Annotated in this window: 64 protein-coding genes and 2 pseudogenes (2 of these 66 cut by a window edge); 42 read left to right on the top strand and 24 right to left on the bottom strand. The window is 35.0% G+C overall.

Going from position 1 to position 57176, the window contains the following annotated elements:
* On the top strand, positions 1-901 hold the 3' portion of the coding sequence (locus B5P40_RS08280) for an alpha/beta fold hydrolase (RefSeq protein WP_113709107.1). The gene continues 14 nt to the left of window position 1, outside the view; 901 of the gene's 915 nt are visible here — the last part of the coding sequence; its start codon lies off the left edge, out of view; it ends in the stop codon at positions 899-901.
* Between the two features lie 204 nt (positions 902-1105).
* Here B5P40_RS08280 and B5P40_RS08275 read toward each other — a convergent pair whose 3' ends face one another.
* The 4 genes and pseudogenes from B5P40_RS08275 to B5P40_RS08260 form a co-directional block, all read right to left on the bottom strand.
* Positions 1106-1330: a hypothetical protein gene (locus B5P40_RS08275; RefSeq protein ID WP_002035172.1), complete on the bottom strand. Its 225-nt coding sequence runs from the start codon at positions 1328-1330 to the stop codon at positions 1106-1108.
* Between the two features lie 420 nt (positions 1331-1750).
* Complete coding sequence (locus B5P40_RS08270; RefSeq protein ID WP_000764047.1) at positions 1751-1960, bottom strand: glycine zipper domain-containing protein; 210 nt, start codon at positions 1958-1960, stop codon at positions 1751-1753.
* Positions 1961-2052: 92 nt separating this feature from the next.
* Positions 2053-2286: pseudogene (locus B5P40_RS08265) on the bottom strand (DDE-type integrase/transposase/recombinase); the annotation flags it as partial.
* Positions 2287-2400: 114 nt separating this feature from the next.
* On the bottom strand, positions 2401-2601 hold the full coding sequence (locus B5P40_RS08260; RefSeq protein WP_000218933.1) for a DUF1657 domain-containing protein: 201 nt from the start codon (positions 2599-2601) through the stop codon (positions 2401-2403).
* 210 nt (positions 2602-2811) lie between these two features.
* On the opposite strand from B5P40_RS08260, the gene B5P40_RS08255 reads away from it, so the two are divergent.
* Complete coding sequence (locus tag B5P40_RS08255) at positions 2812-4038, top strand: phospholipase D-like domain-containing protein (protein ID WP_113709106.1); 1227 nt, start codon at positions 2812-2814, stop codon at positions 4036-4038.
* A gap of 194 nt (positions 4039-4232) precedes the next feature.
* Here the strand turns inward: B5P40_RS08255 and B5P40_RS08250 are convergent, their stop codons facing one another.
* A complete protein-coding gene (locus B5P40_RS08250) occupies positions 4233-5165 on the bottom strand; it encodes an LVIVD repeat-containing protein (RefSeq protein WP_002140670.1) in 933 nt (310 codons plus the stop codon).
* 588 nt (positions 5166-5753) lie between these two features.
* Here B5P40_RS08250 and B5P40_RS08245 point away from each other — a divergent pair.
* From B5P40_RS08245 to B5P40_RS08235, 3 genes and pseudogenes are all read left to right on the top strand, one after another.
* The gene (locus B5P40_RS08245; protein ID WP_016119742.1) at positions 5754-5978 is read left to right on the top strand and encodes a hypothetical protein; all 225 of its coding nucleotides are present in this window, start codon (positions 5754-5756) and stop codon (positions 5976-5978) included.
* Between the two features lie 144 nt (positions 5979-6122).
* Positions 6123-6884: pseudogene (locus B5P40_RS08240) on the top strand (IS4 family transposase); the annotation flags it as partial.
* Positions 6885-6888: 4 nt separating this feature from the next.
* Positions 6889-8106: an erythromycin esterase family protein gene (locus B5P40_RS08235; RefSeq protein WP_113709105.1), complete on the top strand. Its 1218-nt coding sequence runs from the start codon at positions 6889-6891 to the stop codon at positions 8104-8106.
* Between the two features lie 405 nt (positions 8107-8511).
* On the opposite strand, the gene B5P40_RS08230 is transcribed toward B5P40_RS08235, so the two are convergent.
* Both B5P40_RS08230 and B5P40_RS08225 read right to left on the bottom strand, forming a co-directional pair.
* A complete protein-coding gene (locus tag B5P40_RS08230) occupies positions 8512-8823 on the bottom strand; it encodes a hypothetical protein (protein ID WP_113709104.1) in 312 nt (103 codons plus the stop codon).
* Between the two features lie 186 nt (positions 8824-9009).
* Positions 9010-9480 carry a hypothetical protein gene (locus B5P40_RS08225; RefSeq protein WP_016119747.1) on the bottom strand — a complete coding sequence of 157 codons (471 nt, stop codon included), beginning with the start codon at positions 9478-9480 and terminating at the stop codon, positions 9010-9012.
* Positions 9481-9753: 273 nt separating this feature from the next.
* On the opposite strand from B5P40_RS08225, the gene B5P40_RS08220 reads away from it, so the two are divergent.
* The 3 genes from B5P40_RS08220 to B5P40_RS08210 all read left to right on the top strand — a co-directional run bounded on the left by B5P40_RS08220 (position 9754) and on the right by B5P40_RS08210 (position 10720).
* Positions 9754-10143, top strand: a complete 390-nt coding sequence (locus B5P40_RS08220; protein ID WP_000448809.1) for a YflT domain-containing protein — start codon at positions 9754-9756, stop codon at positions 10141-10143.
* Positions 10144-10193: 50 nt separating this feature from the next.
* Complete coding sequence (locus B5P40_RS08215) at positions 10194-10394, top strand: CsbD family protein (RefSeq protein ID WP_000004264.1); 201 nt, start codon at positions 10194-10196, stop codon at positions 10392-10394.
* Positions 10395-10468: 74 nt separating this feature from the next.
* A complete protein-coding gene (locus B5P40_RS08210) occupies positions 10469-10720 on the top strand; it encodes a GlsB/YeaQ/YmgE family stress response membrane protein (RefSeq protein ID WP_113709103.1) in 252 nt (83 codons plus the stop codon).
* A gap of 170 nt (positions 10721-10890) precedes the next feature.
* Here B5P40_RS08210 and B5P40_RS08205 read toward each other — a convergent pair whose 3' ends face one another.
* Positions 10891-11091: a methyltransferase gene (locus B5P40_RS08205; RefSeq protein WP_002140674.1), complete on the bottom strand. Its 201-nt coding sequence runs from the start codon at positions 11089-11091 to the stop codon at positions 10891-10893.
* A gap of 197 nt (positions 11092-11288) precedes the next feature.
* On the opposite strand from B5P40_RS08205, the gene rsbV reads away from it, so the two are divergent.
* From rsbV to B5P40_RS08180, 5 genes are all read left to right on the top strand, one after another.
* Positions 11289-11627 (top strand): anti sigma b factor antagonist RsbV, encoded by a 339-nt coding sequence (gene rsbV, locus B5P40_RS08200; RefSeq protein WP_063217525.1) that lies wholly within the window; start codon positions 11289-11291, stop codon positions 11625-11627.
* A 6-nt stretch (positions 11628-11633) separates the two neighbouring features.
* Positions 11634-12116, top strand: coding sequence for an anti-sigma B factor RsbW (rsbW, locus tag B5P40_RS08195; RefSeq protein ID WP_000970215.1), 483 nt, complete (start codon positions 11634-11636; stop codon positions 12114-12116).
* Positions 12079-12855 carry an RNA polymerase sigma factor SigB gene (gene sigB, locus B5P40_RS08190; RefSeq protein WP_061674063.1) on the top strand — a complete coding sequence of 259 codons (777 nt, stop codon included), beginning with the start codon at positions 12079-12081 and terminating at the stop codon, positions 12853-12855. Before rsbW ends, sigB begins: the two co-directional genes overlap by 38 nt.
* A gap of 69 nt (positions 12856-12924) precedes the next feature.
* Complete coding sequence (locus B5P40_RS08185) at positions 12925-13365, top strand: ferritin-like domain-containing protein (RefSeq protein WP_113709102.1); 441 nt, start codon at positions 12925-12927, stop codon at positions 13363-13365.
* A 173-nt stretch (positions 13366-13538) separates the two neighbouring features.
* A complete protein-coding gene (locus B5P40_RS08180; protein ID WP_113709101.1) occupies positions 13539-14681 on the top strand; it encodes a fused response regulator/phosphatase in 1143 nt (380 codons plus the stop codon).
* A 39-nt stretch (positions 14682-14720) separates the two neighbouring features.
* On the opposite strand, the gene B5P40_RS08175 is transcribed toward B5P40_RS08180, so the two are convergent.
* The 3 genes from B5P40_RS08175 to B5P40_RS08165 form a co-directional block, all read right to left on the bottom strand.
* Positions 14721-15578, bottom strand: coding sequence for a CheR family methyltransferase (locus B5P40_RS08175; RefSeq protein WP_113709100.1), 858 nt, complete (start codon positions 15576-15578; stop codon positions 14721-14723).
* A gap of 16 nt (positions 15579-15594) precedes the next feature.
* Positions 15595-18285 carry a response regulator gene (locus B5P40_RS08170; RefSeq protein ID WP_113709099.1) on the bottom strand — a complete coding sequence of 897 codons (2691 nt, stop codon included), beginning with the start codon at positions 18283-18285 and terminating at the stop codon, positions 15595-15597.
* A 206-nt stretch (positions 18286-18491) separates the two neighbouring features.
* Positions 18492-18743: a hypothetical protein gene (locus B5P40_RS08165; RefSeq protein WP_002168986.1), complete on the bottom strand. Its 252-nt coding sequence runs from the start codon at positions 18741-18743 to the stop codon at positions 18492-18494.
* A gap of 235 nt (positions 18744-18978) precedes the next feature.
* Here B5P40_RS08165 and B5P40_RS32705 point away from each other — a divergent pair, with 235 nt between their 5' ends.
* From B5P40_RS32705 to B5P40_RS08150, 4 genes are all read left to right on the top strand, one after another.
* On the top strand, positions 18979-19119 hold the full coding sequence (locus tag B5P40_RS32705; RefSeq protein ID WP_002011076.1) for a hypothetical protein: 141 nt from the start codon (positions 18979-18981) through the stop codon (positions 19117-19119).
* Between the two features lie 36 nt (positions 19120-19155).
* The gene (locus tag B5P40_RS08160) at positions 19156-19668 is read left to right on the top strand and encodes a general stress protein (RefSeq protein ID WP_113709098.1); all 513 of its coding nucleotides are present in this window, start codon (positions 19156-19158) and stop codon (positions 19666-19668) included.
* Between the two features lie 286 nt (positions 19669-19954).
* A complete protein-coding gene (locus B5P40_RS08155) occupies positions 19955-20158 on the top strand; it encodes a DUF4028 family protein (RefSeq protein ID WP_078176879.1) in 204 nt (67 codons plus the stop codon).
* Between the two features lie 138 nt (positions 20159-20296).
* Positions 20297-20608, top strand: coding sequence for a YbjQ family protein (locus tag B5P40_RS08150; RefSeq protein WP_000637510.1), 312 nt, complete (start codon positions 20297-20299; stop codon positions 20606-20608).
* 630 nt (positions 20609-21238) lie between these two features.
* Here B5P40_RS08150 and B5P40_RS08145 read toward each other — a convergent pair.
* The 4 genes from B5P40_RS08145 to B5P40_RS08130 all read right to left on the bottom strand — a co-directional run bounded on the left by B5P40_RS08145 (position 21239) and on the right by B5P40_RS08130 (position 24694).
* The gene (locus B5P40_RS08145; RefSeq protein ID WP_113709097.1) at positions 21239-21544 is read right to left on the bottom strand and encodes a hypothetical protein; all 306 of its coding nucleotides are present in this window, start codon (positions 21542-21544) and stop codon (positions 21239-21241) included.
* Positions 21545-21599: 55 nt separating this feature from the next.
* Entirely contained in the window at positions 21600-22790 is a 1191-nt protein-coding gene (locus B5P40_RS08140) for an MFS transporter (RefSeq protein WP_113709096.1), read from the bottom strand.
* Between the two features lie 70 nt (positions 22791-22860).
* A complete protein-coding gene (locus B5P40_RS08135; protein ID WP_113709095.1) occupies positions 22861-23541 on the bottom strand; it encodes a FadR/GntR family transcriptional regulator in 681 nt (226 codons plus the stop codon).
* A gap of 163 nt (positions 23542-23704) precedes the next feature.
* On the bottom strand, positions 23705-24694 hold the full coding sequence (locus B5P40_RS08130) for a zinc-dependent alcohol dehydrogenase family protein (RefSeq protein WP_113709094.1): 990 nt from the start codon (positions 24692-24694) through the stop codon (positions 23705-23707).
* A 361-nt stretch (positions 24695-25055) separates the two neighbouring features.
* On the opposite strand from B5P40_RS08130, the gene B5P40_RS08125 reads away from it, so the two are divergent.
* The 4 genes from B5P40_RS08125 to B5P40_RS08110 all read left to right on the top strand — a co-directional run bounded on the left by B5P40_RS08125 (position 25056) and on the right by B5P40_RS08110 (position 28044).
* Positions 25056-26273 carry a sensor histidine kinase gene (locus B5P40_RS08125; protein WP_002188594.1) on the top strand — a complete coding sequence of 406 codons (1218 nt, stop codon included), beginning with the start codon at positions 25056-25058 and terminating at the stop codon, positions 26271-26273.
* On the top strand, positions 26263-26907 hold the full coding sequence (locus B5P40_RS08120; protein ID WP_002188596.1) for a response regulator: 645 nt from the start codon (positions 26263-26265) through the stop codon (positions 26905-26907). Before B5P40_RS08125 ends, B5P40_RS08120 begins: the two co-directional genes overlap by 11 nt.
* 163 nt (positions 26908-27070) lie before the next feature.
* The gene (locus tag B5P40_RS08115) at positions 27071-27505 is read left to right on the top strand and encodes a hypothetical protein (RefSeq protein WP_002011089.1); all 435 of its coding nucleotides are present in this window, start codon (positions 27071-27073) and stop codon (positions 27503-27505) included.
* Between the two features lie 122 nt (positions 27506-27627).
* Positions 27628-28044 carry a hypothetical protein gene (locus tag B5P40_RS08110; protein WP_012260486.1) on the top strand — a complete coding sequence of 139 codons (417 nt, stop codon included), beginning with the start codon at positions 27628-27630 and terminating at the stop codon, positions 28042-28044.
* A gap of 40 nt (positions 28045-28084) precedes the next feature.
* Here the strand turns inward: B5P40_RS08110 and B5P40_RS08105 are convergent, their stop codons facing one another.
* The gene (locus B5P40_RS08105; RefSeq protein ID WP_000273535.1) at positions 28085-28225 is read right to left on the bottom strand and encodes a YflJ family protein; all 141 of its coding nucleotides are present in this window, start codon (positions 28223-28225) and stop codon (positions 28085-28087) included.
* A gap of 152 nt (positions 28226-28377) precedes the next feature.
* Here B5P40_RS08105 and B5P40_RS08100 point away from each other — a divergent pair, with 152 nt between their 5' ends.
* A complete protein-coding gene (locus B5P40_RS08100; protein WP_012260487.1) occupies positions 28378-28740 on the top strand; it encodes a hypothetical protein in 363 nt (120 codons plus the stop codon).
* A gap of 26 nt (positions 28741-28766) precedes the next feature.
* Here B5P40_RS08100 and B5P40_RS08095 read toward each other — a convergent pair whose 3' ends face one another.
* Positions 28767-28952, bottom strand: coding sequence for a YhzD family protein (locus B5P40_RS08095; protein WP_000539551.1), 186 nt, complete (start codon positions 28950-28952; stop codon positions 28767-28769).
* A 352-nt stretch (positions 28953-29304) separates the two neighbouring features.
* Between B5P40_RS08095 and B5P40_RS08090 the strand changes: the two genes are divergently transcribed.
* From B5P40_RS08090 to yhaM, 3 genes are read left to right on the top strand one after another with little or no spacing between them, the layout of a single operon-like run.
* The gene (locus B5P40_RS08090) at positions 29305-30546 is read left to right on the top strand and encodes a metallophosphoesterase family protein (RefSeq protein WP_002168976.1); all 1242 of its coding nucleotides are present in this window, start codon (positions 29305-29307) and stop codon (positions 30544-30546) included.
* Complete coding sequence (locus B5P40_RS08085; RefSeq protein WP_113709093.1) at positions 30543-33467, top strand: ATP-binding protein; 2925 nt, start codon at positions 30543-30545, stop codon at positions 33465-33467. Before B5P40_RS08090 ends, B5P40_RS08085 begins: the two co-directional genes overlap by 4 nt.
* A 41-nt stretch (positions 33468-33508) precedes the next feature.
* Positions 33509-34453 (top strand): 3'-5' exoribonuclease YhaM, encoded by a 945-nt coding sequence (gene yhaM, locus B5P40_RS08080; RefSeq protein WP_002011096.1) that lies wholly within the window; start codon positions 33509-33511, stop codon positions 34451-34453.
* Between the two features lie 354 nt (positions 34454-34807).
* On the opposite strand, the gene B5P40_RS08075 is transcribed toward yhaM, so the two are convergent.
* Positions 34808-34987, bottom strand: a complete 180-nt coding sequence (locus B5P40_RS08075) for a DUF4177 domain-containing protein (protein WP_000272495.1) — start codon at positions 34985-34987, stop codon at positions 34808-34810.
* A 644-nt stretch (positions 34988-35631) separates the two neighbouring features.
* Here B5P40_RS08075 and B5P40_RS08070 point away from each other — a divergent pair.
* The 15 genes from B5P40_RS08070 (at position 35632) to B5P40_RS08000 (ending at position 49899) form a co-directional block, all read left to right on the top strand.
* The gene (locus B5P40_RS08070; RefSeq protein ID WP_002064094.1) at positions 35632-36576 is read left to right on the top strand and encodes a ring-cleaving dioxygenase; all 945 of its coding nucleotides are present in this window, start codon (positions 35632-35634) and stop codon (positions 36574-36576) included.
* 44 nt (positions 36577-36620) lie between these two features.
* Complete coding sequence (locus B5P40_RS08065) at positions 36621-37598, top strand: ring-cleaving dioxygenase (RefSeq protein WP_002150113.1); 978 nt, start codon at positions 36621-36623, stop codon at positions 37596-37598.
* Between the two features lie 256 nt (positions 37599-37854).
* On the top strand, positions 37855-38949 hold the full coding sequence (locus tag B5P40_RS08060; RefSeq protein WP_113709092.1) for a response regulator aspartate phosphatase: 1095 nt from the start codon (positions 37855-37857) through the stop codon (positions 38947-38949).
* Entirely contained in the window at positions 38949-39176 is a 228-nt protein-coding gene (locus B5P40_RS08055; RefSeq protein WP_113709091.1) for a Phr family secreted Rap phosphatase inhibitor, read from the top strand. Before B5P40_RS08060 ends, B5P40_RS08055 begins: the two co-directional genes overlap by 1 nt.
* Positions 39177-39413: 237 nt before the next feature.
* On the top strand, positions 39414-40286 hold the full coding sequence (locus tag B5P40_RS08050) for an alpha/beta fold hydrolase (RefSeq protein ID WP_113709090.1): 873 nt from the start codon (positions 39414-39416) through the stop codon (positions 40284-40286).
* A 77-nt stretch (positions 40287-40363) separates the two neighbouring features.
* Positions 40364-40564 (top strand): sporulation YhaL family protein, encoded by a 201-nt coding sequence (locus B5P40_RS08045; RefSeq protein ID WP_002087191.1) that lies wholly within the window; start codon positions 40364-40366, stop codon positions 40562-40564.
* 213 nt (positions 40565-40777) lie between these two features.
* Positions 40778-41629, top strand: coding sequence for a DUF2935 domain-containing protein (locus tag B5P40_RS08040; RefSeq protein ID WP_113709089.1), 852 nt, complete (start codon positions 40778-40780; stop codon positions 41627-41629).
* A gap of 341 nt (positions 41630-41970) precedes the next feature.
* Positions 41971-42420: a helix-turn-helix domain-containing protein gene (locus tag B5P40_RS08035; protein WP_002087188.1), complete on the top strand. Its 450-nt coding sequence runs from the start codon at positions 41971-41973 to the stop codon at positions 42418-42420.
* Positions 42421-42510: 90 nt separating this feature from the next.
* Entirely contained in the window at positions 42511-43071 is a 561-nt protein-coding gene (gene glpP, locus B5P40_RS08030; protein WP_000394293.1) for a glycerol uptake operon antiterminator GlpP, read from the top strand.
* A gap of 227 nt (positions 43072-43298) precedes the next feature.
* Positions 43299-44120 (top strand): glycerol uptake facilitator protein GlpF, encoded by an 822-nt coding sequence (gene glpF, locus B5P40_RS08025; RefSeq protein WP_002125755.1) that lies wholly within the window; start codon positions 43299-43301, stop codon positions 44118-44120.
* A gap of 12 nt (positions 44121-44132) precedes the next feature.
* Positions 44133-45623, top strand: coding sequence for a glycerol kinase GlpK (glpK, locus tag B5P40_RS08020; protein ID WP_002011107.1), 1491 nt, complete (start codon positions 44133-44135; stop codon positions 45621-45623).
* Positions 45624-45756: 133 nt separating this feature from the next.
* Positions 45757-47439, top strand: coding sequence for an aerobic glycerol-3-phosphate dehydrogenase (gene glpD, locus B5P40_RS08015; RefSeq protein ID WP_002030199.1), 1683 nt, complete (start codon positions 45757-45759; stop codon positions 47437-47439).
* A 235-nt stretch (positions 47440-47674) separates the two neighbouring features.
* Positions 47675-48208: a sigma-70 family RNA polymerase sigma factor gene (locus tag B5P40_RS08010; RefSeq protein ID WP_002030201.1), complete on the top strand. Its 534-nt coding sequence runs from the start codon at positions 47675-47677 to the stop codon at positions 48206-48208.
* Positions 48209-48212: 4 nt separating this feature from the next.
* Positions 48213-48620 (top strand): PadR family transcriptional regulator, encoded by a 408-nt coding sequence (locus tag B5P40_RS08005; RefSeq protein WP_113709088.1) that lies wholly within the window; start codon positions 48213-48215, stop codon positions 48618-48620.
* A gap of 7 nt (positions 48621-48627) precedes the next feature.
* Positions 48628-49899, top strand: coding sequence for an FtsW/RodA/SpoVE family cell cycle protein (locus B5P40_RS08000; protein WP_113709087.1), 1272 nt, complete (start codon positions 48628-48630; stop codon positions 49897-49899).
* Positions 49900-49905: 6 nt separating this feature from the next.
* Here the strand turns inward: B5P40_RS08000 and helD are convergent, their stop codons facing one another.
* The 3 genes from helD to B5P40_RS07985 form a co-directional block, all read right to left on the bottom strand.
* A complete protein-coding gene (gene helD / locus B5P40_RS07995; protein WP_113709086.1) occupies positions 49906-52242 on the bottom strand; it encodes an RNA polymerase recycling motor HelD in 2337 nt (778 codons plus the stop codon).
* 294 nt (positions 52243-52536) lie between these two features.
* On the bottom strand, positions 52537-53406 hold the full coding sequence (gene prsA, locus B5P40_RS07990; RefSeq protein ID WP_002186490.1) for a peptidylprolyl isomerase PrsA: 870 nt from the start codon (positions 53404-53406) through the stop codon (positions 52537-52539).
* A gap of 447 nt (positions 53407-53853) precedes the next feature.
* Positions 53854-54048, bottom strand: a complete 195-nt coding sequence (locus B5P40_RS07985) for a hypothetical protein (RefSeq protein ID WP_000172693.1) — start codon at positions 54046-54048, stop codon at positions 53854-53856.
* A 118-nt stretch (positions 54049-54166) separates the two neighbouring features.
* On the opposite strand from B5P40_RS07985, the gene B5P40_RS07980 reads away from it, so the two are divergent.
* On the top strand, positions 54167-54502 hold the full coding sequence (locus B5P40_RS07980) for a YhaI family protein (RefSeq protein ID WP_002030209.1): 336 nt from the start codon (positions 54167-54169) through the stop codon (positions 54500-54502).
* Positions 54503-54507: 5 nt separating this feature from the next.
* On the opposite strand, the gene B5P40_RS07975 is transcribed toward B5P40_RS07980, so the two are convergent.
* The 3 genes from B5P40_RS07975 to B5P40_RS07965 form a co-directional block, all read right to left on the bottom strand.
* A complete protein-coding gene (locus B5P40_RS07975) occupies positions 54508-55065 on the bottom strand; it encodes an HTH-type transcriptional regulator Hpr (RefSeq protein ID WP_002134805.1) in 558 nt (185 codons plus the stop codon).
* Between the two features lie 299 nt (positions 55066-55364).
* Positions 55365-55727: a YtxH domain-containing protein gene (locus tag B5P40_RS07970; RefSeq protein ID WP_002011120.1), complete on the bottom strand. Its 363-nt coding sequence runs from the start codon at positions 55725-55727 to the stop codon at positions 55365-55367.
* Positions 55728-55935: 208 nt separating this feature from the next.
* Positions 55936-56370, bottom strand: a complete 435-nt coding sequence (locus B5P40_RS07965) for an HIT family protein (RefSeq protein ID WP_001016832.1) — start codon at positions 56368-56370, stop codon at positions 55936-55938.
* 581 nt (positions 56371-56951) lie between these two features.
* On the opposite strand from B5P40_RS07965, the gene ecsA reads away from it, so the two are divergent.
* Positions 56952-57176, top strand: partial view of an ABC transporter ATP-binding protein EcsA gene (ecsA, locus tag B5P40_RS07960; protein ID WP_001292616.1) — the beginning only. Its footprint extends 519 nt past the window's final position; the window shows 225 of its 744 coding nt (coding positions 1-225); its start codon is at positions 56952-56954; its stop codon lies beyond the right edge, outside the window.

Here is a 57176-nt window from a genome sequence, read left to right as displayed (position 1 = left end):
TAATAGGATTGGTCACTTTACATCTGAAAAAGGAAAGGAAGACTTTCAAATTGCCTACGATGAATCAATGGCACTTCTTCCAAAACCTAACGATACGAAAGATATAAAAACTAAATATGGCACAATTCGTGTTTATTACTTTACTAAAGAGGAAAACAAACATAAGGAGCCAATACTCTTACTCCCTGGACGTGGTGCATCTACTCCAATGTGGGTACCCAATTTAGAAGGGCTAAGGGAGAAAAGGCCTGTTTACACGATAGATTTACTCGGTGAACCTGGAATGAGTGTGCAAACGAAGGTGATTGAAAACCAAAAACAACAAGCAGAATGGTTAAATGAAGTAATTGAAGAATTAAGTTTAGAAAAAGTGCATATCGTGGGTGTCTCCATTGGAGGTTGGACAACAATGAATTTGGCCAGATATAATCCAGAGCATATTGCTACGGCTAGTTTATTGGACCCAGTCTTTGTATTTGCGCAAATGCCCATAAAGATGATTCTTGCATCTATTCCAGCTGCCATTCCTATTGTACCTAAGTTTATAAGACAAAAGATGTTAAGCTATGTATCTGGAGGAGCAGAAACAAATGACGATGAGCCTATCGCTAAGTTAATCGAGTCGGGTATGCGTAACTATAAACTTAAAACACCAGCACCTGATCTATTTAGTAAAGAAGACTTGAAAAATATCAATGTTCCAGTGCTTGCATTAATGGCTGAAAAAAGTACAATGCACAATTCTGTAAAAGCAGTTGAAACTGGGAAAAAATACGTTAAAGATATAGATATAGATATAGTTAACTGGAAAAATGCATCTCACGCAATCAATGGTGAGTTCTCTAACGAAGTTAATGCCAGAATCCTTGATTTTATAGAAAAACATTCTAATGATAACTAAGTTGAAAGTGGAAAATATGTTGTAATAACAACTTTATCTCTATATAGCTATTTAGGAGGATTTAGCTCGTTTTTTGTTTTAGGATATTAAAGTACCCCTAAATGGAATTTTTTTATAGCACCGAAGTTCATTTTTATGATTTTTGGGGAAGAATGTGCTTCTTAACTTGATACCGCAAAAAAACAAACAGGAATGACTATTAAGTCATTCCTGTTCCTTAAAGAAACCTTCTATGGTACTAGTAACTTCCTTGAATGCTTCACCTTGGACACTAGAAATTGATAATCCTCCAATTATATTTTTCCACTGTGAATTTACACTATCCCAGTTATCATCCCAATTTTCAGTAATATGCTTATAAGCTTTAAAAGGTTTATCACGACTTGGTGAAACATATTTTAAAGCATCTATCAACTCTACAAACTCCAAAACACTTCAGGCCCTTCTTTTAGAATTGGAGTTACCTCTTCGTTTCGAGATAAAACTTCCATTTAGGTGGTGCTATTAAATTTAAAAAGCTAAAACAAGCATAACCCCGTTCTAAATTTAGGACGGGGTTAAAATATAGTTGTTTAATTTCCGATATAAGATACTTCACTGTACTCAAAAATATAACAATAAAGTCGATTGATAATCTAAGGTTTATTCAGCAATAGCGCCCGATTGCGGAAGACCAAGAAAATGATTATGATTGCTGCTTATAGCTTGTTGAACTAACGCACACGTTACTTTAAGTGAATTGATTCACAATCTTACTGGGAATTTACCTAAAAAAGCTGAATTAACTTAATAAAAAAAAGGACTCCCTTTTTGGGAATCCAATTCATTCAGTGTCACTTTGGTTAAAGTCTAATCTTCTCGGTTCGCAACACTGTCATTAGCCTCATCGGCACCTTCGCCGACTTTGTTACCCATCGCTCCTCCTGCAACAGCTCCTGCAACGGTACCAAGTGGACCAAGAACAGAACCCAAAGCAGCTCCAGCGACAGCACCGACACCAGTTCCTACCGCTTCGCCAGTATCATTATCAACACGGTTACGTTCGTTTTTATCAGCCACTCATCTCACTCCTTATTTAGAATAGACAAGTGCATTCTAGCACAATACCTTACATATTTTGACCTATAAGGACAGATTTATGCGAAGTGTTAGAATCCTGAGGATTTAGCAAACCGGCGCTTTACATAGCGATGACCTTGTTCTATGTAATTATTGAAATGTTTGATTGTAGAATGAGTAGTACTTTTATAAAAGTCATTCACCTTTAATTTTTTGAGTGAACAAAGTAAAGAAAGGGCCTTATCTGTTGTCAGAACCGTTGGTTCTCCAAAAGTTTGAACGAGTCGTTTCATAAAAGCATACGCAGATTGTGTATTCCGTTTCTTAAGTTGATGGGCATATGGCGATACCCTTTAATCGTAATCAGCATTATGATAATCATTATTTAAGCTGGGCACTCTTCCATGGGGACGATATTCTATGTGAAAGGTATTATGTTATTACTTGTACTGAGGCTCTTCATGTTCAATTTGTTGAAGACGAGGATTTAAAGATTCAATAATTTCTTGAGTTTGTTGTGCTGCACCTTTATATAATTGTTTTGCTTGCTTGTTATCAGTATCAAGAACAAATCCTTCTAGGCATGCTTGAGCACTCTTTAATCCAGCGATAGTTTGTTTAAGTTTAGTACTTACTGTCATGTAGTATTCCTCCTTGTAAATGTACTTCAAAATATAGAATGCCTATTTTGTTATCATAGTGCGATTTCCAATTTTAGGGATATGCGAATGAGAAATTTTATAGTTAATCATTCAAAGGAGAATTTTTTAGCTAATAGATGTATGGAATAGTTTTGTCCCAATAACAAAAACTAACAGAAATAAAACGATAATATATAAAGGAGATTAAATATGCTGAAAAAGATAGGAAGAATTTTCCGAGTATTCCTCTTTTTATTTATCGGTGGATGTTTAGTTCTGTTTGTTTGGGGGGAAATTGACAGAACAATAGCCGAAAAAAATGGGGTATTTAGCCAGAATTCTAGTCAATACCCTATGCGTCAAAGTGATATTACTATGTATACAGATGGGAAACAGTTAAACAATCAATTATTCTCAGATATAGAGAAAGCAAAGCATTACGTGCATATTAACTTTTTTTCTATTGCTGATGATAAAGTAAGTCATCAGTTTCTAGAGCTATTGCGGAAAAAAAGTCAGGAAGGTGTAGAAGTATACTATGCAGTGGACAGGTTAGGTGGAATTTTACTAAAGAAAAAGGAAAGAGAATTATTAGTTAAAAAAGGAGTTCATTTTACATATTACAATAAACCTGTTTTCCCTTATCTTTTTTCTTCTTTGGATCATCGGAATCATCGTCGTATTTCAGTTATTGATGGAAAGGTTGGTTACATTGGCGGATTCAACATCGGAAAGAAGTATTTGGGGGAAAAAGAAAAACTTGGTTATTGGAGAGATTATCATCTTCAAATACGAGGAGAAGGAGTTCAAGATTTAGAACACCAATTTGTATTAGACTGGAATAAAAACTCAGAGAAACCGATTCCGATACACAATGCGGTAAAGGAAAAGGGAGCAACCTCGCAACGATTTACTGCATATTATAGCGGAGAAAAACTTGGGCAAGATTATGCAATGCTGTTTCAACAAGCAAAAGAATCCATCATTATATTAACACCTTATTTTATACCAAAAGACAAAACTATTTGGAAAGCATTAGTAGATGCAAGAAAGAGGGGAGTCCGTGTCAAAATTCTGTTCTCACCTCATTCGGATGCACTATTAGTTAAAGAAGCAGCATATCCATATATCCGAAAAGCATTAAAACAGGGAATAGAAGTATATGGTTATAAAAAGGGAGTGTTACACGGTAAAGTATTTTTGATTGATGAAAAAGTATTGATGGTTGGGACCGTGAATTTTGATTCACGCTCGTTTCATTTAAATGAAGAAATGAACTGTTATATTCATGACCCTATCTATATTTCGAGAATAAAACCAGTGATTAATGCAGACTTACAAAATTCAAAGCAAGTAACATCCTCTTACGTCAATCAATTATCTATAAAAGAAAAAATGAAAGAAAAGGTTGCAAAAATGTTTGAGTATTATTTGTAAAGACAAAGTATTTTTATATTAGGGATAGTTTCACATTGCCATCAAGATAAGAAATGCAAATACCCCATATCCATCAAGCTAACAAGGACGAGTTACCCCAAAACGATAAAAACGATCAACATGCATCAAAAAAACCACGCTAAGCAAAAATACAATAAGCTGTCCATATGGACAGCTCATTTACATAATTACCGTTATTGGTAGTTGTATCCGAATACCGTAAAAATTGCTAATCCATTAGGAAAATCTAAATCTCCAGCACCAAAATCTCGAACATGTATAGGAACTGTAGGATTGGTAATATTATAAATTTCTACTGTGTTATCTCCAGTATTTGCGACATAAAGAGTAGTATCTGTAATAGCCAATACAGCAGGAGCATTTAAATCTCCAGCGCCGAACTCTCCTACACGAACAGGGGTTGTAGGATTGGTAATATTATAAATTTCTATCGTGTTATCTCCAACATTTGCGACATAAAGAGTGGTACCTTTAGTAGCTAATCCGGCAGGGACATTTAAATTTCCAGCGTTAAATTGCCCGACACGCACAGGAACCATAGGATTAGTAATATTATAAATTTCTACTGTGTTATCTCCAGTATTTGCGACATAAAGAGTGGAATCTGTAGTAGTCATGCCGGAAGGGAAATTTAAATCTCCAGCGCCGAACTCTCCTACACGAACAGGGGTCGTAGGATTGGTAATATTATAAATTTCCACCGTGTTATTACCACCATTTGAGACATAAAGAGTGGTACCTGTAATAGTTAATTGATCAGGAACATTTAAATCTGCTGTCCCAAATTCTCCTATGCGTATAGGGGCTATAGGGTTATTGATATTGTAAATTTCTACACCATCTCCTAAATTCGCGATATAAAGAATAGTATCTGTAATAGCCAATCCCGCAGGAGCTAAATTAGTTACTGATGTAAACTCTCCTACACGTATAGGAGCCGTAGGATTGATAATATTATAAATTTCTATCGTGTCATCATCGATACCGCCGTCAGAACTAGATACATAAAGAAATTTAGCTTTCACAATAATAGGAGGGGCAGCAGGTGGAAAAGCAGGAAAAAGTCTATGACAGCATTTTTTTTGTTTTGAAAAATATGAGTTCAAAACAGTTCACCTCTTTTTTTGAAATTGAATATAATTATTTATATTCAAATCGAATAATTAAGCTTGTATGCTTATCTAATAAAATTGACGATGTATATTCTATTCATATGAGGTTAACATAACGTCCTATTATCAGTAGCAAGAATAAGGAGGAACCCTAATCTCATAAGTAAATCTCCTTTTTTGTTCTATGGATCTATGCATTTTTTTATACATTCCTATCCTGGCATGGTTTTTAGGTTACTGGATTAGCAGAAAAACTGTATAAAATCTTGCATACTCTTAGCCTGTTTTTTTTCCGAAATGCTGGCGGTACCCCATGGCTATCAACCTAAAATTTTATAGTACCCCCAAAACGAGAAAATTGGCATCTCCAGGTGAAAATATACATTTTTTGTTTTGGGGCAACTAGTTTCATTAGCTTGATGGGCATATTGGTGGAACCCCGAAATGGACATTTGAATAGATAATGCCTTCCTTAAAATAACCTTAATTAAAACATAGTTTTGATAATATATGGAAAATAAATGGTACAATTTTCTGGTATAACCTAAATGAAATTTATTTTAGAAAAGGGGTAGAAGGGAAATGTTCCAGAAGTTCAAGTTTTATTTAATGAGCATTGTAATTAGTTCAATGTTAGGCGGAATTATTATAGGTGCTAATTTCTTGGTCCATAACATATATAATTTAGTTGCAGGTAAAGAATATCATTTTAATATGTGGTCTTCTATTATTATATTTAGTGTTGTATTTATTTCGGGTTTCTCGTACGCGTTGAAGAAGGGGCCAGATATATTTGTTAATGATTAAACCAATAGCAATTATTGTAGGCGCTGCCGTGATCTGGGTGGCGTCTTGTTTGTTGTTAAGGAAAGATAACAAAACTAAATTTCCTTAAAATGAAAAAAAACGCTATTCTTTCTGTAGAATCATAGGAAAGGATGGCGTTTTTTTATGTCTGTTTCTGTGTCTGACGAATTACAACTATTTGCTCAAGAGATTCAAAGTTTTTTATCTCCAAATGCCTTACGGGATCTTGCTAGAGATGTTGGTTTTGTACAACGAACCAGTAAGTACCAAGCAAAAGATTTAGTAGCTTTATGTGTATGGGTGAGCCAAAATGTAGCTATGACTTCTTTAACTCAGTTATCTAGCTGTTTAGAAGCATCAACAGAAGTACTCATCAGTCCTGAGGGACTGAATCAACGGTTTAATAAGTCGGCCGTCCTACTCTTACAACAGCTACTAGCCGAACTACTAAGCAAAAAATTGGCCGCATCTATGCCGATTTCTTCTCCATACACTTCTGTTTTCAAGCGTATTCGTATTTTAGATTCAACTGCATTTCAACTCCCGGATGTATTTTCATCGGTTTATCCAGGTGCAGGAGGATGTAGCCATACTGCTGGGATAAAAATTCAACTTGAGTATGATTTGTTAGGCGGACAGTTCTTACATATTCATACAGGTCCAGGTAAACAACATGATCGTACTTACGGCTCTCTGTGTGCCCCAACTGTGACGGCAAATGATTTATGTATCCGAGATTTAGGTTATTTTCATTTAAAAGACCTTCAATATATAAAAGATAAAGAGGCCCACTATATCTCTCGTATCAAGTCGAATACACGTATGTATCAAAAAAATCCTAACCCTGATTATTTTCAAGATGGAAGAATTAAGAAAGGTACAGAGTATATACAGTTAGATATGGAGATATTTGTCCTTTTTAAAAGAAACCGTACAGGATAAACGTATTGTTCTTCTCGGTGAAAGTACACATGGTGCCAAAGAAATAAACCAATCTAAAGTACGGATCATTAAGTATTTGCATGAAGAAATGGGATATGATGTACTGGCATTTGAATCTGGATTTGCAGAAGCAAATGCTGTTAACCAAAAACTGGACCGATTAACTGCTACTCAAGCCATGAAACAATCTTTAGAAACCGTATGGCATACAGAAGAAATTGAGGAACTGTTTCATTATCTAAAAGAGCAAAAAGAAAAAGGGACTCCACTGATTTTAACTGGATTTGATACTCAAATTTGGTGGGAATCATCTTTCCCACAATTTGCAAAAGAATGGTTAGAGAAAATTAGTCCTGAAATTGCTAATGATGTTGAATTAGCTGATAAAGAATTGGTCGATATAGAGCGGACATTTACCCCAAAAGATAATCAGTATCCGTATGAACAATATAAAAAGGAGATTCAGCCAGTAATAGACAAATACGAAAAAATCAAAGCATTTATTCAAGAGCATAAAACTGAATTACTCGAGGTCGCACCAATTAATACATATGATGTAAATCTGTTAGAGAAAGCCATTAGTATACGAATTGATACGATTAAAACACATCAAGATGCTAAAGTAAAAGAAAAAAACTTAATATTCTCACCGAATCCAAAAGCGTCTGAGTTCTCACTTTATATTCGAGATCAGAAAATGGGACAAACTTTAGCATGGTTAAGTGATATTCAATACAAAAACAAAAAAATCATCGTATGGGGACATAACTATCATATTCGAAAACAAAATTCAAAGATGATACTCGATTTTACTGATATACAAAAATATAACTTTGTAGCACCGAATATGATTGATTACATGCCTAAACGTATTAAAGATCAAATGTACATGGTCGGTGTGTACGCTTATAGTGGAAGCAGCTGGAATAGCGGTATTAATGAAATAGTTCCTGTAGAAACTGATCACACGGAACAGAGTATTGAAAAAATATTAAGTGCTGCACAATCCCCACATATATTTGTCAATTTAAAAGGTGAAAAAAACCGTCCAGAAACCTCTTGGATGTTCTCTCCTACTGCGGGAAGATACTGGGGTCTGAAGGAATCTGAAGAAATTATGAATCCAATTGAACAATATGATGGTATTCTATGGCTAGACCATATTACACCATCGCAAATGAAATAAATAATTGAAGTAGGTCACAATTACTTTGTTATGGAAAACAAACAATCAGATGAAACAATAAATGTACAATATGACTTAACATAGTAAAATAATATTTGGATGGGAGTCCAATACATATTATTAAAATTAAAGTGGTTCAAGTCGGAGGAAGGCACCTTAGGGTGTCTTTTCTTTATTACTTCAATTTGTAAATTAATAAAAAAAGACTAGCAGCATATACTAGTCATTCTAAATGAGGTACCGCTACACCGCTATCAAGTTAAGAAATACATTCTTCCCCAAAATGAAAAAAATGAACTAAATTTCTATGGACAACTATGAAAAGATGAAATTTTCATTTTGGGGATACTTCAAAATCTTAGGTTGATGGGCATGTGGCGGGACCCCAAGTTGTATTTTACTTCCTTATTTTAAAATACCTGATTGGTCAATAAAGTCATATAATTCGTTGCGAATAGTATTATTCATAGATATATTGTTAAAAGCTCCCTTTAAGTCTCTTACTGGTGTACCTCCATTACAACTCAGAATTTGTTCTGCAATTTCACGAAGTGTAATGAACCCTATTCGCCCGAACCCCTTCATCCAGTTTGAAAACATTTCGAAGTCTGTTGCTACCCACCTTACATCAGAACCAGGTATACCTTTCTTAGCGAAAATTGAAAAATCGTACGTATCCCGGGTCCATGCATAAGTAGTTCCATTTACTTTATGCATTTATGAATGGAGCAGGTCCTTTTGAAAATAAAGAAAAGACACCTTATAAGGTGCCTTCCTTCGATTTGGAACATTTTAAGTTTAATAATATACGGTCTCGCCACTGACCTATTAGGCTGAAATTTTATAGTGTTTCTGAACAAAATTTTGTGCTGATTTTGAATCCTTAAGTTGATGGGGATCCTTTTATGTTTTATCATTTTTAAAAAAATCCTTCATTATCTTAGCGCCTTTAATATTCACCGTTACAGCTTCTACTTTATCTTTCTTCTCATCTTTAGCAATCGTAATTTGTTCCTTATTATCAACCCACACAAGAAACTCTTCTTTTGAGTCATCTTTATATGTAACGGTTATAGTAGAATGCGCAGATTGTTTCTTTTTTTGATCTAGTGTGATTGTTTTCGGTGTTCCTTTTTGGACTGCTGAAGCGATTGATTGTATCATTTCCTCGTTATCTGTTTGAGATTTGGAACTAGTATTACTTGTTGTTCTAAGCATCTCAATGTTGGTAATGTCTGCAGAGTTTAATTGAATGGCATTTTTCGTATTTTCTTGCTTAGTTGTTGGAGTATTATTTGTAGTAGAAGTGCTTGTACAGCCTATTAAAGTGAAAGATAGAGCGGTTAGAGCGCATATAGATATGATTTTTTTCATAGTATCCCTCCTTACGTTTAATTATAACAATTTTCTGTTATTTTAGGTAGTTATTGTAAGGAGATAATTTTGTAAATCATAGGGAGACATGTTTACTAGTTTTAATGATGTTCGTATGAATAATATGAAGCGTATATATGAAAAATATGCGGTTCATTCTCTATCAAAATCAAAATTCACATAATTTTTTTCATATTTTATGTTTAACATTTCGAAAATGGGTGTATTACATATAATATAACAAATAATTCATTTTAGAGGAGGAAGTTAAAGATGGAAACGAAGTATAGTAAACCTTTTGTATATGAATTTATTACGGAGAAAGAGGTCATGAATGCAGCGAATGATCTAGTGAAGAAAGGAATCGACCAAAAAGATATTTACGTATTAACACATGAGAAAGAAAGGACAGATAGAATCGCAGACAATGCAGACGTGAATACAATTGGAATAAAAGAAGAGGGACTTGGGACAAGTATTATTAATGTCTTTCAAAAAACAGGAGATCAGTTAAGAAATAAGATGCAAGAATTAGGACTTAATGAGGAAGAAGCTAACTTTTATGAAGAAAAACTGGATGAAGGGAAAATCTTGTTATTCGTTAAGGATTTAGAAAGAGTCGGTGAATGGTTACAAGAAAGAAGATGCACGTATTCTATTTAAATTCATACTCTTTAAATCTACAAATCTATTACGAAAAGGAGATTGGAAATATGAGTGAGAGCGGGCTAAAAGAACAAATTACTGGTAAAGTTGAAAAGAAAAAGGGGCAAGTAAAAGAAGGAATTGGTGAAGTTACAGAAGATAGAGAGTTGAAAAATGAAGGGAAGTGGGAGAAGACGAAGGGAACTGTAAAAGAAAAAGTCGGAAAAGTGAAACAAAAGATAAGTGATGGATTGGATAACAAAGAATAATACATGTTTATCAAGCTTTGGTTAAACGCCAAAGCTTGATAAATCCATTATAAAAATATATAGGAGGTCTAATTGTGGGACTTATTATTACGTGTATTGTAGGTGGACTTATTGGTGCGTTAGCTGGAATGATTACGGGAAAAGACTTTCCTTTAGGTATAGTTGGTAATGTTATTGCCGGATTAATCGGATCTTGGGTAGGTAGTGCGTTATTTGGTCACTGGGGCCCTAAATGGGGAGGCATCTTTATTCTTCCAGCTTTATTAGGTGCAATCGTCTTTATTTTAATCGTTACATTCTTTTCTAGAATGCTACGGAAAGCGTAAGTATGATAATGAATAGTAATCTTAAGTTTGTTATATGTGACTATAAGGTTAATAAGCTCATAAAAATACATAAAAAAAGCATCCNNGGATGCTTTTTTTATGTATTTTACATAGGAATGAGTGGAGGATGAAGAACCCCCACTCATTAAAATTACACTTTCTATTATGTATTAAGCTATCGTTACCTTTTTACAATTATTTATTCTTACGACCTGCCTCGGTTCTATATGAGATAAGTCCTCGCTATTACCTATATCAACTACAATTGTATTCGTTAGTATGTTAATAATGGAACCAATTAATTTTGTAGCATGATCGTGTCGATAAGAAAATTGAACAAAATCTCCCTTTTTAAAGCTGTGCTCTTCCATAGATAGATCCCCCTAAAAATAATGTTTATACATTATACATACACAAATTTATAAGGTTTAAACATTGGGTAGTATTTTTTTTAGTGTTAAGCTGAGAAAGGTGTAGAAAATTTATTTATAATTAAAATGAAAAAATATGTTTAAAACTAATTTTTATGGGTAATTAAATAGTAGTAGTTTGAGATAAGGGGGCGGAAATGATGAATTTGGCAATAAATATTTTGCAAAATGAGTTAGGTTATACAGTACAACTTAATGGTGAGATTGATGCGTATACGGCATCAGATTTAAAAAATAAGGTAATGCCTATTGCAAGTGAGAAAGAGGTTTATATAGTAGTAGATTTTAATAAGGTAGATTATATGGATAGTACAGGTTTAGGCGTTTTTATAGCGCTATTAAAAGCAATTAAGAAAAATGATGGAAAACTAGAGTTTATTGGTGTATCTAAAAGACTAAAAAGATTATTCGATATTACAGGACTAACAGAAATATTAAATTTGAATTCCGATTTTGAAAAAGTAGAAAGAAGGTGACTAGGGATGATGGAGAAATTTGAAAAGATAGAAATGAAAATTCCTGCAAAAGCAGAATATGTGGCTATTATTCGTTTAACAATGGCTGGTGTTGCGAATCGAATGGGCTTTGCTTATGACGATATAGAAGATATGAAAATTGCTATTAGTGAAGCATGTACAAACATTGTACAACATGCATATAAAGAAGACGTTGGAGAAATTACAATTGTCTTTGGTCTATATGAAGATCGATTAGAAATTATGGTTGCGGATAATGGAGTTAGCTTTGATTTTAGCACCTTAAAAAGTAAAGTTGGTCCGTATGATATTAATAAACCAGTAGAACATTTGCCGGAAAATGGTTTAGGTTTATATTTAATAAATACGTTAATGGATGATATACAAATTATGCATGATGAGGGCATGACAGTTTTAATGACAAAATATATACAAAGAGAGCAGGTGGAGAATGATGGAAATCCAATCTCAACCTACAAATCTTACTAAAGAAGACGTTATTAAACTAATTGCAGAATTCCAACAAAACCAATGTGATGAAGCGCAGGAAAGATTGGTTAATCATTATAAAAATCTCGTATATTCCATTGCATATCGCTATTCAAAAGGTGGGCCGATGCATGAGGATATTATACAAGTAGGAATGTTAGGGCTCTTAGGCGCAATAAGAAGGTATGATTATTCGATAGGGAATGCTTTTGAGCCGTTTGCAATACCTACGATAGTAGGCGAAATAAAGAAGTATTTACGTGATAAAACTTGGGGTATTCATGTTCCAAGGCGAATTAAAGATTTAGGCGGAAAGATTAAACTTGCGATAGAGGAGCTAACAGATCACCTGCAACGTTCACCGAAGATTATAGAGATTGCAGATCATTTAGGACTATCCGAAGAGGAAGTGCTAGAAATTATGGATGCGAAAAATAATTATCAAGTATCTTCCTTAGATGATGTAGTTGAAAATTCATCTGATGGAAGTTCGGTAGCGAGAATTGAATCTGTAGGTGAAGTAGAGCAAGGATATGAACAGACAGAAAGACGTCTCGTTTTAGATGATATTTTTAACGTATTAAATGATACGGAAAAGAGTGTTATTCATTATATATTTGGAGAAAATTTAAATCAAAAGGATACAGGAGAGCGGTTAGGCATTTCACAAATGCACGTTTCTCGTATTAAAAGACAAGCGATAAGTAAATTGAAGCAAGCAGCGTTTTTAGATACATAAAAATTTAAAATAATTATGTTTAAAACATGAGAAAAGGGGTAGTTATTAAGTATAGGAGGAGATATAAAAATGTCACATGATGTGAAAGAACTAATCAAAGGATTGAATGAAGATTTAGCAGGAGAATACTCGGCAATTATTATGTACAACCATAATGTAGCTACAGTTTCTGGTATATATAGACAAGTGTTAAAACCTTTCTTTGAATCTGAAATTAGTGATGAACAAGGACATGCCCTATATTTAGCGGAGAAAATTAAGACGCTAGGTGGTACACCTACTACGATCCCTTTACCAGTGAAACAAGTAAAAGATGTTAGAGAAATGTTAGAAGAAGCTAGACAATCAGAATATGAAACAATTAAGCGTTATGAAACGAGAAAAGAACAGGCAGCGAAATTAAATATGACAGAGTTAGTTGTAAAGTTAGAAGATATGATTGCAGATGAAACAAATCATATGGAAGAATTAGATCGTCTTTTAAATGACAAAGCGATGGTGTTAAATTAATAGTGGAAATTTATAGAGTGAAAGAACAAACTCTCATTTCTAGGGGGTTTGTTCTTTTGCTGTATAGATACGTATGAGTAGGAAATTTTTATTTTATAACTGAGTATGTAATACTAGAAAAATAGAAAATGATAATAGATTTACATTTTAAATAAGAAAAGGGGAAATAACTTGTGTCCATTTTAATTGTCGATGATAATCCGGTTAACATCTTTGTAATTGAAAAAATTTTAAAACAAGCCGGATATCAGGATCTTGTATCGCTTAATTCTGCACAAGAGCTTTTCGAATACATCCATTTTGGAAAAGATTCTTCCAGGCATAATGAAATTGATTTAATACTATTAGATATCATGATGCCTGAGATTGATGGACTTGAAGTTTGTAGGCGATTACAAAACGAGGAGAAGTTTAAAGATATTCCTATTATTTTTGTAACAGCTTTAGAAGATGCGAATAAATTAGCTGAAGCGCTTGATATAGGTGCAATGGATTATATTACGAAACCTATAAATAAAGTTGAATTGTTAGCCCGTATGCGTGTGGCATTACGCTTGAAATCGGAATTAAATTGGCATAAAGAACAAGAGGAAAATCTTCGTAATGAATTAGATTTAGCTACACAAGTACAAAGAAACTTATTAAGTAGCCCATTAAGAGAAGATCATATAAAAATTGAAGCAAGTTACTTACCTTCATTCAAACTAGCTGGAGATATGTATTATTGGTATAAAATCGATGAAAACCGCTACGGTATTATATTATTAGATGTGATGGGACATGGTGTATCTGCTTCATTAGTTTGTATGTTTATTTCGTCTGTATTACGTGAATCGATTAAATGTTTAATCGATCCGGAACTTGTCATTAAAGACTTAAATAAATATATGACTCTTTTACATAATGAGAATGACAATATTCCATATTATTTTACAGCGATATACTTAGTAGTTGATACAGAAAAGAGAACAATTGAATATGTAAATGCAGGACATCCTTCTGGATACGTTTTAGTTGATGAAGCGAATGTAGTGGAACTAAATCGCGGGAGTTGTGCGGTAGGATTTTTTGATGAAATAAAAGTTAAAAAGACAGTTATACCTTTTGAGAAGAACGCTCAAATTGTATTATTTACAGATGGTGTTCTTGAAGCAATTGCAAATGATGAATTTGAGTCTGAAGAGAAATTACGTGCTTTTACAGAAAGAAAATGGGGAGATTTAGAAGAAGAGATAGAAGGGTTTTATAAGGAAGAACAGAAGAAAACACAATCAGATGATATGTGTCTAATTATGATACAAACGAATGCGAAATAAAAAGCGTATGAAATCCAAACATAGGATTTCATACGCTTTTTATTGTATTTTTTGATAGATTTGTTCGTTAGGATTAAATTGGATATAATGCGGCATTATATCTGAAAAACGAAGAGTTTCTTTATTTCCTAAACATAGGAATCCATTGTGGCCTAAACTTTCATAAAATAGTTGCTGTACTTGGTTTTGAAGTTTACTCGTAAAGTAAATTAAAACGTTACGGCAAAGTATAATATGAAATTCGTTAAAAGACTGATCAGTTACTAAATTATGTTGCGCAAAAATAATGTTTTGTAACAGGGATGGATTAAAATAAGCAAAACGACTATCTGTTGAATAATAGTTAGAAAATGCTTGTGTACCGCCAGCTTGTAAATAGTTTTTCGTATAAGTTTGCATTTTATTTAACGGAAGGATGCCTTGTTTTGCTTTTTCTAACACATTTGTATTCATATCTGTTGCGTAAATAACAGCTTTTTCACTTAATCCTTCTTCGTGAAGTAAGATGGACATTGATAACACTTCTTCACCAGTTGCGCATCCAGCATGCCAAATTCTAATTTCAGGATACTTTTTTAATTCAGGAATAACATGCTCTCTTAACGCTTTAAAAAAAGTAGGGTTACGGAACATTTCAGTTACATTAATGGAGAAATCATTTAATAACTGTTCTAAAAACCCTTCCTCATGAATTACTTTTTCAATTAATTTTGAAATGGTAGGGATATTAGAGAGCTGCATTCTATTACAAATTCTTCTATAAATAGATGTGCGAGCATATTGGCGAAAATCAAATCCTGATAGTTTAAATACCGCTTCCAATAGTAATTCAATTTCTAAGTTCGTGCGCTGATCCATATCTACGGATGGATCAAAACTATAATACTTATTTTCCACTTAAACTAAACCTCACTTATTTTATTAACCATACACTCATTACCGAATAGAGTTGATGTAAATTTAATGGTTTACTTATATAATCTGAAGCGCCAGCAGATAAACATTTTTCCTTATCATTTGGCATTGCTTTAGCAGTTAATGCAATAATAGGTACTTCATGTAACCCTAAATTTGTTCGGATATTTTCCATCGTTTCATAACCGTCCATATTCGGCATCATAATATCCATTAAGATAAGGTCAATATTTGTATTGTTTTTAAGTATTTCTAAACACTCTATACCGTTTTGTGCAGTAATAATGTTGGCATGTTGTTTTTCTAAAGCATTTTGTAATGCAAATATATTTCGATGATCATCATCGACAATTAAAATGGTTTTCTCTTGAAAGACGTTATTTGTTTCTGGAGTAACTATAGGTTCTTCAACAACTTCAGCAGGAATAACGTCATCTATCGTTGCTGCGACTTCTAAACTGGATAACTGTATATCATTTAACCCATTTGGAAGGTTAGGAATATATACTGTGAAAGTACTGCCTTCTCCTAAATTACTCTCTAACGTAATCCAACCGCCTAATAATCTAGCAAACTCTTTACAAATAGATAAACCTAAGCCTGTACCACCATATTTCCGAATCGTTGCTCCATCTGCCTGTTGAAAGGCTTCGAAAATGAGTTGATGCTGTTCTGTAGCGATACCAATACCAGTATCTTTTACTGAAATTGTCATCCAATCTTTACTTATAGACTGCATATCATGACTCAAATTGGTTGTTTCTATCGAATTGAAATGTAAAGAGACGGATCCTTTTTCCGTGAATTTAAATGCATTGGATAATAAGTTTTTAATAATTTGTTCAATCCGTTTTGCATCTGTATAAAATAAATCAGGAATAATATCACTGTCTGCAATAGTAAGTTCGACATTTTTTTGTGCAGCAATATGTAAAAAGTTTTGCTGCATATTTGCTGCCATGTCACTTATGTTCGTTGCTTCAAAAATGACGTCTAGTTTTCCGGCTTCTACTTTAGATAAATCTAGTATGTCATTAATTAGAGTAAGTAAATCTTTTCCTGATGAATGAATGACGGTTGCTAATTCAATTTCATCATCGGATAAATGGTTATCATGATTTTCTCTTAACATTTCAGATAATAGTAAAATACTATTTAACGGTGTTCGTAATTCATGGGACATATTTGCTAGGAATTCTGATTTGTATTTTGAACTACGTAATATTTCGCTTGCTTTTTCTTCTAATTCTGATTTAGTAATTTCTAAATCAGTTGTCTTTTGTTCAGCCTCTTCAGTTCTAGACTCTAGTTGTTCATTCGTTGTTCGTAATTCTTCGGCTTGCATTTGTAGTTCTTCAGCTTGCGTTTGCAATTCTTCTGATTGAACTTGTAACTCCTCCGTCATTGCTTGTGATTCATGTAAAAGCGTTTGAATTCGCATACGTCCCATAATACTATGGATTGTTAGACCTAGGTTATCAACGGTTTGTTGAATTAAATCTTGATGTAAGTCTGAAATCTCAGTTACACTTACTAACTCCATTACTGCGATCACTTCATCTTCAAATAAGATAGGGATGACTAGTAGGTTTTGAGGGCGTATTTCTAATAAACCGCTAGTGACATAACGAAATTCTTCTGGTATTTCTCGAAGAATAAAGCTTTGTTTTTCTAAAGCACATTGCCCAATTAAACCTTCACCCATTTTAATGGATTGTTTTCCAATATCAGAACCTTGATCGGCGAAAGAAGCTTTCTTCACATAGTAGACAGTTTCTTCAACTTCTTCACGTACATAGAATGCACCGCAAGAGGTTTGCGTTTTTTGTATAATTCCACTAAGAATTTTTTTACCTAACATCTCAATAGAAGGTACACCTTGATACATTAAAATTAATTCTGCAAGCTCGGTTTGTAACCACTCTCTTTTAGATATTTCGTCTAGTAGGTGGTTCGTTGTATGAGCAAGCTCTTTTATTTCATCCCGCGTGTTTACATGAATTCTTTCAGTAATTTTTTCTTTAGAAGAAATGGATTTAATAGCTTGAATTACGTTTTTAATCGTTTTTGTAATGGAATTCGAAATATAGAGTGAAATGATAATAGAAATACAAGAAAGTAAGAACAATAAACTGTATAACCAAATCTCTAATTTATTATTTTCAGTATCTAATTGTGCAGCTCTTTTTTTCGTTAGTTGCTCCTCTACACCACGGAAGTTAGTTAGCTGCGATTGTAATGACTGAATTTGAGTCGTGTCGATTGCTTGTATGTTATTACTATTATGATTTGTAATTAATGGATGAATCTCTTTATTAATCCAACTATTAATATTTTCGTTAATCTGTTTTAATTTTTCTTGCTGAGAGGGGTTATCCTCTAATAGAGCCAAAAGATCTTGATAATGTTTTTCGTAATCCTTTTCCGCAGTGTTCAGGGATTGCACGTAATTTGCGTTATTAGAAGTAATAAATCCTTTCGCTTTATTTTCAATTGTTAGCAATTCTTTCTCCACTTGATTCGTTAAATTAAGAACTTTAAAATCGTGATCAATAATAAAATTACGAGATTTTTGTAAATTGGAAATCTCATTGTTTAACATAATGAAAGAAATAAGTAAGAACAAAATCATAACTAAATAACCAGCCATAATTTTGTAGCGAATACTAAATTTTGCTTTCGATTTCATTAAAAATTCCTACCTTCAAGATTATTAAAAGTTTTCTATTGTAAAGAATGAAAAACGTAATATATATTATATCAGTTTTCATAAGGCCAAACTAGAAATCCCCCTATTGTATTAGGGGGTCTCGTTTTGAATAGAGGAAATCATTTTGAAATATAAAAACATATATGAAAAGTAACGATCGAGGGAATAGGGGGATAATAAAACTTTTAAGAAGGAAAGAGTGTTCTTAAAGCTTTTTTTGCATCTATTCCTTCAAAGATAAATAATACAAGCTCTCTCTTTTTTACAGTAAGGAAAAAGGATATTAATGTGCTTAAGCTTTTAATAGAAGTAAGTGTTCCGTGTTTACTTATAAATAGATTAGTTTGAAATGTTGTCATTAAAGCATAAAAATGATGAATCTGCTTTATTGTAGGTGTTTCATTATAAAGAATAGTAGTAGATTGGATTGCATTCATCGAAATATTCCTTTCTGTATAGTAAGCATAACAATATAAACATACCCGTTTTAAAAAATGTTAAACATATAAATAAGAAAAATATAATTATAGTTTTTTAGGTTTAGAAAGGGTTACGAAGGGTATACATATACTACAAAGAGATTGACTGAAGATGAATTGTAAGATTTCTATGTTTAGTAGATTAGTCTATCAAAATATACTTTTACTTTAAATAAAAAGGAGTCTGGTATACATGAATGAAATGATGATTGATATTACATTTGATTTAATTTACTTGTTAAGTAGTTCGCTTGTAATGCTTTTACTATTCGCTTTTTTCGTAAATGGTTATGTTAATAAGAAGGTTAGTGTATACAGAAATGAAGAAAGATAAAGATACATTATATAAAACTTTAGGAGGTTAATAGTTATGGATGTAGATAGAAAAATAGTAGGTATTTTTAGAACAATTGATGATGCGGCATTCGTTATTAATGAATTAAATGAAAAAGGATATGCAAAAGATAACATTTCAGCTATTGCGAAGGATCAAAAGGAAATTGAATATCTGGAAGAAAAATCGGGTGAAAAAGTGAATAATGAAACTGCACATAAAGCGGATATCTTTTCAGCAACAGGTCTTGTAGCAGGAGGAGTCGCAGGAGGACTTGGTGGTTTATTAACGGGTCTTGGTATACTTGCTGTTTCTGGAATGGGTCCAATCGTAGCAGCTATTGGAGGAGCCGGTATTGGCGGAGGAGCTGGAAGTTTAATAGGAGCATTTATCGGATTAGGAATTCCCGAAGAACATGCTAAAAAATATGAAGAATACATTTACGATGGAAATATATTAATTTTAGTAGATGCAAAATTAGATGATAAGTTAGAAATCTATAAAATATTTGATAAGCATAATGCCTATAACTCTGATTTCTTTAAATAATATTTACTTCACATATCAATTATGCAAAATATAAACATAGTGAATATCGTTTTTTGATCTTACAACTTTGGCGCGGCCGAGGAGTCGTATGACTATAAGAGAGGAAGGGCTTATAGTAAAAGATCAAGTTCTATTCTGTTATCCCGCTATTTGTGGGCAGTAAGACCCCCACCTCAAAATTCAGTGAAAGCAAAGAAGTTAGGTGGGGGTCGGGCTGCCCGTAAAAGCCCGATTGGTGAGGGCTGATTAAAGTTTCACTTTATTGAAAAGGGAAGGGTGTCTTTTCGTGATTGTAAAAATATTAAAGGATAGTAGTAATAGTTTCCTTTGTACGGTTCAAAATAAAAATGGAGAGAAGTATGTGAAGAAATGGTTTAGTAAACATGAAAACAATGAAGAATTAGGGCGACCAACCTTTAAAGAAGTAGAAAAGGACTGGAAAGAAAATAGAAAATCGTTTATATATCCTAATGTTAAAGCGCTTTATTAAAAATAATAGACGTTTCATTCTTACAAAATTGTCACATTCATGTAAGGTAATTCAATAGATTAGATACTTTTTCCATGTCATAATAAAGACATAAGAAAGCTAATCAAAAAACTATAAGTTATTAGGAGAGTGTCAGTCATGATTGTAACAACAACGTCTGGAATCCAAGGTAAAGAAATTATTGAGTATATTGATATTGTAAATGGTGAAGCTATTATGGGTGCAAATATTGTTCGTGATTTATTTGCTTCCGTTCGTGATGTTGTCGGTGGTCGTGCTGGTTCTTACGAAAGCAAGCTAAAAGAAGCTCGTGATATCGCAATGGATGAAATGAAAGAACTTGCAAAACAAAAAGGTGCGAACGCTATCGTTGGTATTGACGTAGATTATGAAGTTGTTCGTGATGGAATGTTAATGGTTGCTGTAAGTGGTACAGCTGTACGTATATAAGTAAGTAAAAATACAGGCTCACCCCTTGAAGCTTATGCTTTAAGGGGATTTTTTTGTTTCGTGATTAAAGTTAAAATGAAGAAGAGTTGATGGCGTATTATAAGTACAAAAAATAAGATGATGGCGAATGTACTGGCTCGCTAAAATGATATAACCGCTTAAAGGATAAGCTGAAAAAACTATACTGTACATATGTTTAAAATAAGCAAAACGTTATTGTAAAAAATGCTAGGATTGCTCCTAGCATTTCGTGAGGGGGTATTGCACGGGAATTTAGATAATAAGCAGACGTACCCACTTATTTCAAATGTAGTATATATTGTTTTCAAGGAGAAAAGTAAGAAATACAACAATCTTTATATATGTTTAACGAGAGTGTTAACTTTATGATAAATAATAAAATTGTTATTTGGGGTAAGGAGAGAATGAGTGATATGGATAACTTTAAAGGTGGTTAAGAGGAATTTACAATGAAAACAAAAAAGCGGATATATAAAAGAGGGAGGAGAGGAAAATCAATAAAAAAGGTGTATAGGATGTGAAAGGTAAGGTGATAGTGTTGATGCAAAAATAAAGGACAGTACATATTGTATATGACTACTATGTACTGTCCCGATGATTCTTTTTGGATTATGAAAAGTTGTTTCCTGTCTTGCTATAAATTTCATAGGCGAAATAACCAAATAAATAGCCTATTCCAGATCCTAAACTAATGGAAAGTAGTGAGGAATCCGGAAAAAACATACCGAAAATCAAACCAATCATACAGCCAACAAGCATTCCCATAGGTATTAAACTATCTAATAACAGTTGAGCTTTTTGAGATTTTTTCTTACCTAATTTTCCGTTCTTATATTTATGTTCCAATCTTTTAATTACAAATACTATAATTCCACCAACTATTACAACAGGCGCGATTGCCGAAATGAACCACATGTTAGAAGCTCCTTTCGTTTTTAATTAAATTATACCATATATTAACATTTGAAATTTAAGCGGAGACAAGATCTTCTGCATTTCTTTTCCTTTTATTCATGACTAAAGTTAATAGGAATAAAAGGAAGCTTAAAAGTGCCATTATAATAAAAACTTGCGTATAGCTATTAAAATAATCACGAGCGATTCCTGCTAGGACAGGAATGAATCCGCCCATAATATATCCTCCTGACTGCATCATAGCAGTCCATGCACTCGCATCTTCTGAAGTTTTTGTTTCATATAGCGGTAGCATAAGAGCGAGTGGAAATACGCCGCCGAGCCCGATACCTAGTAAAATAGAAGGGATCCATGGTGTAGTTAGTGGATAAATCATAAGCGATAAACCTGCGAGTACGAAGCATATACTCCCTAATAACCAAAGTGCGCGGTTTTTATAAATATCCGCTAATGTTGGAATTAAAAAGCTGCATATCATTTGAATAACTGTAAAAACGGTTATAAGAGTACCTGCTTGTTCGCCACTTACGCCCATACTTTGATTTGCTGGCGCAAGCCAAGTCGTAATGGAATAAAAGATTCCTGATTGTAGTCCGAAAAAGATTGTAAACAACCATGCTTTTTTATTTCTTAAAGGCAAGCTATTATTCTTCTTATCTCGTGTACTCGTATTCTTTTTTCGTTTCATAACCGGATACCAAAATATAATAGCGATAATAGTAAGTACACCCCAAAAAGCGAGTGCCATATTCCAATCGTCTTTTAATACATGTTGTAAAGGAATCGTTAATCCTGCGCTTAAAGAAGCGCCAGTTCCCATGCCTACTGAATATATTCCAATCATTAAGCCGATTTTCGTAGGGAATTTTTCTTTAATAAAACCTGATAGTAACGGACCTGCAAGTGCAATTCCAATGCCGATAAATAAAGAGCTCGCGAATAATGTGGCAATAGAAGAGGTAAAAGCCCTCATACATGTTGCGAAGCCAATTAAAATAAGACAAGCCATAATTGCTTTTTCTGCCCCATATTTTTTAATTACCTTCCCAGTTAGTAAGGCGAATGTCCCCATACAAAAAACAGGAATAGCTGTTAAAAAACTAACGGAAAAATTGCTTATATTTAAGTCTTGTCGGATTGTTTCTAATAAAGGTGAAACAGATGTAATTCCGATACGTAAATTAATGGAAACAAAAAATAGTGCTAGTATATACAAATAAGTGCGTTCTCGATGTTTCAATTTAATTTTCTCCTCTCTTAAACATCAGATGTTATTGAGTATATCATCTGATGTTTGAATGTAATATATAAGGAGCTTATTTTAGCTCCAAATTTTGAACAGCGTATGTTCGTGCCTCTTCGGCATTTTGTTTTAAAATAGCTTGGAATAACTTTTCATGAATGTCAGAGTTATCTTCATAGTTCGCTGTATTTAATATTAATTGGCTTAAAATGTGGCGAAGGGCAGGTACGAAAGATTGATATAAATCAAGTAGAACTTCGTTTTTACTCGCCTTTGCAATGGCTAGATGAAACTGAATGTCTGCATCTATGTATGCTACATAATTTCCTTCTTGAAGGGCATTTTTTCTTTTATTTAAATGTCCTTTTAAGTATAAAAGATCCTCTTCGCTTCGGCGCTGTGACGCTAACATCGCTACTTCTTTATCTAACATATTTCGTGCTTCATACACATGATTAATATTAGCTGCTTGCAGTCGTTTTTCAAATGAATCTTGCGTTGTATTTAGTGAAACAATACGAGTACCTTGTCCTTGTCGAACTTCTAATATGCCAGCATGTACTAATATCTTTATGCTTTCTCGCAGCGTTGAACGTCCTACACCTAACTCTTCCATTAATTGCGGCTCTGTAGGGAGGCGATCACCAACTTCATACTCGCCAGAAAAGATTTTTTCTTGTAAACGTTCCAATACTTCATCGACTAATTTTCGGCGAGAAACTTTTGAAAAAGATTTCTTTTCGTTTATATTCATCTGCTCATCTCCTGTTATATTCGCTTTTATAATAACCAATTTAAGGTCTGTTGACAATGTTATTTTTTAGGTAGTTGAAGCGGGATACTAAAATAGGGTTTATAAGACATAAAAAAATCTATTTTGAAAAAATCAATCAAAATAGATCTTTCAATAGCATTTACTAACTCGTCAAAAACACTTTCCCTTTCGTTTTCTCAGCAGACTGCACGACATCAACCGCTGTTTTCACATCCGCTAAGTCATATGTAGAATGTACCGGCATAAAACGTAATTGCTTGTTTTCCACTAAGCGAATTAAGTGACGAAACGTTTCTTGCCATTTATATGGTGATACTTCTTTATTCCAATGTCGTAAATGAAATATGTTCGCGTGCACTTTTGCTTTCGTGACAATCTCTGCCCAGTTAACTTGTATTCCTGATAGAAGGCCGATCGTTAAAAAGCGCCCGTTTGGACGTAAGGAGAAAGCTAATTCATTTCCATCCGGTCCTCCGATAGAATCAATCGCTGCATCTGCACCAAGCCCGTTTGTTAACTCCATAACTGTTTCATAAAGTGGGGCAGTGGAAGTATCTATTACATATTCAGCACCGAGCTGAAGTAATTCCTCTGTATGTTTACTATTTCTCGTAACTGCAATTAATCGGAAGTTTAAAATTTGTGATAATTGAGCAAAAAGATGACCAATAGCGGATCCACAAGCATTTACTAATAAAACGTCATTCTGTTTTAAGTTTAGCGTTTCTGTGCATGTGACCCACGCCGTAAGGGGATTAATATACATTTGTGCCGCTGTGAAATCATCGATGGAATCAGGAATAGGAACTACAAAATCAGCTGATGTCTTCACATACTCTTGCCAAGTACCTTCTCCGCGTAACGGTAAAACACGTTTACCGATAAGATCTCTAGTAACGCCCGCGCCTACATCTTCTACAATACCAACCCCTTCATAACCAGGTATGTTAGGTAAAGGGATCCTATGGGCGTACGCTCCGGTTACGGGAATTAAGTCAGATGGATTAATCGGTCTAACTAACATACGAACTAAAACTTCATTATCTTTTAATAGTTCTATATTTTTATATTCAACTTGTAATACATCTTTTGGGTTACCAAACTTATGAAATTGAATGTATTTTCCGTGCAAGATAAACGTTCCCCCTTAGTTTGATTGGGTTAATTATAGCATTTTTGGTTTAAATGATTATTTCATTAGCACTAAATAAAAGGGAACAGAAAGTCGTCGTTTATACTTTGAGGAGATTTTGATTGTGCAAACTTTTAAAATATACATTAATTATGTAGCATTGTATGGATTGCTGAATAATAATCTTACATAAACATCAATGCATTTCGATATACAATATTTCATATTTGTATTTGGTAATGAGGATGAAGAGGAATAAGTGAATTATCCCGCTATTTGTGGGAGTCGGGCTGTATGTAAAAGCCTTCACTTTATCAAAATGTAAGTTGCATCTTGTATAATGTAATAGTGGAGGTCAGATATGAAAAAAATAAGTTTAAATATAGATTTGGATACAAATGTATTGGAAGTGGTATTTATTCCAAGAAGGTTTATTATTTTATGGATTACACTCGTATATATAGCTTCAGTACTTTTAGAATTTCGTAATAATATTTTCTCTATGGATAGTTTTTTCTTTACAATAGTCATTGTTATTCATACTATTTTTCATTGGTATGCGAGTTCATTAAAAAATAGGCAATTGTTGTACTTCTTTTTTGTACAACTTTTCATTGTGTTTTTGGCTGCGTTTATTGCAACAAATGCTTCGATAGCGATTTTTGTTGGATTAACTCCTATTTTAATCGCCCAAAGTTTATATGTTTATAACAATATATTTAAAGTAATGGCAGTTTTTACTCTTATGTATGCAATATTTTGTGCAGCAATTAGTATCAATTATGGTGTGAATAAATTAGCTATTCTTATTTCTATGTTTCTTTTAGTGTTAGCAATTATTATTCCTTTTTCTTATATTAATAAGCAGCAATTTGATGCACGTAATCGTATACAGAGCTATATTCAAGAGTTAGAGTCTGCATATATGAGAGTGGAAGAATTGACATTAGCTAATGAAAGGCAGCGTATGGCAAGAGATTTACATGATACGTTAGCGCAAGGTTTAGCAAGCTTAATTATGCAATTGGAAGCGATAGATGCCCATATGCAAAAGGGGAATACAGGACGATCTCAAGAGATTATGAAACAAACTATGATAAGAGCGAGACAAACTTTACATGATGCAAGGTTGGTTATTGATGATTTGCGTCATACTACTAATTCATTTAATGGAGCAGTAAAGGAAGAGGTTCAACGTTTTTCTGAAGCTACGTCTATACATGTGAGACTTACTATTCAAAGTCCACCGTACATTTCAAGCGTAGTAAAAGAGCACTGTTTATATGTAATTAGTGAATGTTTAACGAATATCGCAAAACATTCACAGGCAGCAGATGTAAATTTAAATGTTGAATATATCGATGATCTTGAAAAACTTACTATTGAAGTTGAAGATAATGGAATTGGTTTTGACACTAGATATATCGGTAAGAATCCTGGACATTATGGTTTAATTGGTCTAAATGAGCGTGTTCGATTGATTAAGGGAGAAATACATATATTGAGTGAAAAGATGAAAGGTACGAAAGTGTATATTCAAGTGCCTATAAATAAAGAAGGAGATAGCCATGAAGCATAACGTATTAATTGTAGATGATCATTTTGTTGTAAGAGAAGGTCTGAAATTAATAATAGAAACGAGTGATTCATTTCAAATTATAGGTGAGGCTGCAAACGGAGAAGAAGCCCTTTCTTTCATAGAAAAGAAGAAACCTGATGTCATTTTAATGGATTTGAATATGCCTAAAATGAGTGGTTTAGAAACAATTGAGGCTTTGAATGAAAAACAAAACCATACGCCGATTATTATATTAACTACTTATAACGAAGATGAATTAATGTTAAAGGGAATTGAGTTAGGGGCAAAAGGATATTTGCTAAAAGATACGGATCGTGAGAATTTGTTTCGAACATTGGAAGCGGCTATTCGAGGTGAGATTTTACTACAACCAAATATTATGGAAAAGATAGTGAAGTATAAAAGGAAAGAAGTACATGCTGATAAGGGTGCAGAAAATAACTTAACGGTTAAAGAATTGTTTGTGCTGAAAGCTATTGCGCGCGGATATAAGAATAAAGAAATTGCATTTGATATGGGAATAGCTGAGCGAACGGTAAAAGCATATTTAACAAATATATACAATAAATTAGGTGTTAATTCACGGTCAGAAGCAGTAGCTGTATCTATTGAAAGGAAGTTAATTCATTTTTAAAACATTATATATGCCCAATCGTACATTATAGGCTTGCCCTTTTGTACGATTTTTTTATTTCTTTCTCATGTTATGCTTCAGAAAGTATGAGAGATTTAAGAACAATCTAATTGCATTACAATTATAGACGTTTCTAATGTAGGAAAGGAAGAAGAATAATTAAATGGAAACTTTGCTTTTAATTCCTGTATTAATTTTCTTTATTTGGCTGCAAAGCAAACAAAGAAAAATAAACTGGATAGATATTATAACTTTTCTCATGATGATAGGGAGTATTACTTATACGGCGCCGCAACCAATAACTAGGGATTTACAAGCAGAGCTACTGGCAGTTACGCTTTTTTCTTTCGCTATTGGTGTTTGGCAAGGTGGGGGAATTACAGTCTGTTATGAGGATGAAATTTTATATATTACAAATGGAAAACAGTATTCCATTTCATGGATTCTCTTAATAATTGGCAACATAATTATTATTAATATATTTGAAGGTGGATTTACATTTAATGGATCTTGGTTTCTTTTGTGTGGTGTTGTCATTACATCTGGGGTGAAAAACAGTATTCTATGTGTTCTGTACAAATTAACAGTGCGAAATTGAATGGAAAACCAAAGCTGTTTTCTTTTACCCCAACATAAAACGTATTGCTGTAAGTTCATTAAAAGACCGTAGTTGATAAAAAATGAGATGGAAGTATTGGAAGAATGGGGGAGTTAACGTAGATGTTTCTACCTATTACTACATTTGATAGGTTTAGTTGGCTGGGGAATGTTGCTTTCTCTTCAGAAAAGACTAGTAGGAATCGAGCGCTATCGAGGGCTGAAGAAAGAGATATTAATTTGTGTAATAAGAACTGTATAGGTTCAGTTAATAATATGCATCAAAAAATAACGATAGATTCTGTGGAATATGGTGATAATTGTGTATTGGGCCGTGCAGAACCTCATTCAACAATTGTCATAACGAGTGGCGATATGTATGTTGGAAGCGGACCGGTTAATAAGTATGGAGAATTTAAAATATATACAAATGATTATCTGGAAGAGTATTCGGTAATAGAGATTCAGTTGATAATGGGCGGTTTCTATCAAGGAAGTATAACGGTAAAGTTAAGGTATGATGATTTCCTTTTTATTTAGTAAATAAAAAGGAAGCAACCGTAGTCGCTTCCTACATCTATTAAGCCGAAGCTTTCTTCATTCTCTCAAGTAAACTAGATAAAATATGTGTACGATAAGATTCTAGTTTTTTACCTTCGTAAGTACGAATCCCTAATTTTTTAAGTTCTTTTACATACCAACCTTTGCTTCCGAAATACATGTGATCGCTCCCCTTCAACTTTGTTTATTTGTCCTGATTGTACTTGGAGGTACGGGTAATATAATGAAGGAAATGAATTTCGCGCGAAAATGGTTAACTTTGTTGCAAAAGACATATATACTAAGGGTAGTATATAACGAGGTGGGCAAGACGTGATTATAGAGAAGCACGAAATTCAAATTGACCAAATTACGAGCGGTAAGGTGAATATCTTTACTTTCTATCGAAATAGAAAGCAAGTTGATGATCATTTTTTACGATTGCAAGAACCATCGCTTACAGCAAACTACTTCTTCCATTTTCATTTTGATGCAGAGAGCTTGCATCTTCTGCAGGAAGAGTTTCCAGGCGTATATCCGTACGACCGTAGTGACACGATTCACGACTGGACGGAAAAGATGAAAGCGGAATTGCAACATCAGATCCAAACAGGTAAATGGAATAAACGCGTACGTATCGGTAATTGCATTCTAGATGTGGTGTTTACGTGGTGTGACGAAGATATAGTAGAGTGAAAAAGAAGCGGATGACGCTTCTTTTTTTAGCGCTGGAATAAAACGAGCTTACCTGCAGAAGATGTGCAGCGATGTGTTTTTTCGTACAATCCTTTTTCTTGTAAAATAGATTCACCTTTTGCTTTCGCTTCTTTTTCAGTTGCTGCCTCGAATGATTCGTCTAATGCTTTTGAACCATCTTTTTCAAAGACTGTTAGAACGTATACTCCCATGAAAATTCCCTCCAATAATTAAAATCAGAATCTTATAACTATTTTGTCATAAATCACTAGAATATGCAAAGAAATATATGACATTGCGTGTTACAATAAAGTGAAACTTTAACTAGTGGAGAGTCTTTTCATCCCCACTAGTTATTAGTTGAACCAATCGGGTATTTATGGGCAGTTTACTTTCAGATTGGCTTCTTTGCCTACTGCCCGTTAATACGGGGTAAAGTGAAACTTTAATCAGTGGGGGATTTTTTATTTCCTGCTTATTACTAGTTTTCGCCAATTGAGCATTTATTGTTTGTGTTCATGCGGATAAGATGAAACTTTTGAACTATAGAAAGGATCGTTATTTGTGAAACAAGTGAAGTTTATACATGCGGCTGATTTGCATTTGGATAGTCCGTTTAAAGGGATGGAGATGAATGTACCACAGTCTGTTTGGGAGAGAATGAAGCAGAGTACGTTTGAATCGTTCGAGCGTATTGTTGATAAAGCGATTCAAGAGCGCGTTGATTTCGTATTACTAGCCGGGGATTTGTATGATGCGGAGACGAGAAGTTTGAGGGCGCAAGTGTTTGTGCGTGAGCAAATGAAGAGACTTTCGCAGTACGATATTCCCGTTTTTATTATTCATGGTAACCACGATCATTTAGGGGGAAGCTGGGCAGCGATTGAGTTTCCGGAAAATGTTCACGTGTTTACGGAGCCTTATGTGGAAGAGAAGTCATTTTATAAAAATGGTGAGCTTGTAGCTTCTATTTACGGGTTTAGTTATTTGCAGCAAGCGGTAACGGATAATATGACAGCGCAGTATACGAAAATGAGTGATGCGCCTTTTCATATTGGAATGCTTCACGGAAGTGTGGAAGGGGATGCAGAGCATAATCGCTATGCACCGTTTCAAATTCGTGAGCTGAAGGAAAAGCAGTTTGATTATTGGGCTCTTGGCCATATACATAAACGTGAAATTTTATCAGAAGAGCCGTACATTATTTATCCAGGTAATATACAAGGGCGTCATCGTAAGGAGACGGGCGAGAAGGGTGCGTACCTTATTGAACTCACGAAACAAGGATCGCAGTGTTCATTTTTCCATACGGCGGATGTTGTGTGGGATGAGATAGAAGTGAATATTGATGGACTTGAAACTGTTGATGATCTTATGACGAGCGCGTCAAGTGCGATGAATGAATGCAGAAGAGAAGAGGAAGGTACGCTTTTAACTGTCATATTTACAGGACAGGGACCACTTGCTCCTTATTTGCGTGAAGACAAGCGCGTGGAAGAGATTTTTCATATTTTAGCAGCGGGAGAAGAGCGAAAAGACTTTGTATATGCGATGAAGTGGAAAAACGAGACGGTTTCTTTTGCGGAAATTGAACGTTTGAAAGAAGAAAATCATTTCGTCGGTAGTGTGCTGAAAGAGTTAGAAGCTTTCACAAATATGGACGGAGTGTTGCGCACCATTTGGACATCTCCTGTAGCGCGTAATAGCATTGAAGCTTTTACGGAAGAAGAGAAGAAAGAGATTCAAAAGGAAGCGGAAAATATTATTTTAGAGCAATTATTCCAGCAAGAGAGGGATAAAAAATGAGAATTGAAAAACTCCATATTTATGGCTATGGAAAACTAGAAAATGTGGAAATGGATCTGTCAATGCTGACGGTACTGTACGGTGAAAATGAAGCGGGGAAATCGACAATTCGCTCGTTTATGAAAAGTATTTTATTCGGTTTTCCGACGAGAGGACAGCGCCGTTATGAGCCGAAAGAAGGCGGGAAGTACGGCGGAGCGATGACTGTTCAAACAGAGAAGTACGGCCGTTTGAAAATTGAACGATTGCCAAAGACGGCAGTAGGCGCGGTGACCGTTTATTTTGAAGGCGGGAAAACTGGCGGCGAAGATATTTTAAACGATATATTAAGCGGTGTGAATGAAAGCTTATTTGATTCTGTTTTTTCATTTGATATGCATGGTCTTCAAAATATTCATCAGCTCGGCGAAGCGGATATCGGCAATTATTTATTTTCGGCCAGCGCAGTCGGAAGTGATGCGTTATTGCAGTTAGATAAAAAATTAGAAAAAGAAATGAATCAGCGCTTTAAGCCGAGTGGTCGTAATCCTGAAATTAACGTGTCACTGCAAGAGATGAAGAAAATTGAGGAAAAGATGAAAGAATGGCAAGGGAAAATTGGCACGTATGAAAAACAAGTCGAGCAGTTAAAAGAAAGTGAAGAGAAACTTGCTTCTGTTCGTGCGGAAAAAGAGTCAGCCGAAAGACGAAAGCAAGACTATGAAATATTAGCGGCGCTTGAGCCTCTCGTTATTGAAAAGAGTACGCACGAGAAAGTGTTAGAAAACGAGAACGGGCAGTTTCCTGTAAACGGAATGGCGCGCTATGAGGCGGTAAAGGCAAAGATAGAACCGCTCCAAGTACAAGTAGATTCACTTCAAAAAAAGATAGAAACAGTGCAATCAGAAATTGATTCCACAGAAATAGATGAAGCATTTTTACAAAAAGAAAGTTACGTAGAAGAACTTCGTATGCAGCATATGTCTTATGAAAATGCACGCCAAGAAATGCGTGATATGACGGGAAGTATTGCGAATATAAAAGAAGAAATCGCAGAACTACAGCAACAAATTGGCGCTACTTTTGAACAAGAGACTGTTCTTTCGTTTGATATAAGTTTAGCGACGAAAGAATTAATTATGCAAACTGTGCAAAAGGCGCGTGAATTAGAATCGCAAAAAGCACAACTAGATGAACGTTTTAAAACGGCTCAGGAGCAATTAGAAGAGCAAGAAGAAAATATAAGACAAATCAGCCAGCAAATGTTAGCTGATGAAGAAAAAAATACGTTAGTTGAGAAAGAAAAATCATTTCAGGATGCGGCATTTTTAGGAATGGGCGCAGAGAGAATGAAGCGCAAGTATGAGGAAAAAGCAGGGGCAGCTCAGCAAAAGAAAAAACAGTGGCAAAGAATTTGTCTTCTGTTACTTCTTATTAACACGCTTGTTTTATTCACGAGTCTATTTATAGATAACCGCGTGCTGTTATTTATTAGTGTGATTGTGTTTGTAGGGATTGTTTTAGCACTCGTTTTATATAAAGATCCTTCGGGTGGATTACAAGAAGAGCTTCTTACTCTTCAGCAAAGTGCTGGCGGGCGTCAAAGTGAAGAAGCGATGTCTGTTCGTTATCAGTTAGAAAAAGATGAAGAGATTCGTAAGCTATTTGAGCGTGAGTCGTATAAGTTGCAGCAAATGGAACGTGCTTATGATAAAGTCGTTTCATCTTATGAAGAATGGGAGAGAGAAACTTTCCAAATAGGAGAACAAGTAGGTGCGTATAAAACGCGCTATATGTTCCCTGAATTTTATACGTATGCACACATATTGCCAGCGTTTGAGCGTATTGAAAAAATGCAGCAATTATATCGTGAGCTAGATAAACAAGGCGAGCGGAAATCTTCATTGTATGAAATGATTTCGCACTTTGAGCATAAACTAGAAACTGTTATCGGTAGTAAAGAGTATAGTAATTTGCATGAGGCGCAAAGTCGTATGCAAAATGAAAAAGAGAAGCGTCAAACTTGTAAGCAGCTGAAAGAGAAGCTGGCGGAATGGCAAGAAGAATATGAGTTCATGCAGCAGCAATTAAAACAACTACTAGTAGAGCGAGATGGGTTATGGCATATCGCAGAATCTACAGATGAAGAGATGTTTTTAGAAGCAGGAAAATTGGCAGAGAAACGTGAAGACGCGGATAAGCAAGTGGGGCGTTTATTACCTCAAATTGATTTGTTAGAACAGCGCTTAACGAGTTTGTCATTAGCTGAGCATTATGAGGCTGACGGTTATGATGAAAAATTAAAGCAAGAAATTACAGCCGCGCAAAACTGTCTTGCAGGGGAGAAAGAACTGACCGAGCGTATTGCGAAGCATCGAATAGAAATTGCGAATTTAGAAGAAGGCAGTACGTATGGTGATTTACTACATGAGTGGGAAATGAAAAAAGCGCAAGTGCGTGAACAAGTGAAGAAGTGGGCTGCATATGCGGCCGCAAAGACAGTATTAACGAAAACGAAGCAATATTATCATGAAGTGCATTTGCCGCGTATTTTACAAAAATCCGAAGAGTATTTCGTGTATTTAACAGGCGGGAGATATAGTAAAATATTCTCACCGTCAGAAGCGGAACCGTTCATTGTCGAACGTAACGATGGTATGCGTTTTTACAGTCATGAACTAAGCCAAGCGACAGCGGAGCAGTTATATTTATCATTGCGATTCGCGCTAGCGAAAACGTTTGAGCATGACTATCCATTTATTATTGATGATAGCTTCGTACATTTTGACGCGGTAAGGACGAATCGAACGATTGAACTTATAAAAGAAATTGCGAAAGATAGACAAGTTATCTTCTTTACATGCCATGCGCATTTATTAACGTATTTTACAGAAAATGAGATTATAAAATTAACACGTAAGCGTAAAGAAAATGAGTTGTAGTATGCTATACTAAAAGTAACTGATTTGGTGGAGGAATTCGAATGAAAAAGAAAATTGTAGAATATGAAGTTGGTGAACAAGTCGATGTTTTCTTGTTAATTAAAACAGCGACAAAAGGTCTAGCAAGCAATGGTAAGCCATTTTTAACAGTAATCTTACAAGATCCAAGTGGAGATATTGAAGCGAAGTTATGGGATGTATCACCAGAAGTTGAGAAACAATATGTAGCGGAAACAATCGTTAAAGTAGCTGGAGATATTCTAAACTATAAAGGACGTATTCAATTACGTGTGAAACAAATTCGTGTTGCGAATGAGAATGAAGTAACGGACATCTCGGACTTTGTAGAAAAAGCTCCAATAAAAAAAGAAGATATGGTTGAGAAAATTACGCAATACATATTTGAAATGAGAAACCCGAACATACAGCGTCTAACAAGACATTTGTTAAATAAGCATCAAAATGAATTTTTAGAATATCCAGCAGCGACAAAGAACCATCACGAGTTCGTATCTGGACTAGCTTATCATGTTGTATCAATGTTAGATTTAGCGAAAGCTATATCAGCTCTATACCCATCGTTAGATAAAGACTTACTATATGCGGGCGTTATTTTACACGACCTTGGTAAAGTATTCGAACTATCTGGCCCAATTTCTACAACGTATACGTTAGAAGGAAATTTACTAGGCCATATTTCTATCATGGTGAACGAAATTGGTAAAGCAGCAGACGAACTACAAATCGATGCAGAGGAAGTATTAATCCTTCAGCACATCGTCCTTTCCCATCACGGAAAAGCAGAATGGGGTAGCCCAAAACCACCATTAGTGAAAGAAGCAGAAATTCTGCACTACATCGATAACTTAGATGCAAAAATGAACATGATGGACCGCGCATTAGGACGCACAAAACCAGGCGAATACACAGAACGTGTCTTTGCGCTTGATAATCGTTCGTTCTATAAGCCAACTTTCCATAATTAAGATTGTGAATAGAATGGCCTCATTAAGTGTTAAGAGCTTAGTGAGGCTGTTTTTGTATTGAAAATGAAATAAAATAGTTAAGAAGTACGCATGGGTGTAACGAAGAACTAATAAAACATATCTTGCCACTAGAATGGGAGCATATCAACTTTTTAGTTGAGTAACGCCAGCATTTCAGAAAAAATACAATAAGCTGTCCATATGGGCAGCTTATTTACATAATTCTAGTTATTGGAAGTTGATTAATATTAGCTTATTTGTCTTATAAGTTAAATTGAGAACAATTAGATTCCCAAATATTTCAGTTCTTTTTGTATGTTATTCAAAGCAAATCCCTCTCGTTCTCGAAAGGGGTTATTTGATTCGTTCGAAGATAATCTCAAAATATTGCGCGTATCCTGCGATTGATGGTGCAAAGATTTGAACAAATTTCCAACCGTCTTCAGCATGTTCGGCAATAATACGCTTATAATCTTCTTTAGGTTCCCCTTTCCAGTTATTAACTTCGACTTTCACGAATTTGTAATCGTACATATCCTTTCCCCCCTTTTCCTAATTGTACCATTTCGGAGAATCGATTTGTTATGATTTTTGGATGTATATGGTATTCGCATTCAGTTAATATAACGTAACATTATCGGTAGCAAGGACAAGGAGGAACCCTGCTCTCACAAGGGAACCTCCTTTTTACGTTCTATGGATCTATACATTTTTTTATACATTCCTATCCTGAAGGGGATTTTAAGATTTCTGTTTGTTACTGAATTAGCTGAAAAACTGTATAAAACCTTGCATACTTCTTAGCGTGTTTTTTTAATGCTGGCGATATCCTACATCCATCAACTTATGAATTTTATAATGTCTCCAAACCGAGAACTTCTTGTGTTTTTAGTCCGAAATTTTATGCAATAAAAAATATCTCGAATTTGAGATAAATTACTTGCTTTTTAATCACTTGAAGTGTAAAGTGATAGTAACGAAAGCGATTGAGTCATATGAAAAACATACACTCACTTGCTTTCGATTTACAAAACAAAGTAACTTATTCAGTAAAAACTAAGATGAATTTACAAAAATATAATGAGAATAAATTGAAAAGCTAAAAACCATATTAGTGGTGGGAAATGTTATTTTTTTAGTTATCACTTGACTAGTAAAATGAAACGGAGGAATTATCAATGTATGAAATTAAAGGGCATCATCACATTTCAATGGTTACAAAAAACGGAAGTGAGAATAACCATTTTTATAAAAACGTGCTTGGTTTACGCCGTGTGAAAATGACGGTAAACCAAGATGATCCATCCATGTATCATTTATTTTACGGAGATAAAACAGGAAGTCCAGGTACTGAACTATCATTTTTTGAAATGCCTTTAGTAGGAAAAACGTACCGTGGTACGAATGCAATTACGCGAATCGGATTACTCGTTCCTTCAGAGGAAAGCTTACATTACTGGAAAGAACGATTTGAGAAATTTGATGTGAAACATAGTGAAATGACAACATATGCAAATCGTCCTGCTTTGCAATTTGAGGATGCGGAAGGTCTTCGTCTCGTGCTACTCGTTTCAAACGGAGAAAAAGTGGAGCACTGGGAAACGTGGGAGAAATCCGAAGTTCCAGCTGAACATCAAATTCAAGGAATGGGTTCAGTGGAAATGACAGTGCGTAGACTTGATAAACTAGCGAATACATTAACAGATATATTTGGTTATAAAGAAGTTAGCCGAAGCGACGAAGAAGCGATTTTCCAGTCTATTAAAGGAGAAGCCTTCGGAGAAATCGTTGTGAAATATTTAGATGGTCCTACTGAAAAGCCAGGCCGCGGTAGCATTCACCATTTAGCGATTCGCGTGAAAAACAGTGAAGAGCTAGCTTATTGGGAAGAACAGGTGATACAAAAAGGTTTCCATTCTTCAGGCATTATCGACCGTTTCTACTTTAAAAGCTTATACTTCCGTGAATCAAACGGAATCCTATTTGAAATTGCGACAGATGGACCAGGATTTACAGTTGATGGAGATGTAGAGCATTTAGGAGAAAAACTTGATTTACCGCCGTTCTTAGAAGAACAGCGAGCAGAAATTGAAGCGAAATTAGCACCTATTGAAGAGAAATAATAGAAGAGAAAATATAAAATTTAAAACCATTGGAGGAATATAAAATGAACCAATTAAAAGGAATTCACCACGTTACAGCAATTACAAGTAGTGCAGAAAAGAACTATGAGTTTTTCACTCACGTTTTAGGAATGCGTTTAGTTAAAAAAACAGTAAACCAAGATGATATTCAAACGTATCATTTATTCTTTGCAGATGATAAAGGTAGTGCAGGAACAGATATGACATTCTTTGACTTCCCAGGTGTTCCAAAAGGAGTACACGGTACAAATGAAATTTCAAAAACTTCATTCCGCGTTCCAACTGACGTAGCACTAGAGTATTGGGTGAAACGTTTTGATCGTCTTGAAGTAGAACATACAGGAATTAAAGAGCAATTTGGTAAGAAAACTCTTTCTTTCGTTGACTTTGATGATCAACACTATCAATTAATCTCAGATGAATTAGATAACGGGATAGAATCAGGTACACCGTGGCAAAACGGTCCAGTTCCATTAGAATATGCAATTACTGGCTTAGGACCTGTATTTATCCGTATCGCAAACTTTAGTTTCTTTAAAGAAGTGTTAGAAAAAGTTCTATTATTTAAAGAGGTTGCGCAAGAAGGAGAATTCTATTTATTTGAAGTAAACGAAGGTGGAAACGGTGCTTCTGTTATTGTAGAACATAATACGGTTCTTCCAGAAGCACAACAAGGTTTTGGTACAGTGCACCATGCTGCATTCCGCGTAGAAGATCGCGCTGTATTAGAAGAGTGGATTGAGAGAATCGGTAGCGCCCAACTTCCATCATCTGGCTATGTAAATCGTCACTTCTTCGAGTCATTATACGCAAGAGTTGCACCACAAATTTTATTTGAATTTGCAACAGATGGTCCTGGTTTTATGGGAGATGAGCCTTATGAAACGCTTGGAGAGAAATTATCTTTACCTCCGTTCTTAGAGCCAAAGCGTGAAGAAATCGAAAAATTAGTTCGTCCGATTGATACAGTGAGAAGTACTAAGGAATTTATTAAAGAGTAAAAATAGAAATAATAAGTAGAAGAGCAAGTAGTTTTAGCGAATCGCTGGAACTGCTTGTTTTTTTATTTGGTCTATAAAATTTTCTGAAAAATGTTTCTCAAGTTTTCTAAATAGAAATATTTGGTATAATTCATTTAAATTATAAATTTTCTGACAATTATTTTTCAATACATAGAAAAGAGGTGATAATATACAATTTGAATAATTGTATAAATATCCTAATTTTGTAAGTTTGGAGAAAAGGGGATGCGAAGGTATGGGAACAGATGTAGTAACGAAGGAGCAAATGAAACATTCTTTAGATGATTGGTATCGTGTAATGTTGCAGCAAAACATAGAGAAAGCTACGGAGATGAAAGAAGAGATTGGTAGTAAGATTAGTGGTTTGGAAGTGGATTCGGATGTATTGCTTTATCATGCGTTATTGAACTTCAGATATCAAGTTTTGAGTGATTGGGTTTCCATTAAAGAAGGTAGTTTTAATCAAGTGGAATCTTTTGAAGCTCCGCAAGAAGGTATGCTAGCGTATTGTTATCATTTGTTTAAAGCGCTTTATTTTAGAATGATTGAAAATTATGAGGAAGCTAGTAAAGAATTTGAACATGCAGAAACATTATTAAAATATATTCAAAATCCTTGCGAAAAAGCAGAATTTAATTATCGTTTAGGCGAATTTTACTATCATACGTATCAGGAAGTAAAAGCTATTCACCATATTCAAAAAGCAAAAGCAGAATTTTTAAATCATCCTGGGTATCAAATTAATGTTGCATTATGTGAAAATATATATGGTTTATGTTGCGTGGAATTAAAGCAATTTGAATTAGCAGAAGAAAGTTTTAATATTGCTTTAGATGTGTTCCAAAGAGTAAATCATAGAAAGTACGTTCTGATGATTAGAAACAATTTAGGTTGGTTATATGGTACTCAAAATCTATCTGATTTAGCAATTCGTCATGCCTCTGAAGTTGCTGAGAAATTACCTAAACATTATAAAGCGATTTTTACAGTGGCTGAAGAGTATTGTAAATTGGGTAAAACTGAGTTAGCAGAAAGATACATTGCATTGGGAATTGAAATATGTAATGAATTAAAAAATAGAGAATTTCAATATCGCTTTATGATATTGGAAAAATTAAATAAAGGCTCTAATGCGAATGAAATGGAGAAAATTATATTAGAAGGCATTGCGTACTTTGAAAGTAAAAATCTCTTAGAATGCGTAAAAGAATACAGTGAAAAATTAGCAATGCAATTTTATGAAGAAGATAATCATATCAAAGCAAGTAAATATTTTTATATAAATAATAAGGCGAATAAAAAATATTTAGAAAAGGGAGCTTTGAAATAATGAAAAAACTTAGTGGAGTAATAACTGGACTAGCACTTTTGGGGACTTTAGCGATAGGTTTAAACAGTTCTGCTGAATCAAATCAATACGCTTCTCGAGGAGACACAGGAGGAGCACCAGCAAGACCGGACTACGTAAGTATTGGGGACGGTGGAGGAGCACCAGCCAACTTCAATAAAGGAGACGGCGGTATTAGCAAGCAAGATTCACACGCTGATCATTTTTAAACTAAATAATAAAGTGAAGGGACCTCACAACGAGGTCCCTTTTCTTTTTACGGTTAAAAAGAATTGACTTACTTTAAATGTGTAACTATAATAGTTACAAAATAACCATCATTAATAGAAATGAGTTATATTTTTTTAATATAATTGTAACTAAAGTGGTTACAATTAAAAACAATCATAAAACAACCAAATAATGTAAAAACTTTAAATAGCAACATGAGAAAGGAGACGGGAATTTTGAAACGGTTTAAATTTTATTTTATTAGCGGTATTGTGCTCGTTTTGTTAATCGTATGTAACTTCGTTGATAAGCCGATTGCGAAGGTTGAAGAAGTGAAAGATACTGTGATGATGAGGATGAATACGAAAGAGAGTATGGCGCAGATTGATGGGCAGACGATTTATTTTAAGCAAATTGGTGAGGGGAAACCGCCTTTACTTATGCTTCACGGGTTCGGTGGTTCTTCAGATGGGTTTAGTGATATTTATCCGGAACTTGTAAAGGACCATACGATTATTGCGGTTGATATTTTAGGGTTTGGGCGTTCTTCTAAGCCAATTGATTTTCAGTATTCGTTTCCCACGCAAGTGAATTTATATTATAAGTTAATGAAGAAACTCGGATACGATCAATTCGCAGTACTTGGTCATTCGATGGGCGGAGAGATGTCTCTAAATTTAGCGTATTTATATCCGGATGCAGTAACGCATCTCGTTTTAGCGGATTCTACAGGAATAGAGTCTTTCCAGCAAAAAGAAAGTTATGAAGTGCCGCCACTATCGACAGACTTACAAACTGTAACAGAGATTACGGATTATAATAAAAATGAAGTGAAAAATAGTCGCGATGATAAAGAGCATTATGATCAGCTTACGAAAATGAGAGAGCGCCGCATTGCGATGGAAGCAGATAAAATTAAGGTACCGACTTTAATTATATGGGGACGACACGATAAGAGTGTTTCTTGGAAAAATGGTGAACTGTATCATGAGCTATTTGCAAATAGTACGTTCCATATCATTGAAAAAGGATACCACGCACCGTTTCGCCAGGAGCCAATCGAGTTTATGGAATATGTACAAGCGTTCTTCGTGAAAAATCCACAATAAAATTTTAAGCATAAATCCACTTCTTTCCTCATAAAGTGAAACTAATAAGGCTTGTCTAAGGAAAGGGATGAACGAAAGTGGAAACTTTACCATGGTGGATTTATCTTGTAATCATTGGGATCGTATTGAGTGGCTACATGGTTTTATATACTTCGAAAAAAGAGCAAGAGATGGATAATGATTTTATCGAAAAAGAAGGCGAAGTATATATGAAGCGCTTAGAAGAAGAACGAGAGAAACGGAATCAGGATAGTGATAAGGATTCGGTGTTGCTTTAATAGAAATTTTGAAAGGCTACCAACTAGGAGAACTTTATATCTAGGTGGTAGCCTTTTTTCTTTTTTGGAGCAGTATATGTTCATCAAGCTAAGCTTATATAAGCTTAATTTTACATGTATATGATATTCATCATGAAACTTTATTGATGGTATTTATATATATGTTCAATCATAAGAATGGAAATAGCGCAGTATCTACAGGGGGGATTAACAATGCATAGGGATGAAACATCATTACATCCTGATACAGGTGTTACATCTGTAATGTTTGTTGAGCGTTCATTAAATGAAATTCGTTTTTGGTCTAGAATCATGAAGGAGCATTCTTTTTTTCTTCGCTTAGGGTTTAGATGCGAGGATACTCAACTAATTGAAGAGGCTAATCAATTTTATCGATTGTTTGAACATATCGAACAAATAGCGTATTCCTATACAAATGAAACAGATCCTGAGCAAATAAAAAGATTTAATTTAGAAGTACAACAAGCCGCAACTAATATTTGGGGATTTAAAAGAAAAATTTTAGGATTAATTCTCACATGTAAATTGCCAGGACAAAATAACTTTCCACTGTTAGTTGACCATACAAGTAGGGAAGCTGACTATTTTAGAAAACGTTTAATACAATTAAATGAAGGGAAATTAGATGCCCTTCCTGATGCTATTATTAAAGAAAATGTTTTCTTTTTAAGGATTATGGCAGACCATGCTAAATTTATTGGTCATCTTCTTGATCCATCGGAAAGAAAGCTTGTAGACACAGCACGGAATTTTAGCAATGATTTTGATGAATTGATGTATCAAGCAATTGACTTAGAATCTATGAAACCGCAATCCCAAACAGTCCCTCTTTTAGATCAATTTTTAGATCAAAATCGTGTGTCCGTTACATCTCTTCGGGATTTTAAGAAAACAGCACGTGATTTAATTGAGCAATGTAAAATAAAGAGTATCATTCATCCGTTATTAGCAGACCATGTTTTCCGTGAAGCTGATAGATTTCTTGAAATCATTGATATGTTTGATGTTCATCTTACAAATATTCAATCACAACCTAGATATTAGAAGATAAGGAAAGATAATATTTTACTTTCAGCTGAGAAGTTAACAATTTATTGTTAGCTTCTTTTCTTTTTGATGAAAATGTTTAAAAATGAAACTTTACGTTATTCTTTCTGGAGAATGATAAGAAGGGATGGCGTATTTTTTTATGCTTAATCTAGTCATCCGTTCATTGTATTATTGTTCGGGAAATTATTATAGAAGAAAAGCATATGAAATCGACATGATACATAGCGTCATTTTTAGATGTAACGCACAAGTTGCACAACCTATGCAACGATAACTAGCTTTACTCTTCATCATTTATTTGACCATACTAGACATAGAGAGGTGATAAACACAGTATGATTTTTAGTGAACGTTTAAAAGAAGAAAGGGAAAAAAGAAATTGGTCGCAAAATGATTTGGCTGAAAAAATTCATGTAAGTAGGCAGTCTGTTTCGAAATGGGAGACGGGAAAGAACTATCCGAGCATTGAAATTATTATTCATTTAAGTGATCTGTTCGGTATTACAATTGATGAGTTATTGAGGAGTGATGAAGAGTTGACGCAAAAAGTAATTGAGGATAGTAAGCAATTAGCGTATCCGAAATGGAAGGTGTTTTTCGATAGTCTATTTATGATGGGCGTATTTTTATTTATTACAAAAATCGTTGTATGGGCGTTAAATAAGTTTGCAGGAGCAAGCATTACAATTGTCGCAGATGCACCATATGTAATGAATTTTTTACCGCTCCTATTAATGATTATAGGTGGTACGGTTTCTGATAAGTTGAAGAAAATATATAGATAAGAGAAAGATTTGTAAGAAATCCCCTACACTAGCTGTTCTTTTCACCCAAATTGTGTACTATAAAGGATAGATAGGAAGGGGACGTTTAGAATGGAATTTCATGAGCAAAAGATTTTGCCGGCAGTGAGGCAAATTAAAGATTTGGAGAAGCTATTACATAGTTCGTATGAGTATATTGTTATTTTAGATATTCATGTCGGTCAATTGAAGAGTGTTGTGTCGCTCGCGAAGCAGCATAATAAAAAAGTATTTTTACATGTGGATTTGATCCATGGATTACAAAGTGATGGGCATGCGACGGAGTTTTTATGCCAAGAATATAAACCGTACGGGTTATTATCGACAAAGGCGAGCGTAATTATGAAGGCGAAGCAAAAAGGTGTCGTCTCCATTCAACGCATCTTTTTAATTGATTCTAGCGCAATGGAAAAGAGCTGTAATTTGCTAGAAAAGACGAAGCCGGATTATATAGAGGTGCTTCCTGGTGCGTTAACGGGTGTCATCGCTGAGGTGAAAGAGCGTACAGGTGTACCAATTTTAGCAGGTGGTTTTATTCGAACGGTAGAAGACGTTGAAAGAGCGTTAAATGCTGGTGCGACAGCAATTACGACATCGAAAAAAGAACTATGGAAACATTACCAAAAAAAGTGACGAAAATGTGAAAAAATTCTGTTGACACCGCTTTCATTAAGGGTTAACATTATAGACAAGTTAATAAACGTGACGGAGAAAAGAAGAGATCCACATTTTATTGTTTCTATATATATTATATAGAAGCATGTAAGCTGTGGATCTTTTTCTTTTGAAAAAAACGAATGGCCATTCATTTTACCTCTATCACTTTTCGAAAGCATTTAAATTGATTGTGGAGGGATTTTATGTCAGCATTTTTAGGGGAATTAATAGGGACTGCGTTGTTAATCTTACTTGGTGGCGGTGTTTGCGCTGGTGTAAGTTTAAAGAAATCGTTTGCGAAAGATTCTGGTTGGATTGTAATTACAATGGGTTGGGGTCTAGCGGTTGCTATGGCAGCGTATGCAGTTGGATCAATTAGTGGGGCACATTTGAATCCGGCTTTAACGATAGGACTTGCGTTTAAGGGAGCGTTCCCATGGAGTGATGTACCTATGTATATCGCAGCACAAATGATTGGGGCAATTATCGGGGCAGTTCTTGTATATTTACATTACTTACCACACTGGAAAGAAACAGAAGATCCAGGAACAAAGTTAGGTGTATTTGCAACAGGTCCAGCAATTCCGAACACATTTACAAACCTTTTAAGTGAAATGATTGGAACATTCGTTTTAGTATTTGGTATATTAGCAATTGGAGCAAATAAATTTGCAGATGGTTTAAATCCATTTATCGTAGGTTTCTTAATTGTAAGTATTGGTTTATCATTAGGTGGAACAACAGGATACGCAATCAACCCGGCTCGTGATTTAGGTCCGCGTATTGCACACTTCTTCCTTCCGATTGCAGGAAAGGGCGGTTCAAACTGGAAGTATGCATGGATCCCAGTAGTTGGTCCAATTCTAGGTGGATCACTTGCAGGATTATTCCATCAAGTTGTATTTGAAGGAAAACAAAATTCAGCACTTATTTATGTGATTATTACAACTGTGATTGTACTAACAATCTCTTATATGACAAGTAAAAAAAGTGGAGCTACTACAAATAGTAGAAAAGTAGCATAGGGGGAAACTGATATGAAAAAATATATTCTTTCATTAGACCAAGGAACAACAAGCTCACGCGCAATTCTTTTCAATAAAGAAGGAAAAATCGTTCATTCAGCTCAAAAAGAGTTTACACAACATTTTCCAAAGCCAGGCTGGGTTGAGCATAATGCACAAGAAATTTGGGGATCTATTTTAGCAGTTATCGCAACTTGCTTAAGTGAAGCAGATGTGAAGCCAGAACAAATCGCTGGTATCGGTATTACGAACCAACGTGAAACAGCGGTTGTATGGGATAAAACGACTGGAAAACCAATTTATAACGCAATCGTATGGCAATCTCGTCAAACAGTTGAAATTTGTGATGAGTTAAAAGAAAAAGGTTATAGCGAGATGGTTCGCGAAAAAACAGGTCTTTTAATTGATGCATACTTCTCTGGTACGAAAGTAAAATGGATTTTAGATAACGTTGAAGGTGCAAGAGAAAAAGCAGAAAACGGCGAGTTATTATTCGGAACAATTGATACATGGCTTGTATGGAAATTGTCTGGCGGTAAAGCGCACATAACAGATTACTCAAATGCATCACGCACATTAATGTTTAACATTCACGACTTACAGTGGGATGATGAGCTTCTAGACATGTTAACAGTACCAAAGAGCATGCTTCCAGAAGTACGTCAATCATCTGAAATATATGGAGAAACAATTGATTATCACTTCTTCGGTCAAAATGTACCGATCGCAGGTGTAGCTGGTGACCAGCAAGCAGCATTATTTGGACAAGCTTGTTTCGGTGAAGGTATGGCGAAGAACACTTACGGAACTGGTTGTTTCATGTTAATGAACACAGGCGAAAAAGCAGTAGCTTCTGAGCATGGCCTATTAACAACAATTGCATGGGGTTTAGATGGTAAAGTGAATTACGCATTAGAAGGAAGTATTTTCGTAGCTGGTTCTGCAATTCAGTGGTTACGTGACGGACTGCGTATGTTTAAAGATGCGAGCGAGAGCGAAGTGTACGCTAGCCGTGTTGAATCAACTGAAGGTGTATACATAGTACCGGCATTCGTAGGACTAGGTACACCGTATTGGGATAGTGAAGTACGCGGCGCTATGTTTGGTGTAACACGCGGTACGACGAAAGAGCATTTCATTCGTGCAACGCTAGAATCTTTAGCATACCAAACGAAAGATGTACTATGCGCAATGGAAGCAGATTCAGGTATTGAACTGAACACATTACGCGTTGATGGCGGGGCAGTTAAAAATAACTTCTTAATGAAGTTCCAAAGTGATATTTTAGACGTTCCTGTAGAGCGTCCAGTGATCAATGAAACGACAGCTTTAGGTGCAGCATACTTAGCTGGTCTTGCGGTTGGATACTGGAAAAACCAAGATGAAATTAAAGCACAGTGGCATATGGACAAACGCTTTGAACCAACGATGGAAGCGGAAACAAGCGAAGAGCTATATGCTGGATGGAAAAAAGCAATTGAAGCAACTAAAGCTTTCAAATAATCATAAACAGTGTTATAATGATGACAAGTTAATAATTCGGTAGGAGATTTGGAGAGACCACAACACGCTATAGAGGCGAAATCTATAGCGGAGCTTGTGGTCTCTTTTTTCGTTATCAAAGGGAGGAATTACCATGAAATTTTCAAGTAAACAACGTAAAGACGTATTAAACGGAGTAAATAAACAAGAGTTAGATGTGATCGTAATTGGTGGAGGTATTACTGGTTCTGGTATTGCATTAGATGGGGCAACACGCGGTTTATCAACAATTGTGTTTGAAATGCAGGACTTTGCAGCAGGTACATCAAGTCGTTCAACGAAACTTGTACACGGCGGTTTACGTTATTTAAAACAACTTGAAGTGAAAATGGTAGCAGAGGTGGGGAAAGAGCGTGCGATCGTATATGAGAACGGTCCCCATGTAACAACACCGGAGTGGATGTTACTTCCGTTCCATACAGGCGGCACGTTCGGGTCATTCAGTACATCAATTGGTCTTCGTGTATACGACTTCTTAGCAGGTGTAAAACGAAGCGAGCGCAGAAAGATGTTTAACCGTGAAGAAACGCTAAATAAAGAACCTCTTGTAAAACAAGAAGGATTAAAAGGCGGCGGTTACTACGTAGAATATCGTACAGACGATGCGCGTCTTACAATTGAAGTAATGAAAGAAGCGATTGAACATGGTGCGAAAGCTGTTAACTACGCAAAAGTAGACAGTTTCTTATATAAAGATGGAAAAGTATGCGGTGTACGTGTAATCGATTTACTAGACGGAGAAGTGTATGAAGTTTACGGTAAGAAAATTGTAAACGCAGCTGGTCCTTGGGTAGATACACTTCGTGAAAAAGATAACTCTAAAAAAGGGAAAGTACTTCAGTTATCAAAAGGTGTGCATTTAGTAATTGACCAAAAACGGTTCCCATTAGGGCAAGCAATTTACTTTGATACACCAGATAAACGTATGGTGTTCGCGATTCCTCGCGAAGGAAAAACGTACGTAGGTACAACAGATACGTTCTATGATAAAGACGCAGCTGTACCACACATGACAACAGAAGATCGCACATATATCATTAATGCGATTAATTACATGTTCCCAAGCGTGAAAATTACAGAAAAAGATGTGGAATCAAGCTGGGCTGGTGTACGTCCGCTAATTTATGAAGAAGGTAAGAATGCATCTGAAATTTCTCGTAAAGATGAAATTTGGACTTCTGAATCTGGTTTAATTACAATCGCGGGCGGTAAATTAACAGGATACCGCAAAATGGCTGAAATGGTAGTAGACTACGTAACGAATCTATTACAAAAAGAAGGCCATAGCGCATATAAGAAGAGTGATACGAAACATATGCCAATCTCTGGTGGTCATGTAAGTGGTTCACACGGATTCCCGGCATTTGTTGCGAAAAAAGCAGGCGAAGGTACGAAATATGGTTTAACGACAGCACAAGCGGAAAAATTCGCGAAATTCTACGGCTCTAACGTTGACGTACTGTTTGACTTAGCGAAAAAACATAAAGACGAAGCGAAAGAATACAACATGCCGCTAGACGTTCTAATCCCGCTTGTATACGCAATGGATTACGAAATGACAGCGAAACCAGTTGACTTCTTCGTACGCCGCAGAGGCGCTGTATTCTTCAACATCCACTGGGTATACGAGTGGAAAGAAGCAGTAATCAACTACATGGCTGCGAAACTAGGCTGGAGCAAAGAAGAGCAAATGAAATACACAGCTGAATTAGAAAAAGCGTTAAGAGATGCTGTAATTCCTGTAGATCAACAAGAACAAGCGGCGGCGTTAGCGTAAAATAGAGAACCACCTGAAGGGGAGCCTTTAGGTGGTTTTTGTTTTATTATGAATGCACTAAAATTTTGACTATAAGTGAATATAAAGTGTTGTATCATAATAAAAGGTTTACTCTTAGTAAAGAAAAATTAAGGTTTCGAAAAACGGTATGAACATTACTATCCGTATTTTTTTATGTATTTATAAAACTTTTCCATACAGTGCGTCGTCTAATAAGTGGGAAGGAGGAAATGATGTGGATGAATTAACGGTAGAAGCGTTTGAAATAGAAGATAAGGAACTCCTTATCGATGAAATAATGAACAAGTATGGACAAGAAGTCTTACAGCTTGTGTTTTCATATGTGAATAATAAAGAAGTCGCTGAGGATTTAACGCAAGATATATTTGTGAAATGTTATAAATCTCTTCATACATACAAAGGGAAATCGAATGTGAAAACGTGGTTGTGGAGAATTGCGATTAATCATTGTAAGGACTACATAAAAAGTTGGTATAACAAAAAGGTGATCGTGACAGAGGATGAAGCTGCTTATATTGGGGTTCAAAATGATAGTGTCGAACAAACTGTTATTCAAAATGCGAAGGATCGTGAATTGGCTTCTGCAGTAATGAATTTACCGATAAAATATCGAGAAGTCATTTATCTATTTTATTATGAAGAACTATCAATTAAAGAGATTGCTATTGTAATAGAAGTGAAAGAAAACACGATAAAAACGAGACTGAAAAAAGCGAAGGAGCTTTTGAAGAAAGGATTGGAGGAATAATCAAATGGAAGATCGATTAAAAGGCCTGCGAAAATCAATGGAGAATACAACGTTTAAACATTTGAGTTTTTCTGATCAACACCGAAAGCGGGTGCGCGAAAAAATCAATGCATCACACGAAAAGGAAGAGGACATCTCGTTAGCGATTTTACAACTCCTCAGTAATGAAAAAACAGGATACGAATTGTCACAGCTACTAAGAGGGAGAGGGATTCGAAAATTCGAAGGAAATGAAGGTTTTTTATATACTGTATTACATCATCTAGAACAGAATCGTTTTATCCAATCAAGTTGGGATCATTCAGGAGCTAAATATTATCAATTAAATGATAAAGGAAGAAAGATGCTACGAAAGGCAGAAAAAGATTCTACGAAGGCGCGATTTATATTAAAAGGATTAGTACAGGAGTGATGCGAAATTGAATAAAAAAGGGGAGCGTTTTTTAAAAGAAGTTACTAATCATATTAAATCAAAAGAAGCAAAGAGCTTCGTCGCTACTGAACTAGATTTTCACTTGAAGCAAGCGAAAAATATGTGGATGGATAAAGGGTTAAGTAAGGAAGTTGCTGAAGACAAAGCTGTTGAACAAATGGGAAGTCCAATTAAACTTGGCCGGGAACTTAACAAACTTCATAAACCAAAGGTTGATTGGTTCTTAATTATTTTGTTAGTGGCTGCTATGGGGTTAGGGTTTTTGCCAGTTTTAGCTTTTGGATATACGAATGATGTAATAATGAATAAGTTGATATTTGTTATTCTCGGTGTTGTAGCAGCTCTTGGGATGATGCTGATTGATTATCGGAAGTTAGAAAGACTCGGATGGCTGTTTTATACAATCGGAGTACTTATCCTGTTAATGCTATACTGTTTTCCAAACGCTTCGATGGCTGGCGAACCGTTAATAAAAATTGGTCCCATTGCAATTGACTGCTTAATGGCAGTGCCGTTCTTTTTTCTAGCTTGGGCTTCTTTTTTCAATAACGGTAGGTTAAAGGTTATACATCTCGTGGTTTTGTATTTATTTTCTTTGTATTTATTCTTCATTGTATCAACCCTTTCAACAATTTTTATTTATATCACGATGATATTTGTTATGCTTTGGTGGAGTAAGTTAGGAAAGAAAAAAGCATTGATTATTACAATTGTACCAATTTGTTTATTGATTATAAGGGTATCCTTTTCCTGGTCTTCAGTAACAGGATATCATTTGGATAGATTTTTAGGATATTTAAACCCAGAGCGTGATGCAGGGGGCGCAGGCTTTATGTATGTACGTTTAAAAGAGGTAATGTCGTCAGCAGGTTGGTTTGGTACATCTGGAGATACAAAGTTCATCCCTGCTCCAGATACTGATTTTGTGTTTGCAAGTTTGACTTACTATTACGGGTATTTCCTTGCCTTGGTCCTTGTTTTAATTCTTTCTCTTTTTGTAGCGAGGTTAGTAATCATATCTTATAAAATAAATGATCGGTATGGTAAATTGCTTCTCGTTGGAGGAATGACTCTTTTTGTAGTCCAGTTCATTTATAACGTTGGCATGATCGTAGGATTATTACCGATTGCTTCTATATCATTACCTTTTATTAGTTATGGAGTAACACCAACTTTATTTCATGCGCTTTTAATGGGGATCGTGCTAAGTGTATATCGACGTAAAGATATGTCGTTTAGAATGAAAAAAACACCTTGATAAAAATCAAGGTGTTTTCGTTATACATTTAAAACTCTCCGAAGCAGCCCCTGTTACAAAAGGACTAACCTCACCAACGCTATAAAGCTGCAATTCATGCATCGCGCGCGTACAAGCGGTGTAGAACAATCTGCGTAGGCTCTCATCGCTGTACACATCTTTAGAAGCGTCGTAAATAATAACAGCATCAAATTCGATACCCTTCGCTAAATAAGCAGGGATAACGACAATGCCTTGCTCATACTCGGCTGAGTTACTTTTCACAAGTTTAATATTCTCGATATGACTGAGTGCTTCGTAGGCAGCAGCACTTTCAGCCGCGGATTTACATATAATTGCGATCGTATTATGTTGTTGTTTTTGTAGTTCTGCGACTTTGGAAGTGATATGATCATGCAGCTCACTGTAATCCGAAACTTTAGTTACTGTAGGTTTCTCGCCGTCACGTTCAAAGGCGTTAATATTCTTTCCTTCCGGTACGAGATAGCGTGTGAATTCAATAATCGGTTTTGTTGAACGATAGCTACGAGTTAAGTTAATGCCGTTCGTTTCATCTGGTCCGTATAAGCTAGTAAGTGTATTGAAATTCACTGCTTCACTCGCATGGGCAAATATCGCTTGGTTAAAGTCTCCGAGCACTGTCATTTTTGCGGCAGGGAAGAGACGTTTTAAAAACTCGAACTGAAACGGAGAATAATCTTGTGCTTCGTCTACAAGTACGTGTTTAATTGATCTGTTCGTTTGGAAGCCTTCAATTAATTCTTTTAAAAGTAAAAATGGAGTCGCATCCTCGTAATGTAGCTTTCCTTCATCAAGCATGTTCACAGTTAATGAGCAAATTTCGTCCCATTCTTTAGGCTTTTCGCCAGTAACCCATGATGCATCTGTGAAGAGTTGTTTATATATGCCTGTAAAATTGATAAAACGTAGCGTTTGAACGCCTTTACGTAACGGTTTTAATTTTTTACGGACAATCATACGACCGAGTACTTTCGTTTCTTTTTCATAATCATTAAAGGAGTTGTCATCAAACTCGCCTTTTTTCTGTAAGTATTTATAAGCTTTTTGATATTCATCTTTACTAAGTAGTTCAATTTCTTCTTCTACCCAAGGCTTTTTCAGTTCTGTTTTTTCAATTGTGTCTATTTGTTTGTTTAGCCAATCCGTTAACTTCTCGATTCTATTATGGAAGCGGAGGGAGGAATCAGTATTATAAAATTGCTCTGTAATTTCTTTAGCAGAGGCAATCAGTTTTCCTCTAAATTTCATTCCTCTAAATAGCATGCCTGAAGATTCAAGAGATTGTCTGTATGCTCTAATCATCTCGAAAAATTGAGTAGATGCTTTAAATCGAATGCTCGCATTTCGAGTTTTATAATTTGCGCTATTCGTTTCAGTTAGCATATATTCTAATTGCTCGTAAGGATCCTCAACATCAAATGACTTACTTAGTCTATGGTTTAAATATTCTTGGAATGTAACTTGCTGCATATTCTCTTCACCGAGTTCTGGCAGTACGTTAGATACGTAGCTGTTGAACATGGAGTTAGGGGAGAAGAGAATGATTTGATCTGCTTTTAGCCATTCGCGATATTTATATAGTAAGTAGGCGATTCGCTGTAGGGCAGCTGACGTTTTACCGCTACCAGCAGCTCCTTGAACGATAAGTAGTCGCCCTTCATCGTGACGGATAATTTCATTTTGCTCGCGCTGGATAGTAGCAACGATACTTTGCATATGTTTGTTTGTTCCTTTTCCGAGCGCTTGTTGCAGAATTTCATCTCCAATTGTGAGGCTCGTATCGAACATGGAATCAATCTCGCCATTCTGAATAATATATTGTAATTTCTTCTCCACATTGCCGCAGATTACGCCTCCTGGTGTGCTGTATTCAGCCGGTCCTGGTGGATAATCGTAGTAAACACTTGAAATTGGTGCGCGCCAATCGTATATAAGAAAGTTTTCTCCACTTGCATCGGTAAGTGTAGCCACCCCGATATAAATTTGTTCTGCGCCAGATTCGCCTTCTTCTTTGAAATCAATTCGTCCGAAGTAAGGTGCTTTATGCATACGGCGTAGTGCGGCAAGTCGATTAAAGGTGTGCTTATGGGTAATTTGTGTTACGGCTAGTGACTGAGCTTGTTGTCTTAAGTTGATAACTGTTTCAAGATAATCGTCAAAAGTATCAGTGTTAACTTTAACATCATCCCAGAAGTGTTTGCGAATGTTGATTACTTCTGCCCGGCGTCTGCCAGTTTCGCTTTCCAGTTTATCAATTTGCTCCGTAATCGTTTCTATTACGTTATCCAATCGTTTTTGCTCTTGATCAAGTTTTTTGGTCATACGTAAGCACTCCTTTAAAAGTGAAAAATAGAGGTTGACTGAAGATGTGTTTTGGTGTACAATTAAGATACGGATAAATACATTCTTTTATTTTTAGTGAATGCGTTTCTGTACTAATTTACCATAGTTTTTTAATTTAATCAATGATAATAAGATAAACCTTGGTTTCGTGTTGCACGAAACCAAGGTTTTTTTGTGTTGAATGGAGTAAGGTGAGGGAGTATATCGATTTATCGGCAAAAAAACTACTACAAAATAAAAAAGCTTGGGGCTACCCAAGCTTTTTTCACTTCATTATTTCTTTTCGTCTTTTTTAGCGTCAGCTTTTGGCTCTTCGAAAAGATCTTTCAAATCTTTATCGTCAACTTTTACGTCAGCTTTTTTGATTTCTTTCATCATAAGATCATTCATAAATTGAGCATCTTGTGTTTTTTCTTGAACTACTTCTTTTTTGATGTCAGCTTTTGCTTTATCGAAAGTTGCGTCAGCATGAGTCTCAGTTACTTTAATGATATGGTAACCATGCTGTGTTTTTACTGGTTCACTTACTTCATCTTTTTTCAGCTTACGAGCAGCTTCATCGAATTCTTTTACCATTTTATCTGGTCCGAAGAATCCTAAGTCTCCACCTTTTTCTTTTGAACCTGGATCTTCAGAGTACTTTTTCGCTAACTCTTCGAAAGATTTACCTTGTGCAAGTTCTTCTTTCACTTTTTTTGCAGTCTCTTCATCTTTTACAAGAATATGGCTTGCTTTAATTTCTTGCTTATAGTCCTCAAATTTTGCTTTTAAGTCTTTATCAGTAATTGCTTTTTCAATCGCTTGTTCTTGAGCTAATGAAGCGCGAACGCCATTTTTAACTGTTTCTTCTTTAAGGCCTTGTTGTTTCATTAGTGTATCGAATTGGTCACCGACTTGCTTTTTCATTTCATCGAACTTTTTGTCTACTTCTTTTTCATCGACTTTGTAGTTTTTAATAAGTACTTTTTCCATAACCATGTTATTTAGTACTTGTTTACCAGCTTGTGTCTTCATTTGATTGTAGAACTCTTCTTTAGTGATGTCACCAGCTTTAGATGTAACAATTTTGTCTGATGATGATGTTCCACATGCTGATAATGCGATTACACTTGTTGCGGCTAAGGCAAGCATAGCTTTCTTCATTCAATAAACACTCCTACTATTATGTATTTTTAATTTATCCCATACGAATGAAGAAACGCCTTATGATAGGTTATTTTCGTTCATAAGAACCTGATTAAGTCTCACTGATGTCTTTGCTTTTTTTATATGTAAAAGCACGCTTAACAGGGCTTACCGAGGCTTTAGGATAAAGTTTAGATGCGTGTCGTTTATTTCATAGTATAAGCAATATGTACAAAATTTAATATATCATATTTCGACGGGTTTTCCTATTGATAAAGAAATTTTAACCAGTTTGTGTCAGATTTTGAAAGGGTACCATATTGGGCGCATGTCGCATATACAGAAAAGAGGAGGGGATGGGGGATGAATTCAAAACTTATTTTATTACTTGTACTGTTTATTTTATTAGTTATAGTAGGTATAATTTGCTTATAGAGGAAAAAAATGAGGAGGGGGCTTCCTTCCTCACTTTCCATGAAATATAATTTCTACATAACTAGAAATTAATAGAATGGTAATACATACATTAATAACTCGAAAGACACCGGGCTGGCGGCTCGCAGATATTTGTTTTCGCTCACACAGTGTATGTGTCATGAAATTCGTGTAAAATATAACAAGAAGTGCGAATGCAACAAAAACAACGGTTATAAGAGTCATGAGGCGAGACCTCCTTTTGGCTAAAATACATATACTTTATATATTGTATCATACGATATTTTGTTCGTGTTACAAAATTCAGAAATAGAAGACTTTGTGTTAGGAAGCGAGGGAGAAAATGGACGTTGTAAGAAGACTAGAACAAGCTGAATACTACGTAGACCTACTATTTAAAATGATTGATGAAGAAAAGTGTCCATTTTATTCTTTAATCATAAAGAAAAAAGCTCGTAAAAAAGACATTGAACGTATACTAAAACTTTGTGAAAAACTGAACGAACAATATGTAGTGGAGAAAGCAGAAGGCCTTCTATTGTTTGATGCGCTATTAGATCAATTTGAAAAAGCGCTTCCACATCAGCTCGAAGTACACGAAACTGCGGAAGCGCTAGCAAAACAGGGCTTATTTGTGCCACTTATGAATGAATTCTTACGCATGATTGCGAAAGGATAAATAGATTATTTCTTAACTAACTTTTGATCGGATTCCGTAAAGTTCTCCTCGATATCTTCTAATGATTTCTCAAAAATATCGATGAAGTCTTGTCCGTAAATATTACGCAGGATTGCAATCAGTTCGATATTTTCTGGGAACTTACCGTAAAAATTACGAAGTTCAAGTGCCCCATTAAAAACAGAATTATTTTCAGGATCATACTCCTCCATTAAGCGAAGTAGTAATTCTTCCCCTTTGTCTGTAATTTCAATGTACGTATTTCGTTTATCATCTTCTTTTTTTGAGAATATAAGATAGCCACGTTCTTCAAGCTTTTTAGAGAAGTTAAACGCCGTTGATACGTGCATAACTCCAAACTTAGCAATCTCAGAAATAGAAGCCCCTTTTAAATGATAAGCGATGGTTAAAATGTGATGCTCATTAATGTTTAAATCGTAAGGTTTAATCCACTGTTGCCAATCTTTCTCTACGCATTTCCATAACGCTTTCGATAATTGAGCAATACGTTGGCTGAAAATCATCGCTTCTTTTACCGAGTAATTTTTTTCTCCACTTTTCATTTACTCACCCACTTTAACATTCTTTTTTCATTATTATCTATTATGCCAGTAAAATAAAAATTAATAAAGTCTTTTTGTGAGAATTGTGAAAATTTTTCGGAAAAATAACATTCTATACAAATCATGCATAACTATGGAAGCGTTTTATGAGTCAAGAATACATGTGTTGTCTTTACATGTTAAGGGATAACATATATTGTAAATGCATAAAAACACGGCATATCTATGTGATATGCCGTGTTAAGGTCAATTCGTATGAAAAATATTTGTTATATGCAAAAAACTAAGCAGGAATATGTTTACGCTTTTTCTGGAACGGCTTCTTGTAGTTTCTCAATTGACTTTTGAATGTCTAAAATTTCTTTTTCAATATGTCGTTTGTTTTGAGAAATATCTTGTTTCCAGTTAGAAAGCGTGTCATGCATATCGTCTTTTAGTTCTTGGAATACTTCTTTACCTTCTGAAGCAGTTTCAACGATTTGACGCTTTAATAACTTCGTATCAGCTGTAATATCAGCTAATGTTTTTTTAATATCAGTTCCTTTTTCTTTCAGCTTACCGCGCATAGCTTTACCAGAAGAAGGAGTTGAGAAAAGAACGGCTAGTCCAGCAACTGCTCCGCCGCAAAGTACACCTGTAATAAAGGATTTAGCTTTTGACATAAAAGGAAACCTCCTTATTTTTCGTTCGTATTCATGATGTATAAAAGTGTGCATATCTTTAAGACAAGGGGAAGAAAAGTGAGCTTTTCTCTCTTGTACATGCTATGCACAAAAAATCATACCTCCGGCATTTTTTGTGAAGAAAGAAGCCATACAATAAATGCCAGAGGAATAGGCTTATTATGTATTACTTCTTATTATAGTGGCACTATTTCACACTATTTGCAATTGTACTTGCGATGTTTTGTAAATTTTCCATTGTGTATTCATTTTGGTGTGATTTCCAAACAGCACCGAAACCATCGTTTTCACCGTAGCGTGGAATTAAATGAAGGTGGAAGTGGAATACAGTTTGTCCAGCTTTCTCGCCGTTATTGTTAAGTAGGTTGAAACCAACTGGATTAAATTCTGCTTTCATTGCATTTGCGATTTTTGGAACGACAGCAAAAATATGTGATGCGATTTCTGGCGTTAACGCAAAAATGTCTTGTTTGTGTACTTTCGGAATAACAAGAGTATGTCCTTTTGTTACTTGACTAATATCTAAAAATGCAAGTACATGTTCATCTTCGTATACTTTTGAGCAAGGGATTTGCCCGTCAATGATTTTACAAAAAATACAATTGTCCGCTGTATGATTCATCGATCTCATCCTTTCAAATAGTCTTAGCCGTATTTTACCATAATTACATAGGAGAACAAACACGAAAAACAGGAAGCTGACTCAGCTTCCTGTTTTCTGAAGAGGGATTGAAAAAGCATTTTTTATAATTTACGGTTCGCAGACACCTCATTTATATAAGAAATGCACGGTAAATCGGCTAAAGTTTCTGCCGTAGACACCCCATTTTCAAGTGAAATGAATTGCAATCTTTTTTTAAAATGAAATTGTTTATTTTTTAAAACAGTATATGCTCTTTCGGAGACACCCCGTTTCGAAAATGAAACAAATTATCTGGTTATGTGTAAATTTCATTGTCCAACTTGGACACCCCATTTCATGATGACTTCACTATGTTGTTGTACTCATCAATTGGTGGTTGCTTTTTCAATGTGTTCCTTCTTCACTAATTATGATGTCCGCTTTCGTAAAAATATATGCCAAGAAATTTAAATTTTTTTTTGAAGGCATCGATACTATGTAGTGCACCATGATTTTTGGTAAGATGAATATATACATTTCTTACAAAAGAGAATGAATATAAATAAAGAAAGTGGTGTCGTATGAGCGAGTTATTGCGTGTAGAAAATGTTACAGGAGGATATACGAAACGACCTGTACTGCAAAATGTTTCGTTCTCTGTTAATAAAGGCGAACTTGTTGGCTTGATCGGTTTAAATGGAGCCGGGAAAAGTACGACAATTAAACATATCATCGGTTTAATGGAGCCGAAAAAAGGAACTGTCACAATTAATGGGAAAACAATTCGTGATGATATGACAGCGTAC

The sequence above is a fragment of the Bacillus sp. SRB_8 genome, from assembly GCF_003264205.1.
GTDB lineage: Bacteria > Bacillota > Bacilli > Bacillales > Bacillaceae_G > Bacillus_A > Bacillus_A mycoides.
The sequence above is the reverse complement of the archived record's forward strand: the minus strand, read 5'-3'. Positions and strand labels throughout refer to the sequence as shown.

Excerpts from the sequence above, each read along its gene's own strand:
- yhaM (WP_002011096.1), top strand. The coding sequence starts at position 33,509 with ATGAAAAAGAAAATTGTAGAATATGAAGTTGGTGAACAAGTCGATGTT.
- rsbW (WP_000970215.1), top strand. The coding sequence starts at position 11,634 with ATGATGGAGAAATTTGAAAAGATAGAAATGAAAATTCCTGCAAAAGCA.
- glpK (WP_002011107.1), top strand. The coding sequence starts at position 44,133 with ATGAAAAAATATATTCTTTCATTAGACCAAGGAACAACAAGCTCACGC.
- B5P40_RS08185 (WP_113709102.1), top strand. The coding sequence starts at position 12,925 with ATGTCACATGATGTGAAAGAACTAATCAAAGGATTGAATGAAGATTTA.
- B5P40_RS08125 (WP_002188594.1), top strand. The coding sequence starts at position 25,056 with ATGAAAAAAATAAGTTTAAATATAGATTTGGATACAAATGTATTGGAA.
- B5P40_RS08220 (WP_000448809.1), top strand. The coding sequence starts at position 9,754 with ATGGAAACGAAGTATAGTAAACCTTTTGTATATGAATTTATTACGGAG.
- B5P40_RS08225 (WP_016119747.1), bottom strand. The coding sequence starts at position 9,480 with ATGAAAAAAATCATATCTATATGCGCTCTAACCGCTCTATCTTTCACT.
- B5P40_RS07965 (WP_001016832.1), bottom strand. The coding sequence starts at position 56,370 with ATGAATCATACAGCGGACAATTGTATTTTTTGTAAAATCATTGACGGG.
- B5P40_RS07980 (WP_002030209.1), top strand. The coding sequence starts at position 54,167 with ATGGACGTTGTAAGAAGACTAGAACAAGCTGAATACTACGTAGACCTA.
- B5P40_RS08105 (WP_000273535.1), bottom strand. The coding sequence starts at position 28,225 with ATGTATTTCGGAAGCAAAGGTTGGTATGTAAAAGAACTTAAAAAATTA.
- B5P40_RS08040 (WP_113709089.1), top strand. The coding sequence starts at position 40,778 with ATGCATAGGGATGAAACATCATTACATCCTGATACAGGTGTTACATCT.
- B5P40_RS08245 (WP_016119742.1), top strand. The coding sequence starts at position 5,754 with ATGTTCCAGAAGTTCAAGTTTTATTTAATGAGCATTGTAATTAGTTCA.
- B5P40_RS08150 (WP_000637510.1), top strand. The coding sequence starts at position 20,297 with ATGATTGTAACAACAACGTCTGGAATCCAAGGTAAAGAAATTATTGAG.
- B5P40_RS08070 (WP_002064094.1), top strand. The coding sequence starts at position 35,632 with ATGTATGAAATTAAAGGGCATCATCACATTTCAATGGTTACAAAAAAC.
- B5P40_RS08065 (WP_002150113.1), top strand. The coding sequence starts at position 36,621 with ATGAACCAATTAAAAGGAATTCACCACGTTACAGCAATTACAAGTAGT.
- B5P40_RS08165 (WP_002168986.1), bottom strand. The coding sequence starts at position 18,743 with ATGAATGCAATCCAATCTACTACTATTCTTTATAATGAAACACCTACA.
- B5P40_RS08145 (WP_113709097.1), bottom strand. The coding sequence starts at position 21,544 with ATGTGGTTCATTTCGGCAATCGCGCCTGTTGTAATAGTTGGTGGAATT.
- B5P40_RS07985 (WP_000172693.1), bottom strand. The coding sequence starts at position 54,048 with ATGACTCTTATAACCGTTGTTTTTGTTGCATTCGCACTTCTTGTTATA.
- B5P40_RS08160 (WP_113709098.1), top strand. The coding sequence starts at position 19,156 with ATGGATGTAGATAGAAAAATAGTAGGTATTTTTAGAACAATTGATGAT.
- B5P40_RS08055 (WP_113709091.1), top strand. The coding sequence starts at position 38,949 with ATGAAAAAACTTAGTGGAGTAATAACTGGACTAGCACTTTTGGGGACT.
- B5P40_RS08230 (WP_113709104.1), bottom strand. The coding sequence starts at position 8,823 with ATGCATAAAGTAAATGGAACTACTTATGCATGGACCCGGGATACGTAC.
- B5P40_RS08205 (WP_002140674.1), bottom strand. The coding sequence starts at position 11,091 with ATGGAAGAGCACAGCTTTAAAAAGGGAGATTTTGTTCAATTTTCTTAT.
- B5P40_RS08110 (WP_012260486.1), top strand. The coding sequence starts at position 27,628 with ATGTTTCTACCTATTACTACATTTGATAGGTTTAGTTGGCTGGGGAAT.
- B5P40_RS32705 (WP_002011076.1), top strand. The coding sequence starts at position 18,979 with ATGAATGAAATGATGATTGATATTACATTTGATTTAATTTACTTGTTA.
- prsA (WP_002186490.1), bottom strand. The coding sequence starts at position 53,406 with ATGAAGAAAGCTATGCTTGCCTTAGCCGCAACAAGTGTAATCGCATTA.
- B5P40_RS07975 (WP_002134805.1), bottom strand. The coding sequence starts at position 55,065 with ATGAAAAGTGGAGAAAAAAATTACTCGGTAAAAGAAGCGATGATTTTC.
- B5P40_RS08075 (WP_000272495.1), bottom strand. The coding sequence starts at position 34,987 with ATGTACGATTACAAATTCGTGAAAGTCGAAGTTAATAACTGGAAAGGG.
- B5P40_RS08255 (WP_113709106.1), top strand. The coding sequence starts at position 2,812 with ATGCTGAAAAAGATAGGAAGAATTTTCCGAGTATTCCTCTTTTTATTT.
- B5P40_RS08060 (WP_113709092.1), top strand. The coding sequence starts at position 37,855 with ATGGGAACAGATGTAGTAACGAAGGAGCAAATGAAACATTCTTTAGAT.
- B5P40_RS08135 (WP_113709095.1), bottom strand. The coding sequence starts at position 23,541 with ATGAATATAAACGAAAAGAAATCTTTTTCAAAAGTTTCTCGCCGAAAA.
- glpF (WP_002125755.1), top strand. The coding sequence starts at position 43,299 with ATGTCAGCATTTTTAGGGGAATTAATAGGGACTGCGTTGTTAATCTTA.
- B5P40_RS08005 (WP_113709088.1), top strand. The coding sequence starts at position 48,213 with ATGGAAGATCGATTAAAAGGCCTGCGAAAATCAATGGAGAATACAACG.
- B5P40_RS08215 (WP_000004264.1), top strand. The coding sequence starts at position 10,194 with ATGAGTGAGAGCGGGCTAAAAGAACAAATTACTGGTAAAGTTGAAAAG.
- B5P40_RS08115 (WP_002011089.1), top strand. The coding sequence starts at position 27,071 with ATGGAAACTTTGCTTTTAATTCCTGTATTAATTTTCTTTATTTGGCTG.
- B5P40_RS08120 (WP_002188596.1), top strand. The coding sequence starts at position 26,263 with ATGAAGCATAACGTATTAATTGTAGATGATCATTTTGTTGTAAGAGAA.
- B5P40_RS08085 (WP_113709093.1), top strand. The coding sequence starts at position 30,543 with ATGAGAATTGAAAAACTCCATATTTATGGCTATGGAAAACTAGAAAAT.
- helD (WP_113709086.1), bottom strand. The coding sequence starts at position 52,242 with ATGACCAAAAAACTTGATCAAGAGCAAAAACGATTGGATAACGTAATA.
- sigB (WP_061674063.1), top strand. The coding sequence starts at position 12,079 with ATGATGGAAATCCAATCTCAACCTACAAATCTTACTAAAGAAGACGTT.
- glpD (WP_002030199.1), top strand. The coding sequence starts at position 45,757 with ATGAAATTTTCAAGTAAACAACGTAAAGACGTATTAAACGGAGTAAAT.
- B5P40_RS08035 (WP_002087188.1), top strand. The coding sequence starts at position 41,971 with ATGATTTTTAGTGAACGTTTAAAAGAAGAAAGGGAAAAAAGAAATTGG.
- B5P40_RS08170 (WP_113709099.1), bottom strand. The coding sequence starts at position 18,285 with ATGAAATCGAAAGCAAAATTTAGTATTCGCTACAAAATTATGGCTGGT.
- B5P40_RS07970 (WP_002011120.1), bottom strand. The coding sequence starts at position 55,727 with ATGTCAAAAGCTAAATCCTTTATTACAGGTGTACTTTGCGGCGGAGCA.
- glpP (WP_000394293.1), top strand. The coding sequence starts at position 42,511 with ATGGAATTTCATGAGCAAAAGATTTTGCCGGCAGTGAGGCAAATTAAA.
- rsbV (WP_063217525.1), top strand. The coding sequence starts at position 11,289 with ATGATGAATTTGGCAATAAATATTTTGCAAAATGAGTTAGGTTATACA.
- B5P40_RS08260 (WP_000218933.1), bottom strand. The coding sequence starts at position 2,601 with ATGACAGTAAGTACTAAACTTAAACAAACTATCGCTGGATTAAAGAGT.
- B5P40_RS08095 (WP_000539551.1), bottom strand. The coding sequence starts at position 28,952 with ATGGGAGTATACGTTCTAACAGTCTTTGAAAAAGATGGTTCAAAAGCA.